Origin of the sequence: Lysobacter sp. Root604 (assembly GCF_001427505.1) — a bacterium.
Lineage (GTDB): Bacteria > Pseudomonadota > Gammaproteobacteria > Xanthomonadales > Xanthomonadaceae > Lysobacter.
In genome coordinates this window covers 227,865-281,823 of the sequence record NZ_LMGS01000010.1, presented here as the reverse complement: position 1 = coordinate 281,823, position 53,959 = coordinate 227,865, and the positions used below count along the sequence as shown (strand labels likewise).

At 69.1% G+C, this 53,959-nt stretch carries 59 protein-coding genes and 2 tRNA genes (2 of these 61 only partly in view); 33 read left to right on the top strand and 28 right to left on the bottom strand.

From position 1 onward, the window contains the following. The 3 genes from ASD69_RS16430 to ASD69_RS16420 form a co-directional block, all read left to right on the top strand. On the top strand, positions 1-800 hold the 3' portion of the coding sequence (locus ASD69_RS16430; protein ID WP_056180700.1) for a hypothetical protein. 91 nt of this gene lie to the left of the window's left edge; 800 of the gene's 891 nt are visible here — the last part of the coding sequence; its start codon lies off the left edge, out of view; it ends in the stop codon at positions 798-800. Position 801: 1 nt separating this feature from the next. After that, positions 802-2,271, top strand: coding sequence for a hypothetical protein (locus ASD69_RS16425; protein WP_056180696.1), 1,470 nt, complete (start codon positions 802-804; stop codon positions 2,269-2,271). A gap of 306 nt (positions 2,272-2,577) precedes the next feature. Next, on the top strand, positions 2,578-3,561 hold the full coding sequence (locus tag ASD69_RS16420; protein WP_056180691.1) for an NAD(P)-dependent oxidoreductase: 984 nt from the start codon (positions 2,578-2,580) through the stop codon (positions 3,559-3,561). A 15-nt stretch (positions 3,562-3,576) separates the two neighbouring features. Here ASD69_RS16420 and ASD69_RS16415 read toward each other — a convergent pair whose 3' ends face one another. Both ASD69_RS16415 and ASD69_RS16410 read right to left on the bottom strand, forming a co-directional pair. Next, positions 3,577-4,257 (bottom strand): YoaK family protein, encoded by a 681-nt coding sequence (locus ASD69_RS16415; protein ID WP_056180687.1) that lies wholly within the window; start codon positions 4,255-4,257, stop codon positions 3,577-3,579. A gap of 50 nt (positions 4,258-4,307) precedes the next feature. After that, positions 4,308-4,712, bottom strand: a complete 405-nt coding sequence (locus tag ASD69_RS16410) for a DUF3224 domain-containing protein (protein WP_056180685.1) — start codon at positions 4,710-4,712, stop codon at positions 4,308-4,310. An 803-nt stretch (positions 4,713-5,515) separates the two neighbouring features. Here ASD69_RS16410 and ASD69_RS16405 point away from each other — a divergent pair. Continuing rightward, a complete protein-coding gene (locus tag ASD69_RS16405; RefSeq protein ID WP_056180681.1) occupies positions 5,516-7,858 on the top strand; it encodes a proprotein convertase P-domain-containing protein in 2,343 nt (780 codons plus the stop codon). A gap of 261 nt (positions 7,859-8,119) precedes the next feature. Beyond that, entirely contained in the window at positions 8,120-8,815 is a 696-nt protein-coding gene (locus ASD69_RS16400; protein ID WP_056180678.1) for a glutathione binding-like protein, read from the top strand. 9 nt (positions 8,816-8,824) lie between these two features. Here the strand turns inward: ASD69_RS16400 and ASD69_RS16395 are convergent, their stop codons facing one another. The 4 genes from ASD69_RS16395 to ASD69_RS16380 form a co-directional block, all read right to left on the bottom strand. Continuing rightward, positions 8,825-9,976 (bottom strand): DUF2235 domain-containing protein, encoded by a 1,152-nt coding sequence (locus tag ASD69_RS16395; protein ID WP_056180675.1) that lies wholly within the window; start codon positions 9,974-9,976, stop codon positions 8,825-8,827. A gap of 63 nt (positions 9,977-10,039) precedes the next feature. Next, a complete protein-coding gene (locus ASD69_RS16390; RefSeq protein WP_056180673.1) occupies positions 10,040-10,594 on the bottom strand; it encodes a nucleoside 2-deoxyribosyltransferase domain-containing protein in 555 nt (184 codons plus the stop codon). Between the two features lie 65 nt (positions 10,595-10,659). Then, positions 10,660-11,478 (bottom strand): hypothetical protein, encoded by an 819-nt coding sequence (locus ASD69_RS16385; protein WP_056180670.1) that lies wholly within the window; start codon positions 11,476-11,478, stop codon positions 10,660-10,662. 80 nt (positions 11,479-11,558) lie between these two features. After that, positions 11,559-12,977: a PLP-dependent aminotransferase family protein gene (locus ASD69_RS16380; RefSeq protein ID WP_056180668.1), complete on the bottom strand. Its 1,419-nt coding sequence runs from the start codon at positions 12,975-12,977 to the stop codon at positions 11,559-11,561. 101 nt (positions 12,978-13,078) lie between these two features. On the opposite strand from ASD69_RS16380, the gene ASD69_RS16375 reads away from it, so the two are divergent. Further along, entirely contained in the window at positions 13,079-14,002 is a 924-nt protein-coding gene (locus tag ASD69_RS16375; RefSeq protein WP_056180665.1) for a DMT family transporter, read from the top strand. 27 nt (positions 14,003-14,029) lie between these two features. Here ASD69_RS16375 and ASD69_RS16370 read toward each other — a convergent pair whose 3' ends face one another. From ASD69_RS16370 to ASD69_RS16335, 9 genes are all read right to left on the bottom strand, one after another. Further along, on the bottom strand, positions 14,030-14,266 hold the full coding sequence (locus ASD69_RS16370) for a hypothetical protein (protein ID WP_056180663.1): 237 nt from the start codon (positions 14,264-14,266) through the stop codon (positions 14,030-14,032). 253 nt (positions 14,267-14,519) lie between these two features. Beyond that, on the bottom strand, positions 14,520-15,734 hold the full coding sequence (locus ASD69_RS16365) for an RtcB family protein (protein WP_056180660.1): 1,215 nt from the start codon (positions 15,732-15,734) through the stop codon (positions 14,520-14,522). A gap of 55 nt (positions 15,735-15,789) precedes the next feature. Continuing rightward, entirely contained in the window at positions 15,790-16,593 is an 804-nt protein-coding gene (locus tag ASD69_RS16360; RefSeq protein ID WP_157499237.1) for a hypothetical protein, read from the bottom strand. A gap of 105 nt (positions 16,594-16,698) precedes the next feature. Then, entirely contained in the window at positions 16,699-17,829 is a 1,131-nt protein-coding gene (locus ASD69_RS16355) for a slipin family protein (protein ID WP_056180655.1), read from the bottom strand. A 384-nt stretch (positions 17,830-18,213) separates the two neighbouring features. After that, positions 18,214-18,279, bottom strand: a tRNA-Phe gene (locus ASD69_RS16350). Positions 18,280-18,282: 3 nt separating this feature from the next. Continuing rightward, a tRNA-Leu gene (locus ASD69_RS16345) sits at positions 18,283-18,356 on the bottom strand. 403 nt (positions 18,357-18,759) lie between these two features. Then, a complete protein-coding gene (locus ASD69_RS22910; protein WP_255357237.1) occupies positions 18,760-18,882 on the bottom strand; it encodes a hypothetical protein in 123 nt (40 codons plus the stop codon). 125 nt (positions 18,883-19,007) lie between these two features. After that, entirely contained in the window at positions 19,008-19,589 is a 582-nt protein-coding gene (locus tag ASD69_RS16340; protein WP_056180652.1) for a cysteine hydrolase family protein, read from the bottom strand. Next, entirely contained in the window at positions 19,586-19,969 is a 384-nt protein-coding gene (locus ASD69_RS16335; protein WP_056180648.1) for an antibiotic biosynthesis monooxygenase, read from the bottom strand. The genes ASD69_RS16340 and ASD69_RS16335 overlap by 4 nt, the downstream gene beginning before the upstream one ends. Before the next feature lie 103 nt (positions 19,970-20,072). On the opposite strand from ASD69_RS16335, the gene ASD69_RS16330 reads away from it, so the two are divergent. Then, positions 20,073-20,513: an Lrp/AsnC family transcriptional regulator gene (locus ASD69_RS16330; protein WP_056180646.1), complete on the top strand. Its 441-nt coding sequence runs from the start codon at positions 20,073-20,075 to the stop codon at positions 20,511-20,513. A gap of 79 nt (positions 20,514-20,592) precedes the next feature. Here ASD69_RS16330 and ASD69_RS16325 read toward each other — a convergent pair whose 3' ends face one another. After that, positions 20,593-20,922, bottom strand: coding sequence for a DUF6249 domain-containing protein (locus ASD69_RS16325; RefSeq protein WP_056180643.1), 330 nt, complete (start codon positions 20,920-20,922; stop codon positions 20,593-20,595). A gap of 217 nt (positions 20,923-21,139) precedes the next feature. Between ASD69_RS16325 and ASD69_RS16320 the strand changes: the two genes are divergently transcribed. Together ASD69_RS16320 and ASD69_RS16315 are read left to right on the top strand one after the other, a co-directional pair. Then, positions 21,140-21,685 carry a sigma-70 family RNA polymerase sigma factor gene (locus ASD69_RS16320; RefSeq protein ID WP_235567248.1) on the top strand — a complete coding sequence of 182 codons (546 nt, stop codon included), beginning with the start codon at positions 21,140-21,142 and terminating at the stop codon, positions 21,683-21,685. Beyond that, positions 21,682-22,161 carry a hypothetical protein gene (locus tag ASD69_RS16315; RefSeq protein WP_056180630.1) on the top strand — a complete coding sequence of 160 codons (480 nt, stop codon included), beginning with the start codon at positions 21,682-21,684 and terminating at the stop codon, positions 22,159-22,161. Before ASD69_RS16320 ends, ASD69_RS16315 begins: the two co-directional genes overlap by 4 nt. Here ASD69_RS16315 and ASD69_RS16310 read toward each other — a convergent pair. Then, positions 22,158-22,754: a glutathione S-transferase family protein gene (locus ASD69_RS16310; protein WP_056180627.1), complete on the bottom strand. Its 597-nt coding sequence runs from the start codon at positions 22,752-22,754 to the stop codon at positions 22,158-22,160. The two genes, ASD69_RS16315 and ASD69_RS16310, sit on opposite strands and share 4 nt — an antisense overlap. Positions 22,755-22,952: 198 nt before the next feature. Between ASD69_RS16310 and ASD69_RS16305 the strand changes: the two genes are divergently transcribed. Both ASD69_RS16305 and ASD69_RS16300 read left to right on the top strand, forming a co-directional pair. Continuing rightward, positions 22,953-23,507: a sigma-70 family RNA polymerase sigma factor gene (locus tag ASD69_RS16305; RefSeq protein WP_056180625.1), complete on the top strand. Its 555-nt coding sequence runs from the start codon at positions 22,953-22,955 to the stop codon at positions 23,505-23,507. 203 nt (positions 23,508-23,710) lie between these two features. Next, a complete protein-coding gene (locus ASD69_RS16300) occupies positions 23,711-23,950 on the top strand; it encodes a RebB family R body protein (RefSeq protein ID WP_055904532.1) in 240 nt (79 codons plus the stop codon). Between the two features lie 25 nt (positions 23,951-23,975). Here ASD69_RS16300 and ASD69_RS22015 read toward each other — a convergent pair whose 3' ends face one another. Further along, entirely contained in the window at positions 23,976-24,506 is a 531-nt protein-coding gene (locus tag ASD69_RS22015) for a hypothetical protein (RefSeq protein WP_157499236.1), read from the bottom strand. Between ASD69_RS22015 and ASD69_RS16290 the strand changes: the two genes are divergently transcribed. The 7 genes from ASD69_RS16290 (at position 24,499) to ASD69_RS16260 (ending at position 30,245) form a co-directional block, all read left to right on the top strand. Continuing rightward, on the top strand, positions 24,499-24,960 hold the full coding sequence (locus ASD69_RS16290; RefSeq protein WP_056180621.1) for a hypothetical protein: 462 nt from the start codon (positions 24,499-24,501) through the stop codon (positions 24,958-24,960). The two genes, ASD69_RS22015 and ASD69_RS16290, sit on opposite strands and share 8 nt — an antisense overlap. A gap of 86 nt (positions 24,961-25,046) precedes the next feature. After that, on the top strand, positions 25,047-27,296 hold the full coding sequence (locus ASD69_RS16285) for a hypothetical protein (RefSeq protein WP_056180618.1): 2,250 nt from the start codon (positions 25,047-25,049) through the stop codon (positions 27,294-27,296). Between the two features lie 81 nt (positions 27,297-27,377). Beyond that, positions 27,378-27,605, top strand: coding sequence for a hypothetical protein (locus ASD69_RS16280; RefSeq protein ID WP_056180615.1), 228 nt, complete (start codon positions 27,378-27,380; stop codon positions 27,603-27,605). A 33-nt stretch (positions 27,606-27,638) separates the two neighbouring features. Continuing rightward, entirely contained in the window at positions 27,639-28,220 is a 582-nt protein-coding gene (locus tag ASD69_RS16275) for a hypothetical protein (protein ID WP_157499235.1), read from the top strand. A gap of 73 nt (positions 28,221-28,293) precedes the next feature. After that, entirely contained in the window at positions 28,294-28,614 is a 321-nt protein-coding gene (locus tag ASD69_RS16270) for a RebB family R body protein (protein WP_055904514.1), read from the top strand. Positions 28,615-28,700: 86 nt separating this feature from the next. Further along, on the top strand, positions 28,701-29,060 hold the full coding sequence (locus ASD69_RS16265; protein WP_055904510.1) for a RebB family R body protein: 360 nt from the start codon (positions 28,701-28,703) through the stop codon (positions 29,058-29,060). Positions 29,061-29,489: 429 nt separating this feature from the next. After that, positions 29,490-30,245, top strand: coding sequence for a Crp/Fnr family transcriptional regulator (locus ASD69_RS16260; protein WP_056180607.1), 756 nt, complete (start codon positions 29,490-29,492; stop codon positions 30,243-30,245). Here ASD69_RS16260 and ASD69_RS16255 read toward each other — a convergent pair. Further along, positions 30,242-30,946 carry a YafY family protein gene (locus tag ASD69_RS16255; protein WP_056180605.1) on the bottom strand — a complete coding sequence of 235 codons (705 nt, stop codon included), beginning with the start codon at positions 30,944-30,946 and terminating at the stop codon, positions 30,242-30,244. The two genes, ASD69_RS16260 and ASD69_RS16255, sit on opposite strands and share 4 nt — an antisense overlap. Positions 30,947-31,094: 148 nt before the next feature. Further along, positions 31,095-31,814: an arylesterase gene (locus ASD69_RS16250; protein ID WP_082576562.1), complete on the bottom strand. Its 720-nt coding sequence runs from the start codon at positions 31,812-31,814 to the stop codon at positions 31,095-31,097. A 47-nt stretch (positions 31,815-31,861) separates the two neighbouring features. Between ASD69_RS16250 and ASD69_RS16245 the strand changes: the two genes are divergently transcribed. Beyond that, entirely contained in the window at positions 31,862-32,635 is a 774-nt protein-coding gene (locus ASD69_RS16245) for an ABC transporter ATP-binding protein (RefSeq protein ID WP_082576561.1), read from the top strand. Further along, positions 32,632-35,127 (top strand): FtsX-like permease family protein, encoded by a 2,496-nt coding sequence (locus ASD69_RS16240; RefSeq protein WP_056180602.1) that lies wholly within the window; start codon positions 32,632-32,634, stop codon positions 35,125-35,127. The genes ASD69_RS16245 and ASD69_RS16240 overlap by 4 nt, the downstream gene beginning before the upstream one ends. 51 nt (positions 35,128-35,178) lie before the next feature. Here ASD69_RS16240 and ASD69_RS16235 read toward each other — a convergent pair whose 3' ends face one another. Both ASD69_RS16235 and ASD69_RS16230 read right to left on the bottom strand, forming a co-directional pair. Then, complete coding sequence (locus ASD69_RS16235) at positions 35,179-35,436, bottom strand: hypothetical protein (RefSeq protein WP_056181269.1); 258 nt, start codon at positions 35,434-35,436, stop codon at positions 35,179-35,181. Between the two features lie 72 nt (positions 35,437-35,508). Then, complete coding sequence (locus ASD69_RS16230; protein ID WP_056180600.1) at positions 35,509-36,267, bottom strand: hypothetical protein; 759 nt, start codon at positions 36,265-36,267, stop codon at positions 35,509-35,511. A 126-nt stretch (positions 36,268-36,393) separates the two neighbouring features. On the opposite strand from ASD69_RS16230, the gene ASD69_RS16225 reads away from it, so the two are divergent. The 3 genes from ASD69_RS16225 to ASD69_RS16215 all read left to right on the top strand — a co-directional run bounded on the left by ASD69_RS16225 (position 36,394) and on the right by ASD69_RS16215 (position 38,957). After that, entirely contained in the window at positions 36,394-37,485 is a 1,092-nt protein-coding gene (locus ASD69_RS16225) for a class I SAM-dependent methyltransferase (RefSeq protein ID WP_056180597.1), read from the top strand. Continuing rightward, the gene (locus tag ASD69_RS16220) at positions 37,482-38,183 is read left to right on the top strand and encodes a pseudouridine synthase (RefSeq protein ID WP_056180594.1); all 702 of its coding nucleotides are present in this window, start codon (positions 37,482-37,484) and stop codon (positions 38,181-38,183) included. The genes ASD69_RS16225 and ASD69_RS16220 overlap by 4 nt, the downstream gene beginning before the upstream one ends. Positions 38,184-38,246: 63 nt before the next feature. Then, positions 38,247-38,957: an HAD family phosphatase gene (locus ASD69_RS16215; protein ID WP_056180591.1), complete on the top strand. Its 711-nt coding sequence runs from the start codon at positions 38,247-38,249 to the stop codon at positions 38,955-38,957. A 526-nt stretch (positions 38,958-39,483) separates the two neighbouring features. On the opposite strand, the gene ASD69_RS16210 is transcribed toward ASD69_RS16215, so the two are convergent. Further along, positions 39,484-40,026 (bottom strand): DUF1415 domain-containing protein, encoded by a 543-nt coding sequence (locus ASD69_RS16210; RefSeq protein WP_056180588.1) that lies wholly within the window; start codon positions 40,024-40,026, stop codon positions 39,484-39,486. Between the two features lie 10 nt (positions 40,027-40,036). Then, complete coding sequence (locus ASD69_RS16205; protein ID WP_056181266.1) at positions 40,037-40,519, bottom strand: YajQ family cyclic di-GMP-binding protein; 483 nt, start codon at positions 40,517-40,519, stop codon at positions 40,037-40,039. Positions 40,520-40,665: 146 nt separating this feature from the next. On the opposite strand from ASD69_RS16205, the gene ASD69_RS16200 reads away from it, so the two are divergent. From ASD69_RS16200 to ASD69_RS16180, 5 genes are all read left to right on the top strand, one after another. Beyond that, a complete protein-coding gene (locus ASD69_RS16200) occupies positions 40,666-41,721 on the top strand; it encodes an NAD(P)-dependent alcohol dehydrogenase (RefSeq protein WP_056180584.1) in 1,056 nt (351 codons plus the stop codon). Between the two features lie 156 nt (positions 41,722-41,877). Continuing rightward, complete coding sequence (locus tag ASD69_RS16195) at positions 41,878-42,405, top strand: hypothetical protein (RefSeq protein ID WP_056180581.1); 528 nt, start codon at positions 41,878-41,880, stop codon at positions 42,403-42,405. A 110-nt stretch (positions 42,406-42,515) separates the two neighbouring features. Then, complete coding sequence (locus ASD69_RS16190; protein WP_056180577.1) at positions 42,516-43,400, top strand: DMT family transporter; 885 nt, start codon at positions 42,516-42,518, stop codon at positions 43,398-43,400. Between the two features lie 68 nt (positions 43,401-43,468). After that, on the top strand, positions 43,469-44,338 hold the full coding sequence (locus ASD69_RS16185) for a hypothetical protein (protein WP_056180574.1): 870 nt from the start codon (positions 43,469-43,471) through the stop codon (positions 44,336-44,338). A gap of 223 nt (positions 44,339-44,561) precedes the next feature. Next, on the top strand, positions 44,562-45,011 hold the full coding sequence (locus tag ASD69_RS16180; RefSeq protein WP_056180573.1) for a DUF1801 domain-containing protein: 450 nt from the start codon (positions 44,562-44,564) through the stop codon (positions 45,009-45,011). Positions 45,012-45,077: 66 nt separating this feature from the next. On the opposite strand, the gene ASD69_RS16175 is transcribed toward ASD69_RS16180, so the two are convergent. Both ASD69_RS16175 and ASD69_RS16170 read right to left on the bottom strand, forming a co-directional pair. Next, entirely contained in the window at positions 45,078-45,875 is a 798-nt protein-coding gene (locus ASD69_RS16175; RefSeq protein ID WP_056180570.1) for a LytTR family DNA-binding domain-containing protein, read from the bottom strand. Then, positions 45,872-46,975: a histidine kinase gene (locus tag ASD69_RS16170; protein WP_082576560.1), complete on the bottom strand. Its 1,104-nt coding sequence runs from the start codon at positions 46,973-46,975 to the stop codon at positions 45,872-45,874. Before ASD69_RS16170 ends, ASD69_RS16175 begins: the two co-directional genes overlap by 4 nt. A gap of 173 nt (positions 46,976-47,148) precedes the next feature. Here ASD69_RS16170 and ASD69_RS16165 point away from each other — a divergent pair, with 173 nt between their 5' ends. Then, a complete protein-coding gene (locus ASD69_RS16165; RefSeq protein WP_056180566.1) occupies positions 47,149-47,583 on the top strand; it encodes a nuclear transport factor 2 family protein in 435 nt (144 codons plus the stop codon). A 51-nt stretch (positions 47,584-47,634) separates the two neighbouring features. Then, positions 47,635-48,654 (top strand): PD40 domain-containing protein, encoded by a 1,020-nt coding sequence (locus tag ASD69_RS16160; protein WP_157499234.1) that lies wholly within the window; start codon positions 47,635-47,637, stop codon positions 48,652-48,654. A gap of 67 nt (positions 48,655-48,721) precedes the next feature. Here ASD69_RS16160 and ASD69_RS16155 read toward each other — a convergent pair whose 3' ends face one another. Both ASD69_RS16155 and ASD69_RS16150 read right to left on the bottom strand, forming a co-directional pair. Beyond that, on the bottom strand, positions 48,722-50,050 hold the full coding sequence (locus tag ASD69_RS16155) for an amidohydrolase family protein (protein ID WP_056180561.1): 1,329 nt from the start codon (positions 50,048-50,050) through the stop codon (positions 48,722-48,724). 183 nt (positions 50,051-50,233) lie between these two features. Beyond that, a complete protein-coding gene (locus ASD69_RS16150) occupies positions 50,234-50,878 on the bottom strand; it encodes an OmpW family outer membrane protein (RefSeq protein WP_056180557.1) in 645 nt (214 codons plus the stop codon). Positions 50,879-51,402: 524 nt separating this feature from the next. Between ASD69_RS16150 and ASD69_RS16145 the strand changes: the two genes are divergently transcribed. The 3 genes from ASD69_RS16145 to ASD69_RS16135 form a co-directional block, all read left to right on the top strand. After that, positions 51,403-52,191 carry a DUF2884 family protein gene (locus tag ASD69_RS16145; protein ID WP_056180552.1) on the top strand — a complete coding sequence of 263 codons (789 nt, stop codon included), beginning with the start codon at positions 51,403-51,405 and terminating at the stop codon, positions 52,189-52,191. A gap of 199 nt (positions 52,192-52,390) precedes the next feature. Further along, complete coding sequence (gene aceF / locus ASD69_RS16140) at positions 52,391-53,791, top strand: dihydrolipoyllysine-residue acetyltransferase (protein WP_082576559.1); 1,401 nt, start codon at positions 52,391-52,393, stop codon at positions 53,789-53,791. Positions 53,792-53,817: 26 nt separating this feature from the next. After that, positions 53,818-53,959, top strand: partial view of an SgcJ/EcaC family oxidoreductase gene (locus tag ASD69_RS16135; protein ID WP_056180549.1) — the 5' portion only. The gene runs 338 nt beyond the window's last position; the window shows 142 of its 480 coding nt (coding positions 1-142); the start codon lies at positions 53,818-53,820; its stop codon lies beyond the right edge, outside the window.

Genomic DNA, 53,959 nt, shown 5'->3' with positions numbered 1-53,959 from the left:
CGCTGGAGCGGCAGTCCGCGCTGGTCATCGCCTTGTCGGCCGATCCGCTGGAAGGCGCGATCGACTTGCCGCCGGGCGCGCCTAATGCGATGGACCGCGCCCAGTTGCAGGCCGCCGCGCCCTTGTACTTCGCCGCCGAACTCGAAGCCGCCGGCCTGCTGCCCACCGCCGAACAGATCGCCGGCCTGTTCGCCAGCGGCGCGATCGTCCAGCCCTTGGGCCCGGGCGCGCAGCTGATCAATACCTTCTGGCGCGCGCGCCGCGAACGCCTGGACGCCAGCGAGCGCCAGGCGATCTTCGCGCGCGTGATCGAGACGCCCTACTTCGAACGCCTGATGGCGGGGCTGTGCGAGGCCATCGTCGCCCAGGCCGATGGCGGCGATCTGCGCGAGCGGGTGGCGCTGGAGACCGCCTGCGGCGCGCTGGGCGAATTCCTGGCCCTGCGCATGGACCCGATGGCGACCCTGGCTGCGCGCGACATCGTCGCCAACATCAACCTGGCCCTGGGCTTTCTGCGCGACCGCATGCTGCAGGCCGCATTCGCGGTGAACTCGCTGTGGCAGCTGGTCGCGGTGGCGGGCACCCAACAGGGGCTGAGCGCGAGCGGCGTGCAGCGCCGCGTCGACCAGGGCCGCGCCGGCCAGACCGTGCTGCTGTGGCTGGCCGAACACTACGCCGATGCCGCGCCGCGGATCGCGGCCGACGATTACGAACTGATCGGCGCCGCCCAGCGCTGGCTGTCGGGCCGCGACGCCGCGCCGGCACCCGCCGCGGCGCCCGCTCTGTCCGCGGCGGCCTGAGATGAGTGCCGCCGTCGCCCGCGCCGCCGTGCCCGCGCCGGCCGCCGCCGCGCCGCCGCCTCCGTGGATCCGCAGCGCCGTGCGCGAAGTGCTGGAGCGCTCGCCCAACTATCAACACCTCTCCGATGGCGACCGCCAATCGCTCGCGCGTTCGATGGTAAGGGTGTCCGCGTTGGCGGCGGACCTGATCGCCGAGGAAGGCCAGGCCGAGGACGAGATCGCGCAACGCGCGCCGCCGCTGGCGCGCGCGCAGGACCAGCCGGGCTTCGCCGCGGCCGCCGACCGCGTCGCCGACACCACCCGCAACGTACTCAACGCGGTGTCGTTCCCGCGCTTCGTGACCGACCTGATCAACGGCGTGTTCCGGGCCATGCTCGATTCCAGCTCGCAGCAGATGCAGATGTACGTGCAACTGCTCAACAGCGTCTCGGCCTCGGCGGAGGGATTCGAGCGCAGCCAGTTCAGCATCATCCAGGTCCGCCAGTGGGTGGCCGAGCACTTCCCGCAGCAGATCGAATACGAACAGCCCGAGGAGGGCGAGGAAGTCGATCCGGAGGAAGCCGCGGAGATCCGCCTGCGCCTGCGCGGCGGCGCCTCGATGCCGACCGCGGAGGAGATCCGCGCCCAGCTGGGCATGGAGCCGGAGGAGTCGGTGGACGCCAGCAATCCCGAGCAGTTGGTGCCGCTGGCGCGGCGCTACATCGCGCGCCAGCGCCAGCAGATGCTCGCGACCATGGTCATGCTGGGCATGCAGCGGATCGTGATCGACAGCGGCCGCATCAATGCTTCGATGCGCTTCCACGTCGACACCCGCAGCGCCGCCAGCGAGGACCGCGGCAGCCAGTTCAACATGAACAACCGCGTGCGCGCCTCGGGCAGCTTCGGTGTCGGGCCCTGGGGCGCCAGCGCCGAGATCGAGAACAACATCGGCTACGTCTCCACCCAGCGTTCGCAAAGTTCGGAAGAAATGAACACCGATCTGGAGCTCAACTCCTCGGTCGAGCTGAACTTCCGCAGCGACTATCTGCCGCTGAACCAGATGGCCGCGCAGGCGCAGGCCGACCGCATCCGCAACGCCTCGATCAATCCCACCGCCGAACCCGATCCCAACGTCGCCCGCAACGCGCGTCTGGCCTCGCAGCAGCAAGGCGACCGCGAGCGCCGCACGGCGATGGACACCGCGATCGCGGACGCCGCGCGTCCGCCGGCGCCGCGGCCTGCGACTGCGCCCGCAACGGCACCTGCCACCGCACCAGCCACCGCGGCACGACCTGCGACCGCTCCAGCGACGGCCCCCGCGACTGCGCCTGCCACCGCACCCGCAACGGCACCCGCAACGGCACCCGCAACGGCACCCGCGACAGCACCCGCAACAGCACCCGCAACAGCACCCGCAACAGCACCCGCAACAGCACCCGCAACAGCACCCGCAACGGCACCCGCAACCGCCTCGCCGCCGCGAGGCGCCTAGGCGCCCGCGAAGCCGGCGATCGCCTCGCCGACCTCGACGACGCCCCGATCGTAGTGACGCAGGTTCCGCGGGAACTCGCGCTGGAAGGCACCGGGACTACCGGTGGCGCGCGTTCGATCAGGAAGCGCGCAGAGGCATCGTCGCGCGTGAACGGCGTGCGGCCGTGCCATGCCCTCACGATCATGGTCGGGCTACCCATGGACTGCGGCGATCCTGCCCGCCGGCACGCATGGCGGCGTCGGCCGCGATAGGGGAGAATGCGTGGCACGGGACGCCGTCGCGTCCCGCGCCCTCGGAACGCCTCGCATGAAGATCCTGGTCACCGGCAGCGCCGGCCATCTCGGCGAAGCGCTGATGCGCCGCCTGCGCCACGACGGTCACGAAGCGCACGGACTGGACGTGATCGCCTCCGCCTACACCGACACGGTGGGCTCCATCGTCGACCGCGCCCTGGTCGCGCGCTGCATGCGCGGGGTCGACGCGGTGTTGCACACCGCTACCCTGCACAAGCCGCATGTGGCCACCCACAGCCGCCAGGACTTCGTCGACACCAATATCTCCGGCACCCTCAACCTGCTCGAGGAGGCGGTGTCGGCCGGCGTCGGCGCGTTCGCGTTCACCAGCACCACCAGCGCGTTCGGCCGCGCCCTGACCCCGCCGCCGGGCGCGCCCGCGGCCTGGGTCACCGAGGACGTGACGCCGGTGCCGCGCAACATCTACGGCGTCACCAAGGTCGCGGCCGAAAGCCTGTGCGAGCTGTTCCAGCACAAGCAGGGCCTGCCGGTGCTGGTGCTGCGTACCTCGCGCTTCTTTCCCGAGGAGGACGACCTCAAGGCCTCGCGCGACGCTTACGAGGACGCCAACATCAAGGCCAACGAGCTGCTGTACCGGCGCGTGGACATCGAGGATGTGGTCGACGCCCACCTGCTCGCGATCGCGCGCGCGCCGGCCATCGGTTTCGGCCGCTACATCATCAGCGCGACCACGCCGTTCACCCGCGACGATCTGCGGCAGCTGCGCGAGGACGCGCCGGCGGTGGTCGCGCGCTATGTGCCGGACTATGCCGACGAGTACGCGCGCCGCGGCTGGCGCATGTTCCCCGGCATCGAGCGCGTCTACGTCAATCAGCGTGCGCGCGACGAGCTCGGTTGGCGCCCGCGCTACGACTTCGCCTACGCCCTGCAGCGGCTGCGTGCCGGCCAGGACCTGCGCAGCGACCTCGCGCGCGCGATCGGTCGCAAGGGCTATCACGCCGAAACCTTCGCCGAAGGCCCCTACCCGGTGGATTGAGCGCTGTCCGCCGTTTTAGTCGGGCAGGGACGGCGGTGGGCGGAAATGGCGGTACAAGGCGTAGAACACGCCGGTGACGCCGGTCAACGACGCAGGCAGGTACAGCGCGTCGTAGCCGAAACGCCGGAACGAGAGCGCGCCGATCAGGCCGCCGGCGAAGAAGCCCGCGACGATCAGGGCGCTCAGCGACAGCCGCTGCCGCGATAGCGGCCGTCGGCGTAGCGCATGGCCCAGGCCGATGCCCAGGTCGGTGATCATGCCGCTGAGATGGGTGGTGCGCACCACCGAGCCGCTGTAGGTGCTGGCCATCGCGTTCTGCAGGCCGCAGGCGACCGCGGCGAGCAGAGCGCCGAGAATCTGTTGGCGGTGGAACAACGGCACCGCCGCGAACAGCAGGGCCGATTCGATCGCCAACGCGACGCCGTAGCGGCGGCCCAAACGCAGAGTGCTGTCCTGCACGATCATGCCGCTGAGCGCGGCGCCGGCGAAGAAGGCCAGGATCATGCCCAGCAGATGCGTCGCGGCACGCAGGTCGGCGCCGACCAGTGCCGCGGCGAGCAGCGAGGTGGTACCGGTGAGGTGGGTGATCGCCTGGTGCTCGAAACCCAGATAGCCGATCACATTGACCATGCCGGCGACGCAGGCCAGAGACCCGGCGCCCAGCCAGACCCAGCGCGGCAGGTGCTGTAGCCCCACTCAAGCCTCCATAGCGCGGGTGGCGCGCGCGTTAGCCACGCAGGCCGCGGTCATGGCTCGGTCGGCAGGGTGTAGTCGAAGTCGTAGTAATGCTTGCCGTCGGCGATCTCGATGGTCATGGTGCCGCTGAGACCGCTCAGCTCGTCGTCGCCGGAATCGGGCACCACCCGCAGCGCCAGGGCGGGAGTGCCGCGATCCATGATCGCGCTGTGCTGCAGCACGAAGCTGCCGCTACGGCCTGCCAGGCGGCCTTCGACGCGCTCCATCGCGACATAGCCTGCCGAGCCGGCGACGCCGCTGCGGAAGGCCAGCATCTGGCCCTGGCCGCCGGCGTCGAGTTCGCCGTGGTAGCGCTTGTCCAGCCGCATACGGCCGATGTAGCGGCCGGCCGCGGCGTCGTCGGCGGGTTGCGGAATCATTTCGACGTCGAAGACGCCGCGAATGCGCGTGCTCATGGGGTCGTCCTTGCCTGGGGCGCGTGGGCCGCGCATAGCGTCCGATGCTCGCTCCGGTCGCGGCGCAGGTCAATCGCCGCCTGCGTGGCTCGGCCGTGCAGCGGTTGTGGGCCGATGAGCGGCCGTGCGCGTGGGCCAGGGATGGCGAACTTGGATCGCCGGCACCGACCGTCGTTTCCGTTTGTGCGAACGCATCGCCGCCCCATCGCCTCCCCCAGATGGAAGCCGTTGCTTCCTGCGGGAGCGGCCTAAGCCGCGAGCGCGTCGCCAAGAGCGGTCGCGCAGTCGCGGCTTACGCCGCTTCCACAAGAAGCGTCAGCACCAGCGTAATCCGGTGGCGGCGCAGTCGACGGAGCTGGGCGGCGTCGCGGCCGCAGACGCAGACGCAGGATGAAGAAGACTCCTCAGCCTAACGCCTGATTGCAACAAAGCTGCGACAGCATAGCCGGCGCGATCGTACACCGACGCCGGATCGGCGCATCGCGTTGTGATGCCCGCCACAGTCGCGCGGCCGCAACGCAACGATGATCCGCTGCGTTGTCGTCGGACCCCGTAAGCGGCGCAGTCCGCTAGGGGCGCGAACACGCAGCGCAAGCGCAGGGGGCGCGTGCGCGGCGATTGCACCGACGGTCCGTGAGGGCCGTGCCGTCGGTGGACTGCAGTCCGTTACGCCGGCGCGCAGCGTCCGGCGGCGATCGGAGTCGCGTACCCGGTGGGGCCATTGCCCGCCGCGCGCATCGCCCTGAGCGCAGCGAACCGGCGCAAGCCGCACAGCCACGATGGAACCAACCAGGAAGATTCCAGTGAACAAGACCCACAAGGAACGGCTGCGCCTCGGCGCGACCGCGACGCTAGCGCTGGCAGGCGCGCTCGTACTCGCGCCGAACGCGGGCGCCGCGCAACGCACCCTGCAATTGTCGGAAGACGACGCGGTCACGCAAAGGATCGCGCCCACGCGCGGCGCCTCGATGCTGGCCACGCCCGGCAACCGCGTCTGCCAGGCCGGCGCCAAATGGATACGCCTGGGCTTCAAGGCGCTGGAGCTCAAGCCGTACGACTCCCTGGTCATCCGCAGCTCCGGCGGCGATGTCTACCACTTCGAAGGCGCGCACTGGAACGGCCGCTCCTTCCACGCGCGCGCCTTGCGCGGTGATTGCGTCGAGATCCAGCCCTACTTCGGCAATCCCGACAGCCGTTACGAACTGGACAGCTACGACTACGGCACGCGCGCGCTGGCCGCCAGCCCGGTGATCGTGGCCGGCGCCGGCGACATCTGCGACAGCAGCGGCAACGCCTGCGCGGGCACCTCGGACCTGATCGTGGCGATCAATCCCACAGCGGTGTTCACCGCCGGCGACAACGCCTACAGCAGCGGCACGCTCAGCGAATACAACAACCGCTACGCGCCGACCTGGGGCCGCTTCAAGGCCCTGACCAGCCCCACGCCCGGCAATCACGAGTACAACACCAGCGGCGCCAGCGGTTACTTCGACTACTTCAACGGCGTCGGCGCCCAGACCGGTCCGGCCGGCGATCGCAGCAAGGGCTATTACAGCTGGGACGTGGGCGAATGGCATTTCATCGCCCTCAACACCATGTCCGGCGGCACCGTCGCCAGCGCCCAGATCACCTGGCTGCAGAACGATCTGGCCGCGAACACCAAGCCCTGCACCGCGGCCTACTTCCACCATCCGCTGGTGAGTCGCGGCAACTACACCGGCTACAGCCAGGTGAAGCCGTTCTGGGATGCGCTGTACGCGGCCAAGGCCGACCTGGTGCTGGTCGGCCACGACCATAACTACCAGCGCTACGGCAAGATGAATCCCAGTCAGGCCGCGGCCAGCGACGGCATCCGTCAGGTCCTGGTCGGCACCGGCGGACGCGCGTTCTACGGCCTCAACGGCAGCCATCCCCTGCTCGAGGCCAGCAACGCCAGCACCCACGGCGTGCTCAAGCTCAGCCTCACCGCCACGGGCTACACCGGCGAGTTCGTGCCCAAGGCCGGCAGCAGCTACACCGACAGTTTCAGCGGCACCTGCAACAAGGGCGCGCCGCCGGCCAACAGCATGACCTTGGACGCGGTGCGCGACGTCACCGTGAAGTCCAACGGCAGCCGCGACAACGGCGCGGTGCTGTACGCCGACGGCGACGACGCCGGCGTGCAGCTGCGCGGCCTGATGGGCTGGAACCTGGGCGCCGCGGCCGGGTTGGACATCACCTCGGCGACGGTCTCGCTCAACGTCAGCAACCTGTCCAACGGGGCCTACGATCTGTACCAGGTCACCGGCGCATGGACCGAGGCCGATGCGACTTATGCCGGCGCGACCCTGGGCACCAAGCTGGGCACGGTCACGCCCAGCGCCACCGGCACCCAGACCATCGCGCTCAACGCCGCCGGCGTGCAGCTGGTCGAGAACTGGGCCTCGGGCGCGGTCGCCAATCACGGCGTGGTGCTGGTCAATGCCTCCGGCGTGATCGACGGTGTGGACTGGAGTTCGCGCGAAGGCGCCTCGGCGCCCAAGCTGGCCCTGAGCTACACCGGCAGCGGCGGAAACGCGCCGCCGGTGGCGAACTTCGCCTCGTCGGCCAGCGGCCTGAGCGTGGCCTTCACCGACAGCTCCAGCGACAGCGATGGCAGCATCGTCTCGCGCAGCTGGACCTTCGGCGACGGCACCACTTCGACCGCGACCAACCCCAGCAAGACCTATGCGGCGGCGGGCACCTACACGGTGGCCCTGACCGTGACCGACAACGGCGGCGCCAGCAACACCAAGACCGCCTCGGTCACGGTGACCGCCAGCGGGGTGCAGACCTACAGCAACACCGCCGACTACACCATCAGCGACAACGCCACGGTCGACAGCCCGATCACGGTCTCCGGCCGCAGCGGCAATGCCCCCAGCAACGCCTCGGTGACGGTGGCGATCGTGCACACCTATCAGGGCGACTTGAAGGTGGACCTGGTGGCGCCGGACGGTTCGCTTTACAACCTCCACAACCGCACCGGCGGCAGCGCCGACAACGTCAACAAGACGGTTACCTTGAACTTGTCCAGCGAGACGCTGAATGGGACGTGGAAGCTGCGCGTGAACGACAACGCCGGCGGCGACGTAGGCAAGATCGATAGTTGGAGCGTGACGTTCTGAGGCCTGGACCGATGCGGTACCGCTGAGGGCGCCGCAAGCGCCCTCAGCTCGGCCTCGTGCCCCGGCCCGAGCGCACAGTGGTCGGGGGGCGCGGAGTTTCTGCCGTAGCGGACTCAACCAGCGCGAGGTCACGCTACCCGGTATCCGTTATTTGCAGGAAGATTCACCGGACGAGATCGGCCGCGCGCTGCGCGACTTCGTCGCCGAGGTCCGCGGCGTCGAGGCGTACGATCCCGCCCATCCCCACGTCGGAGCGCGCTCATGATCGACCTGTATTTCTGGCCCACGCCCAACGGCCTCAAGCTCAAGCTGTTCATGCTCGAATCCGGGCTCGCGCATCGCCTGCTGCCGGTCAACATCGGCAAGGGCGAACAGTTCGATGCCGAATTCCTGAAGATATCGCCCAACAACAAGATTCCGGCCCTGGTCGATCACGCGCCCGCCGACGGCGGCGCGCCGCTGGCGCTGTTCGAATCCGGCGCGATGCTGGAGTACCTGGCCGACAAGACCGGCCGCTTCCTGCCCAGCGACGCGCGCGCCCGCGCGCAGACGCTGCAATGGCTGTACTGGCAGGTCGGCGGACTCGGCCCGATGGCCGGGCAGATCGGCCACTTCAACATCTACGCGCCGGAGAAGGTGCCCTACGCGATCGACCGCTACACCCGCGAGACCCATCGCCTGTACGGCGTGCTCGATCGCAGGCTGGCCGGACGCGACTACATCGCCGACGCGTATTCGATCGCCGACATGGCCTGCTACCCCTGGATCGTGCCGCACGCCTCGCACGGGCAGTCCTTGCAGGATTTCCCGGAACTGCGGCGCTGGTTCGAGCGCATGCGCGAGCGCCCGGCGGTGCAGGCCACCTACGCCGACACGCCCGATGCCTATGCGCCCAACACCAGCATCAGCGACGAGCAGCGCCGGATCCTGTTCGGGCAGGGCGCGCCCACACGTTGAGGCGCGCGCTCAGCGCACCCGTTGCGCGTCCTCGCGCAGGTTGACGGGCCGGTAAGTCGGGTCCAGCTCGCGGCGCAGGTACACGCTCTCGTGCACCAGCGCGCCCGCGCGCAGCGTGCGGGCGCGCTCGCGATGCGGTTGCCAGCGCCGCTGCCAGCGGCCATCGGCGGCTTGCGACCAACGCGGGATCGGCAGGCGTTCGGACAACTGCCACAGCCAGCGCCGGATTTCGTCGTGGCGCGGCGCCAGCGCGAATCGCCGCAGGGCCTCGTCGTCGTCGAGATCGGGCAAGCCGGCGTCGGCGCGCGCGCTGGGATCGCTGAGCAGGCCCGCGGCTTCCGCCTCGCGCAGCATCCAGGCCAGCGGGATACGCGCCAGTTCCAGCTCGCGCCCGCCCGTGGGGTAGCCGCCGCCGACATCGCCGTGGCCGCCGGCGAACCAGATTTCGCGCACGTCCTGGCCCGGCGGCGGCGTGCGCGTCCACAGGTTCTGCACGAAGTTGCCGCGGCGCTCGTCCAGCGCCATGGCCTGGCGCACGGTGACGACGCTGGGATTGGACGCGGTGTGGCTGTACACGCGCGGCAACCAGGGCAGGCCGACCGAGCTGACCGTGTCCCACAAGCCGAGGAAATGCACCGGCACGCGCCGCGAATAGCTTTTGCGGAAACTGCGGATGCGGCGGAAGTAATCGCGCAGCGCCTGCTGCTGGCGCGGCGGCGGCGCCGCGGTCCGGCGCGGTGGCGTGGGCATGCTCGCGTAGGCCTGCCAGGCGAACGCGACCATCTCGTGCATGCCCGGCTGCAGCAGACCCACCGTGTTGAGCATGCCGGCCAGCACGCGCACCGAATAGGCGCCGCGGCTGAAGCCGAACAGGTACAGGCGGTCGCCTTCGCGGTAGGCGTCGGACAGGAATTCGTAGGCCGCGCAGACGTGCCGCTGCAGCATCCAGCCGCTGGCCGAGTCCAACCCCATCAGCACCCGGCGCCGCATCGGGCCGAGCACGCCGATCGGCTCCAGCGTGCCCACGCCGGGCTGGTAGTAGGTGAGCTGCGACGGGGACTTTTCGATCAGCCGGTACAGGCGCTGCACATGGGTGCGCGCGTCGGCGGGGGAATTGTTGGTGCCGTCCAGGCAGACGACGATATTGCGTGCTGCGCTCATGCACGGCCTCGCATGGGTCGATCAGTATGGACCGGGCTCATCGCACAGCCTGAGACCACGCGCCTAGCGTTGCCGGCGCAGTTCGGCCAGGCGCGCGCGCACGCCGGCGATCAGCGCGTCCAGCGATTCGTAGCGCGGCACGCCGTAGCGGTCGGCGGTGATATCGACGTTGCCTTTGCGCCAATAGCCTTCCGGACAGGCCAGCAACACTTTGCCGGAGGGCGCGTGCAGGCCCAGTTCGAGCAGGGTGATCGGGCTTTGCGAGGCCGGCGCGAAATACATCAGGATCACATCGGCGCGGTTGAGCGCGCTCAGTTCCCACTCGACTTGTTTGCGGAATTCCGGCTCCGCGGCGGAGGGCTTCCAGGCCGGGTTCCAGTCCGCGCGGCGCGGGTTCAGCAGCACCACGCCTTCGTCGGCCAGGGCCTGCTCGACCCGGGCCTGCCAGTTCTCGCTGCCGCCCATGTCGATGGTGCCGGCCAGAAACACCTTGATGCGGTCGTCGGCGGGCAGCGGCTGCGGCGAGGTGACCGTGACCGACGCGGGCGCCGGCGGAGCCTCGGCGGCCAGGGCGGGAGCGGAGCTCAGCAGCAGCGACCACAGCAGCAGGGTTTTCATCGCGACCTCGGGCGGGGCGGTGGGGCGCGCCGCACGGCGCGCCCGCAGTCTAGCCCAGGGCCGGCTTACTCCAGTACGCCGGTCAGGGCGGGTTTCCAGCATTTCCTGGCGATCGCCTCGAAGCCGCTGGCGACCGGGTGGATCTCGTTCTCCCACTGCGACGCGGTCTTGAGCGTGCCGCGCGAATCGACCAGGCGCATGTTGGCGTTCTGCGACACGAACGCGCGCAGCGCGCGCGCGAACTGATCGACCAGCCAGCTCGTGACCACGCGCTGGCCCTTGGGATCGGTGAGCCCCACATTGTCCAGGAACGGCTTGACCCAGGGCCCCATGGTGAACGGCCCGAGCTTGAACGCCTTGCCGCTGGGGAAGATGTAGTCGTAGGTGTGCACGTAGATGATGGTGTCGCGCGAGAGCAGGTCGCGCATCTGCACCACTTCCTTCATGTCCTTGATCGCGTAGCGCAGCGCGTGCTCGAAGGTTTCCAGGCGGATATGGTCGAACACCTCCGGCGGAATCTCGCCCCAGGGCCCCGCGCCGGTGGATTGCGGTTGCGCGGCGGTCTTGACGAACTCGCGCAGTTCCTCGCCGACGATGTCGTTGCCGCCGTTGGACAGCAGGATCGCGTCGAAGCCGAAGGTGCCGATCTCGCGCTGGATGCGCGGCAGCGCCGCCTTCCACATCGCGCTGTCGCGGCCGGCCACGCCCTCGCGCAGGAACAGGGTCCGCTTGAACAGCCGCGCGATCTGCTTGTTGAGGTCGGTCGGATGCGGCACGTACTGGAACCAGGAGTCGCCGAAACACAGGGCGCGCCTGGCGTCGGGATGCTTCTCGATCGCCGCCGGATATTTGCTCAGGACCAGATTGTTGTTGCCGATGTTCATGCTGCACTCCCTGTGCGGTGGTTCCCTCATGCTCCAACGCCGGCCGTCGCGATGGGCGGACAGCGGTCGCGGTTTCGCCCTCAGTCGGCCAGCGCGGCGGCCAGTCCGCCGACCGTGCGCAGCGCGGTTTCGACCTGCTCGCTCCAGGGCTGGCCGCAGCTCAGGCGCAGGTGGCGGTCGTAATCGCCGCGGTTGGAGAACAGGTGCCCGGGCAGGGTGCCGATGCCGCGCGCGAGCGCGGCTTCGAACACCGCCTGGCCCTGGACCTGCGGCGGCAGCTCCAGCCACAGCGCCATGCCGCCGGCCGGCGCGCTCACGCAGGTGCCGACCGGCCAATGCAGCGCGATCGCCTCGCGGTAGCGCTGAGCGTTGATAGCTAATTCGCGACGCAAGCGGCGCAGGCCGCGGTCGAAGTCGTGGCGTTCCAGGTACTCGACGATGGTGAGCTGCGACAGCGTCGAGGTGGCCACGGTCGAGAAGCACTTCGCGCGCAGCAACGCGGTCGCCCAGCGACCGCCCAGCACCCAGCCCACGCGCAGGCCTGGTGCCAGCATCTTGGAATAGGAGCCGCAGGTAATCACGCCGCCGCTGTCGTCGTAGCGGCGCAGCGGGCTGGGGCGTTCGCCGGAATAGGCGAGCTCGCCGTACAGATCGTCCTCGATCAGCACCGTGCCGTGCGCGGCGCAGGCGGCGACGATGCGGCGCTTGTCGGCATCGCCGGTGAGGCTGCCGACCGGATTGTTGAAGTTGGGCACCAGCACCGCCGCGCGCACCGCATGCCGCTCCAACAGTTCGGACAAGCGGCTGGGATCGATGCCCTGACCGGGGCGGTTGGGGATCTCGATCACGCGCAGGCCGAGTTCGGCCACCGCCTGCAGCAGGCCGTAATAGGTCGGGGTTTCGACCAGGACCACGTCGCCCGCGCGCGCGACCGTGCGCAGGGACAGGCTGATCGCCTCCATCGCGCCGGCGGTGATCACGATCTCGTCGGGGTCCACGTCGACGCCGCACTGCGCGTAGCGCTGGGCGATGCGCGCACGCAGCGGCGCCAGGCCCTGCGGCACCGCATAGCTGAGCGCGGCCTGGGCATTGCGGCGCATCACCCGCGAGGCCGCCGCGGCCAGCGCGGCGGTGGGCAGCAGCGAGGGCGCGGGCGTGGCCGCGTGCAACGAGATCAGGTCGCAGCGGCCGAGCACGTCGAGCACGCCGAGCAGGGCCGGGTTGCGGATCGGCTGCGGCGCGCGCGGACGCCGATGGCTGCTCGCGCGCGGCGCCGGCGCCGCCGGCGCGCGCACGTAATAGCCCGAACGCGGACGCGCCTCGATCAGGCCCTCGCGCTCCAGTTGCAGATAGGCCTCGACCGCGGTTGCCAGGCTGATGCGCTGGTCGCGCCCGAGCCGGCGCAGCGAGGGCAGGCGTTCGCCCGCGCGCAGCGCGCCGCGCTGGATCTGGCCGCGCAGGCGCTCGGCCAGGCGTTCGTAAAGCAGCTCGTTGGCCATGGCGGGCCTCCCGACAGGCCCGGCGCCTGCCCATCTGTACCGGTCGAAACCGAGTCTAACTGAATCTGTACCGGTCGCGCGCGCGGCCCTAGCCTGCTCGCATGAACCCGACCGCCGCCCCCGCCGTCACCCCCGCCGAATCGCGCACCGCGCTGATCCAGCTGTTCGTCGCCGAGATCCTGATCGGTTCGGTCGGCGTGTTCGCCCACGAGGGCGGCCAGGACGCGATCACCACGGTGTTCTTCCGCTGCGTGTTCGGCAGCGTCTTCTTGATCGCCTGGGGCCTGGCGCGCGGCCACCTGCGCGGCCTCAGCGGCGAGCCGGCGCTGATCCGCGCCGCGATCGTCAGCGGCGTGCTGCTGGTGTTGAACTGGGTCGCGCTGTTCGCCGGCATGGCGCGTTCGTCGATCGGCGTGGCCACCATGGTCTACCACTTCTTCCCGTTCGCGATGCTGGCGATGGCGGCGCTGTTCTTCGGCGAGCGCACGCGTCCGGCCGACTGGGCCTGGACCGCGCTGGCCTTCGTCGGCGTGGCCTGTTCGGCCGATCCGATCAAGCTGTGGCGCAGCGCCGATGCGGGCTATCTGATCGGTATCGGGCTGACTTTCGTGGCCGCGCTGTTGTGCGGCGCCTCGCTGATCCTGTCGCGCCGGATCAGCCGCGAGCGCCCGTTCGCGGTGGTGCTGATCCAATGCCTGGTCGGCGTGTGCATGCTGGCGCCGTTCGCCGACTATGCCGCCGTGGCCGATATCGGCCCGCACTGGTATTGGCTGGCCGGCCTGGGCCTGATCCACAGCGGCGTGTGCTACGTGTTGTTCTACTCGGCCTATCCGCGCCTGCCGGTGGTGACGATCGCGGTGCTGGCCTTCGTCTACCCGGTGATCGCCTTGCTGCTGGATTACCTGCTCTACGGCAGCGTCCTGAGCGGCGTGCAATTGCTGGGCGTGGCTCTGATCGTGTTGGGCACGCTGGGCGTCAACCTGAAGTGGCAATGGCCGCGGCGGTCGCAGCCGGTCGAGGCCTGAGCGCGGCCGTTCGCCGCGCGCGCCGCGCTACAACCGGATCGCCCCGTGCCAGGCGGCCTCGACGTGGTCGACCACATCCGGCCATTGCGCACGCCGATAACCGCGCATGCGCGCCCAACCGGCGGCGAGTTCGTGCTGTATGTCGGTCCACGCGCGTTCGGCGTGGTGCCGGCGCGCTTCGATGCCGTAGGTAACGGCCAATTCGCGGTCCTCATGCGACAGGGTCGCGTGAGACGACGCGGCATCCAATGCCAGATCGTTCATGGCTCCACCTCTCCTTGAGCGGGCCCCTGCCAGGACGACGATACGCCCGGCCGGTTAACTATCCGTTACCCGCGCGGCGCTGACGAGGGGGAGAATCGCGCACCGTGTCGCAATCCGGCGGTTACGTTTTGTTGCGTTCGCAAAATTGCGACGGACGGCGGTCTTGGACCGCCGATTCGGGCTGGTCGCGCGGCGGGCGCCGGAAAAAAGCGCCGCCCCTGGCGGAGCGGCGCTTCGCCCATGGCGACCGATGTCATCCTTTGATGCAGATCACCTGGCGCAAGGTATGCAGCACTTCGACCAAGTCGGTTTGTGCGGCCATGACCGCGTCGATCGATTTGTAGGCCGCCGGCGATTCGTCGATCACCGCCGCGTCCTTGCGGCATTCGACGTGCGCGGTGGCCTCGCGGTGCTGCTTGAGGGTGATGCTCGCGCGCGCCTGGGTGCGGCTCATCACGCGGCCGGCGCCGTGGCTGCAGCTGTGGAAGCTGTCCGCATTGCCCTTGCCGCGCACGATATAGCTGCGCGTGCCCATGCTGCCCGGGATGATTCCCAGCTCGCCCGCGCGCGCGCTGACCGCGCCCTTGCGGGTGACCAGCAGGGACTCGCCGTGGTGCTGCTCGCGCTGCACGTAGTTGTGGTGGCAGTTGACCGCCATCTTCTCCAGTTGGAACTTCGGCAGGCGCTGACGCAGCTCGTGCAGCACGCGCGTCATCATCGCCTCGCGGTTGTGGCGCGCGTAGTCCTGCGCCCACGACACCGCCTCGATGTAGTGGTCGAACAGGGGCTCGCCTTCCAGGAAGAAGGCCAGGTCCTTGTCGGGCAGGTGGAAGCCGAGCACGCGCCGCTCCAGCTCGCGCCGGGCCAGCTCGATGAAGTAGGTGCCGATCAGGTTGCCGGTGCCGCGCGAACCCGAGTGCAGCATCACCCACACCGCATCGGCCTCGTCCAGACAGATCTCGATGAAGTGGTTGCCGCCGCCGAGCGTGCCCAGCTGCTTGTCCACCTTGTCGTAGCGGATCTTCGGATGGCGCGCGCGTACGGTCTCCAGCCGCGCCATCAGCCCGGACTGCGCGAGCCGGGTGTCGATGCTGTCGGGTCGCTTGCGGTGATCGCCGCCCGGGCCGTTGCCGACCGGCACGCTGCGTTCGATCGACGAGCGCAGCAGGGCCAGGCTGTCGGGCAGGTCCTTGGCGCGCAGGGTGGTGCGCACCGCGGCCATGCCGCAGCCGATGTCGACGCCGACCGCGGCCGGGACGATCGCGCCCCGCGTGGGCACCACCGATCCCACGGTCGCGCCCTTACCCAGATGGACGTCGGGCATCACCGCCACCCAGGGCCCGACGAAGGGCAGGGCGGCGATGTTCTGCAACTGGCGGTGGGCCTGCTCGTCCAGCGGCACGCCGCGCACCCAGCCCTTGATCGGCGTGGCGTCCGGCGCGTGCAGCAGTTCGTATTGAGGACTCATGATGTTTCTCCTGTGCGGTGGCGCCGCGACTTGCGCGGCGCCACCGATTGCTTCTCTAGTGCAGGCGTTCGCCATCGTGGTTGCGCAAGCCATAACGCTGCAGCTCGTGCCGATTCAGCTGGCGCTTGCTGCGCGCGTACAGGCCACTGCGGCCGTAGGGCTTGCAGGCCTCGCAAGCGCGATGCCCGCAGGGCTTGCCGATCCAGCGGGCCGGACGCTTGGCGATCACATCGAACGGCATCGTGAACTGGGCCGGCCTGCCGCGTACGCTCGTCAGCGCGGCCGTTTCGGGCAACGCGGCCAGTTCGACCTCGTACCAGATGCCGTCGATGCGACGCAGCTGATGCAGTTCGTCGACGCGACGCAGATCCGGCGACGCCTGCGCCGCACGTTCGACCGCGCGCAGACGCCGCAGCGCACGCCTGGCCGCGATCGCCCTGCGGTTGTCCAGCAGCAGGCCGCTGTCCGGATCCACGTACAACTTCGGCGCCCAGGGATCGCTCAGCGATTTCAGGCCGCCCCAGCCATGATCGAGGTGGAGCCTGCCGTCGAACACGACCACCCGCAGCGCGACGAACTGGTCGAGGTGCTGGTGGATGTGCTGCTGCACGGTGTTGCGGCGGTCGATGCGCGCGCATAGCTCCGAGTAGACCTGGTCCCAGCGCCGGCCCACCTGTGCCTCAAGGTAGCGCCGCAGCGGGGTGAGGTTCTCGTTGAGCCACTTGTGCGAGCGATGGCGGAACTTGAGGCTTTCGTGCTGGGTTTGGTCCTCGGGATCGGTCGAGGGGCGGCGTTCGCTGCTGTAGCGACCTCCGCGCCGCGGCCGTTCCACGATGACCTTGTACATGTCCTTACGCATAAGAGTTTCCAATGGAATGGGATGCGATGGCCGCTCCCTGGGGAGCGGCGTTCTCGGTGTGGGGCGGCGGCCGAGTCGTCATCCGGGATTCCACGGATCACCCCTTCAGCCGCCGCTCTTGAGGCTGACCAGCTGCTTGAGCACGCCGTCCAGGCCGCCGAAGACGGTGAGCTTGTCGATCTTCTCGGTGACCTTCTCCAGCGCCTCCAGCTCCTTCAGGCGCATCAGCGTCGGGCTGTCCTCGATCAGCTTGGCGGTGTTGAGCAGGCTGCGCGTGGCGTTGGCCTCCTCGCGGCGGCGGATCACGTTGGCCTGGGCCGTCTTCTCCGCCTGCACCACGCCGTTGAGGATCTCCTTCATCTCGCCCGGCAGGATCACGTCCTTGACGCCCACGCCCAGCACTTCCACGCCGAGACCGTCGAGCTGGTCGCGCACGTAGCCGTAGATGTCGGCATCCAGCGAGGCCTTGTCGCCGAGCAGTTCGTCCAGGGTCTTGGCCGAGACCGCCTTGCGCAGGCCGTACTGCAGCTCGCGGTACAGGTAGTCGTTGACCTTGGCGACCTTGCTGCGCGTGGCGACCGCATCGGTCACGCGCATGCTCGCGGCCAGGTTCACGCGCAGCGATACCTTGTCGCGCGTCAACAGTTCCTGGCCCGAGACCTCGACCGACTGCACGCGCAGCTCGACCAGCTCGACGGCGACGTTCTTCTGGAAGTTCCAGTAGGCGTAGCTGCCGGCGTCCAGCGTGCGCACCAGCTTGCCGTCGACGTAGAGCAGACCGGCCGATTCGTTGGGCACGGTCACCGCCAGGGCGACGCGATCGAGCAGGCCGATCTGGCGCAGACGCTGAGCGATGTCGCTGCGCAGCTCCAGTCCCGCCGACAGGGTCGTGGCGACCACCTCGATCGGGACCAGGCCCTTCCAGTACAGCTTGCGCGAGCCCGGCGCGAGCAGGTCCTCGAGCTTGCCGTTCTTCATCACCAGGCCAACCTGGTCGACGCCGATGTCGGCCAGGGCGAAGTGCTCGTCCAGGCGCGCGCCCAGCGCGGCCACCAACGCGTCGGTGTCATTGCCCGCGTACTCCGGCTTGGCGATGCCGTACAGCAGGACCTCGACGCGGGCGCGCCATCCGTACACGCGGTGCACGCCGGGGCCCAGCACGCGATCGAAGCGGCGGTTTCGGTAAATCAGGGCGCGCTCGGCATCGCCGACCACCACCCGTTGTGTCCAGAACATGATGATGTCTCCTTGCTGGTTCTGCGGGTTTCGATCCGGTCGTGGTGGAGTGCGCGCGACCGGATCGTTCGTCGCGCGCAGCGGTGGTATTGCGATCGCTCGCGGATGCGGCGCTCGCAGGAATGGGATGGAAGCGCCCCCGACGGCGTCGGCGCGGAACCCGCGCGCGCTCGGCGCGGTCCGTGGCGGAGCCGGTGCGCGACGCTGTCGCGTCCGGCCGTCCGTCGCGGTCCGTCGCCTCGCGGGCGCGGGTCCGGCGTCGTCGCCGCTGCGGCGTTCCGTCCTCCGCCACGCCGTAGCGCGGTGTCGGTCGAAACGCCGCAAGGGGCGTTTCCGGGTGGGGACTTTCGTCCCCGGTATCACCGACTGCTTAAGAGGCAGTTTTGGAGCGGGATTTGAACCCGCGACACTCGGAGTTTTGATCCGATGCTCTACCCATCTGAGCTATCCAGTGGCGACGTGCCGGATTCGAACCGACGACCCGCGGACGCTATGTCCGCTGCTCTACCTAGCTGAGCTAACGTCGCTGTTCGAAACACCGCTGGCGCACCACGGCATACGCCACGGCAGGGCCGCGCGCACCGGACGGGATGCGAACCCGTGCCGCTGTGGAACGTTCGATCGATGTTTCGCATTGGCGTCTGTCACCAGACGCCAATTCGTGTGGGCGCATGCGCCCTATGCCTTGCGATCTCCCACCGCACCGCCCGTGCCGAAGCATCCGGACACAGCGCCTCGCGGCGCCTCGACGGCATTGCCCCTGCGGCGCGCAAACGCGCGCGGATGCTTCGGGGCCGGCTGGAAGCCGCTGAATTAGGGGGAAAAACGATCCTTGGCGGACGCTGAAAACAAAACGCCCCCGGGTTTCGAATCCGAGGGCGTTCGCGTTCCTCGGGAGGTCGGGGTCACCGACCTCCCGCATAGGCAAGGTCAGTGTGGAGTGCGCAGCTGCGCTTCGATGCGATCGCCGACGTTCATCGGCGCGCACGCGTCCTTACCGTGGCGCAGGGGCCGCGGCTGGAGCGATTTGGCGAGGTCGATGAAGAGGTTCATGGCGGAAGATTCGAAGTCTGCGTGTGGCCGCGCTGGGCCGAGGTGGCGCACATTACGCCCGTTAAATTTTAGTTGCAAGACCGTTCGTCGCCTCATCAACGGTCGTTGCGATGCATGCGTCGCGATCACGCCGCGTGCGACCGCGCATGCAGCGACGCGATCACGTCCTGGCTATCGACGACTTCGGCGAACTCGGCGCGCAACGTGGCCAGGTGCGCGCGCGCGATATCGTCGGCGGCGATGACGCGGCCGTGTTCGTCGCGCAGATCGAAACAGGCGCAGGCGTCGGCGACCACGAGCACGCGGTAACCCAGGTTGGCGGCCACGCGCGCGGTGGTCGATACGCACATGTCGGTGCTGATGCCGAACAGCACCACGCAGTCGATGCCGAGCCGGCGCAGGCGCAGATCCAGATCGGTGCCGATGAAGGCGGCGTTGACCGACTTGCTCACCAGCGCTTCGCCGGGCAAAGGCTCGAACCCGGGCCGGAACGCGTTGCCCGGATGCGAGGGCTGCAAGGACGAGCCCTCGATCACCGAGTCATGACGGACGTGGATCGGCGTCAGGCCGGCTTCGCGCCAGGCCGCGAGCAGGCGCAGGCCGTTGGCCTCCATGGCCGGATTGTTGCGCGGGCCCCAGGGCGGATAGTCGAAGCCCTGCTGTACGTCGATCGGAATCAGGGCAGTGCTGCGCGGGTCCAGCTTCATGGCGTGGTCTCGTCGGGTAGGGTGGGAGCGGGGCGAGGGCCGCCGTAGGCGCGCTCGACGCGGGCCACGCGTTGTTCGAAACGTTGGTACCAGAGGCGGTGGCCGCGCTCGCGCGCGAGCGTGTGTTCGGCGTGCATGCGCCAGGCCGCGATCGCGGCCTCGCTGTCGAAGTAGGCCACGGTGATGCCGAAGCCGCTGCCGTCGCGCGTGGATTCGTAGCCGAGGAAGCCGGGCTGTTCGACCACCAACTCGACCATGCGCTCGGCGGTGGCCGCATAGCCGGCCTCGTCGCGGCCGTTGCGCTGCGAGGAGAAGATCACCGCGTAGTAGGGCGGCGGCGGCAGCGCGGCAAAGCGCTGGCTGCGGTCGGTGTCGGACATGGCGTGCACGCGGCAGGGGGGTGACGGCTACTGTGCGCACTCGCCGGTGCCGGTCTCAACCCGGCACAATGCCGGTCGCACCGACATATCGCCGGATCCGACCATGAAAGCGCTGGACGCCACCGATCGCCAGTTGATCGCCCTGCTGCAGGACAATGCGCGGCTGTCCACCGTCGCCTTGGCCAAGGCGGTGGGCCTGTCGCGCAGCACCGTGCAGGAGCGCCTGCAGCGGCTGGAGGCGGGCGGGGTGATCGCGCAGTACACCGTGCGCCTGGGCAAGGACGGCGACCCGCTGCAGGCCTGGCTGTTGGTGCGTTATGCGGACGGCTTCAGCTGCGACGACGTGATGCCCTTGCTGGCGCAGCTGCCGCAACTGCGGTTCTGCCACAGTGTCGCCGGCGAGATCGATCTGATGGCGCTGGTGCAGGTGGAGTCGCCGGGCGCACTGGCCGATCTGCGTGAGGTGGTGATGGCGATGAAGGGCGTGGACGATGTCACCACGATCCCGGTGCTGCGCACCATGCTGGATCGCATGAGCGGCTAGCGCGAGGCGCGCACGCGCCGCCAGGGCGCGTGCGTGCTGGCCCGGGCGCATCCGATCGCGCGGATGCGCCGGCCCGCATTCACGAAAGGCGGCGCGAAAGCGCGTAGTAAGCCAGGTTGCCCAGGCCGGTCGCAGCCAGCAGCAGGGCGATCACGCCAGGGGTCACCTCGCGCCAGCCGAAGGCCTCGATCAGGCCGAAGGCGACGGCCAGGGTGAGGGCCAGCACGCCCCAGCGCAGCGAGGCGTGGCGGCGGCGCTGATCGTCGCCCTGGACCAGCGAGCGGATCAGTTCTTCCGAGCCGCTGCCTTGCTGGATCAGCTTGCTGCGGAAACGGGCGTCGACCACGAACTTGATCGCGTAGGTGATGCAGAGGAACAGGGTGATGGGGATGAGGGAGTCTAGATCCATGGCACGGTCTCGGGTTTGGGGCTCGGGGCAATGGATACGGCCACAGTCGGAACGGTTGCAGACCCCAGCATGGCCGGCCGGCGGCCACCGGTCCAGGCGGGGGCGGGCGGCAGTTCTCAAAAATTGTGCTCCGGCATTGCAACCATTCGCCCCCGGGACGTATCCACTGCCCTAGATGACCGCCCCGCCGCCCGCCGCAAACGACGATCGCGCGCTCGTGGACGCCGTACTGGCGCGCGCGCCGGGCGCGTTCGAGCGTCTGGTGCGCGAGTACCAAGGCCTGTGCTGGCACATCATCCAGCGCATGGTCCGCCAACCGGACGACACCCGCGAGCTCTGCCAGGAAGCGTTCCTGCGCGTGCACCAGTGCCTGCACCAGTACCGCTACGAGAGCGCGCTGAAGTCCTGGATGGGCCAGGTCGCCTACTCGGTGGCCAAGCGCCATCTGGAGCGCAAGCGCATCCCCATCCTCGAGGTCGCCGACGACGAGGACGCGCTGTCGCCGCTGGACCAGGTCAGCGACGGCTTCGACCTGGAGGCGGCCTGCGCCGACGCCGAGGTCGCCGCCGCCCTGCACGCCCAGATCGAGGCGCTGCCGCCGCTGCAGCGGACCTTGCTGACCCTGTATCACTTGGACGAGGTGCCGATCGTCGAGATCGCGCGCATCACCGGCCTCGCCGAGGGTACGATCAAGAGCCATTTGTTCCGGACCCGGGCCTTGCTGCGCGAGCGCCTGCAGTCCAGCATGGGAGTCACCGCATGAACATGTCCCACACTCCGCCACCGCCCGACGATCGCGAGCAGCGCGAAGCCCAGGAATGGCTGGCGCAGGAGCGCGCGCTGCGCGACGAGCGCGCCGGCCTGCCGATGGACGCCGGCGATGCGCGCGTGGCCCAGTACCGTTTGCTGGTGCGCGCGCTGCGCGCGCCGGCGATGGAGCCGCTGCCGGCCGATTTCGCGGCCCAGGTGGCGCGTCGGGTCGAGGCCAGCGCCACGCTCGGCGACCGCCTCGAACAATGGCTGCTCAACGGCTTGATCCTGGTCATGGCCGCGGTCGCGCTGTACGTGGTCGCCAGCTACGGCGGCGCGTGGTGGGACGCGATCGCCGCGCCGCTGGCGCGGATGCCGTCCGGCCTGGGCGCCTGGCTGCCGGTACTGGGGCTGTGCGCGGGCGGCACCTGGCTATGGGACCGCATGTCCGATTTCGGCGGTCGCGACCGCCACGCGCGCACCGCCTAAGCGTAGGCCGACGCGCGATAGCGCTGGAACGCCGGCCGCGCCGCGATCCGCGTCAGGTACGCCTTGAACGCCGGCCGCTCCGGGATCGTCCCGAGCAGTCGCATGCCCCGATCCAGGCCTTCGGCCCATTGCGTGTCGGCCGCGCTGTAGCGCGCGCCGGCGGCGTAGGCGTGCGCGCTTAAGCGCCGTTCCAGATACGCCAGCATGTCTTCGTAAGCGCCGAACGGGAATGCGCGCGACGCGTATTGCCAGCCCAGCGCATGCGCGGTCAGGCAAGGATCGAACACGGCGTCGGCGTACACCAAGGCGCTCAGATACGCCGCGCGCATGGGGTCGTCGATCGCCGGCGCGAGGCCGGCCTGCGGAAACGCATCGGCCAGATAGACGCAGATCGCCGCGCGTTCGATCACCACCACGCCGTCGTGCACGATCGCCGGCACCTTCTTGTGCGGATGGATCGCGCGGTAGCTTTCCGGCGCGCCGTCGTCGGCGTGGATGTCGATCTGGAGGACGTCGTAGGCGACGCCCAGTTCCTCGAGCAGATAAAGAATGCTGGAAGAGCGCGATCGCGGCGCGTGATAGAAGGTCAACATGATCGGCCTCGGACATGGCGCGGGAACCCGGCGGACCGGGCGCCGGAAGCGCGCCCGCCACGGGGTGTTTGTAAGCGAGGGGGCTGACAGGTTTTGTCAGTAGTGGAAAATCGCCCCGCTGTGTCACCCAGGTAACAGCCTTTCCGTGAGCGTCTCACCAGACTCGCCTGTGTGTACTCAACACAGGAGGTGTTGGTGATGAACAAGCCGGGCGATGGATCGCAAGAACTGGGCCTAGCCGACGAAATGTTCGTGAAAGCCTGGCGAGCGACCAAGCCGGAGCTCGACCGGCGCGCCCGCCGGCTCTCGGACGGCCACCGCGACCGCGCCGACGACTTGCTCGCCAACACCGCCATCAAGGCCCTGTTGTTCATGCGCCGCTCGCCGGACGCGATGAGCGACCCCGAGGGTTTCCTGTTCGTGGTGCTGCGCCACGTGTTCCTGGACAGCGTGCGCCGCAACGGCCGCGACGGCGAGGTCTTCGACCGAGGCGTCGATATCGAGGCCGAGGGCGTGGCCCAGGGCCTGGACCTGTCCGCACTGCAGCGCATGGAGCTGGAGGAGCAGCTGGGCCGGGTGATCGCCGCAGTCGCCTCGCTCAGCCGCGACCAGAAGCGCCTGTTCGTCTACCGCTTCATCGACGACCTGCCGTACCCGGCGATCGCCGAGCGCCTGGCGATCAACCAACCGCTGGCGCGCAAGCGGGTCCAGCTGCTGCGCGAGCGGATCAAGGTCGCGGTGGATCGCGATTGAGGGCGCGGCCGCGTTCACAGAATCGGACGCGGCGCGTTTAACCCATAGCTATCGCATCAAACGCCGCACGCCGACGCCGCCTCCGCGCCGTCGTACGGCCACAGGACGCCGCGCGTGCCGGGTTTCGGGCACGCGCGGCGGAACGCCTCGGCGCGGCGCTGGTCGGGGACTCCATCAAACACGCGACTCCCAAGGACAGGTCCATGGCCGACACCACGCCCGTGAATTCGCAAATTACCGATGCCGTCACCCAGACCAACGTCAAGGTCGTGGCCGAGGCCCCCGCGCAGGCGATCGCCGCGCTCTACCAGGTCGCCAGCCACTCGGCCGGCCTGTCGCTGCAGAACGCCGTGCACAGCCAGCAAGTGCTCAACCAGATCTCGACCGCGGTGGTGTCCAAGGCGGTCGGTCTGATCATGGCCATAGGCGAGAAGTCGTCATGACGGCCCCCGCGACAACGGACGTTGATTAGGGGAGTAGCGCCATGCCTTTCTGGAACAGGAACAAACCGCCTACCGCATCCACGACGACGCCGGCGACGCCCGGCTCGCCGACCACGCCCGCAACATCCGCAACACCCGCTGCTCCGGCGGCCGCGGCGATGCCTGCCGATCCTGCGACGCCCGCGACGGCGACCACCGCGGACACGGCTGCGACGCCCGCGATAACGCCTGCCGCGGAGGCCGATGCAGGCGCCACGCCGAGTGCGACCACCGCCGCGGCGGGGGATGCCGCGGGCGGTTCCGGCACGACGGGCTCCGCTGCGACAGGTTCCGGCACGACCGACGCGGGTACGACCGGCGGCGGTACCACGGGATCGGGTACGACCGGCAGCGGCAGCACCGGGGCCGGGACCACCGGTTCCGGCGCTGGCGGATCGGGCGGTGGCGGTTCCGGCACGACCGGCTCCGGCACCGCATCGGATCCGCCGACGCCACCGGTCACCCCGCCCGCGCCGCCCACGCCGCCGCCGCCCAGCGTGCTGGCGACGATGAACACCCAGATGCTGGCCCAGTCCGCCGCGGCCAACCCGCCGACCGACGCGCTCAATCAGAAGATCGTGCAGGCCGTGCAGCTGAGCAACGCCGAGACCGCGCAGTACGCGCCGTCGCAGATCGCGATCCCGCCCAACATGATGATCACCCAGGCGGCCGGCCTGGTCGCGCAGTCGGCGGCCGCCTACTTCGACGGCGTCAGCAAGCTCGCGTTGGCCAGCCAAGGCATCTTGCTCAAGGAGATGACCCAGAACCTGGTCGAGAACCAGTTGGAGAAGGCCGCCGAGGACGCGCTCGGCGTGCTCGCCACCGACATCCTGATGGGCGCCGCGGCCGCGGTCGCCGCCGCCGCCGGTGCGATGGAGGCCGAGGCCGCCAGCTTCGCCATCGATCGCATCGACCAGAGCATCTCCAAGTACGCCAGCGTGCTGCAGAACCACAAGAGCGCGTCGTCCTGACCTGACGCCCCCCGCGAGAGCGCGTCGCCGCGATGCGCTCCGGACCCGAATGCCGCCTTGCGGCGCAGACCTTAGGAGCCCCGTCCATGGCCTTTTTCTCTCTGACCAAGCCGGTCGCGATGCAGCAGTATCCGTTCGACTATCACAGCCACTTCGGCGGCATCCTGCCGGTGGAGGGCGTGCTGGACGCATCCACCGACTATCAGATCAGCTACCGCACCGCGAAACTGCAGCGGCCGGTCGAAGTGAGCCTGCCCAAGGGCCAGCGCCTGTCGCTGGTGGGGATCATGGGCGGTACCGGCAAGTACGCGATCGAAGAGGGCACGGTGGTGCTGTTCGATCTGGCGCTGCAGATGATGATCGAGGGCAATCCGCTCACCATCGTGGCGACCAAGGCCAACAAGGCCCAGTACGAGCGCGGCGAATGCGCGGCCGAGTCGATCTACGTCGCCTGCGTGGTGCTGGCCAGGCGTTGGGCCCTGTCGTCGGCGATGTTGAACGCCTCGGCCACCAGCCCGGAGCTGTACGAAGAGATTCGCGGCCTGCTGCGCGCACGCGTGCAGCCGGACCCCAGCGGCCCCTACAACCCCGAGCTCATCGCGATCCTGCGTTACTTCAACAACAAGATCTACAGCGCCAACAAGTACACGCCCTTCGACGACTGCTACAAGACCCGTTCCAGCCTGATGAAGGCGGTGATGCGCGATCCCAAATACGCCGGCCGCTACGACCAGTGGATGCTGGCGACCTACGCATATCTGTATCAGAGCGGCGTGCGCTGCAACCAGGCCGCGATGGGTTTCGACGAGATCGAGATCGCCGACCAGATCGCGCAGTCCTTCAACGCCCTGTACCCGAAGGACCCCAGCAACTACCGCCTGCTGGTGCATACCTCGGCCGGCTACATGCCGGGCGAGCGCCTGAGCGCCGAGCTCACCGAAAAAATCCTGCCGCTGCTGGTCGAGCCCGGCCCCAGCACGGTGATCGGCATCGACTTGTTGGGCACCGAGACCAAGGTCGCCGACTACAAGCAATTCTTCAAATTCCTGTTCGAGAACCAGGCCGCGTTAGGCAAGTGCTTCGGCACGGGCAAGGGCGCGCGTTCGGCGCAGCTGATCTGCCACGTGCATTGCGGCGAGGGCGCGGCCTCGACCGCGGACAACCGTTCGATGATCGGCTACTACTACGCCAACGCCGCCGAAGCGCCGAACGAGACCTTCTATCCCGCCTATTCCGCCTACATCGCGCGCGGCCTGGCCACCGCCCAGGGCCGGCGCGACGACGAACCGCGCGGCAGCCGCGGCGCCACGCCGCGCAAGAAGAGCGACGTCGCCGGCCTGTTCGACGAGCTGTTCCGCAGCGATTCCCTGACCCACGGCGGCTGCACCCTGCGCCGCTTCGACATCAACAGCCCGGCCAGCATCGCGATCGTCGCCTACAACGGCAAGCGCAGCGAAATGGCGATGAGCGAATCGCTGGACACCGTGCCGGCGACCCAGTCGCAGAGCTGGTACAGCTTCTTCTCCGGCAGCCAGCAGTTCGCGATCCGGCTCGGCCACGCGTTCTATTACCGCAACTACATGGCGCAGCGCTATCCGCTGATCGCTTTCGACACCAACCTGGGCAGCAACGCGATCACCGGCGCCTCCGGCCTGTTCGACTCGGTCGAGGGCTATCGCATCAATCGCGGTTTCCGCCATCTGGACGGCTACATCGACACCGACGTGCTGCATCAGGCCGGCAACGCGGTGGCCTACCTGGGCGCGAACGCGCTGGAGCAGGCCCAGGTGGCGCAGTTCATCGCCATGGTGCGCGCGCAGACCAGCGTGGCCGATGTGCTGAACGATCAGGCCAACAAGACCTGGCTGTACGGCGAGCTGACCGCGGGCATGGCGCCGATCTGCAACCAGAGCAACATCGCGGACTACTACCAGCTGTATTGCGAGCTGGTGCTGCAATTGGCGGGCCAGACCACGATCAAGTCCTACTGGTTCGACGCCTTGACCCGCGTGCTGACTTTGTTCAACAACTGGCGCTCCTACCTGCTGGGCGCCGACGGTCAGGGCGTGGAGCACACCGACATCCAGGACGAGTTCCTGCGCATGGTGATCCTGCTGGCCTACCAACTGTTGCCCGCCGGTCAGACCCGCGTACTCGACCAGACCATGGTGTCTCTGCAGCAACTGGTGCTGAACATCGCCACCGACTACTGGAAGACCACGGTCGATCCCAACGTCACCCTGGTCCTGTCGGACGGCCTGGGCCTGGAGGCGATGGACGGCTTCAAGTCGCCTGCCTCGGTGGTCACGCTGCGCCGCCCCAAGCCGAAGAAGTGAACGCCATGCGTCCGGCTGCGGCGCGGACGCCTTTCAGCCCGGCCGCGCGGCGCGCGCGGCGGGCACCGCCAGGAGCTTGCGATGAACGACCTCGTCGAACACCTGCTGCACGAAGAGATAGACGGTCCCGACGCGCCGACCGCGCCGGGGAAATCGCCGGATTCCTCGGCGCCCGCATCGCCGTCGGCATCGCCACCCGCGACCGCCGTGGCCGACAAGGCGCTCGACCCCGAGCTGGTGAAAGTGCTCGAGCGCCTGATGCAGCCCGATGTGCTGCGCGCGCTCACCCAACTGCTGCGTGCGCGCTAAGCGCCCGTGCCCCTGACAACCGCGAGTAGTGCCATGACCGTAAGCCGGAACGAGTTGACCGAGCAGGTGCATGAGTTCGCGCGCCAGTGGCTGGGACACGACCTGGACGAGGACGAGCGCAAGCAACTGGCCGAGTTCCTCACCACCCTGAGCGCGAACGAGGCGGTGCTGGGCGGCTATACCGACCAGGCCCGGCGCCATGCCGCCGATATCGTCGATCAGGGCCGGCAGCGCGTGGAGGCGGCGATGAAGACCGTGCTCGGCGCGGCCAACGCCCCGCCCGCCGACGCCGCCGCCGCGCCCGCCAAGGGCGCGGCAAAGGCGGCCCCGCTGACCCGCGAGGAGCAGGCGATCCTGCGCTTGCTGGAGTCGTCGCGCACGCTCGGCGACCTGCGGCCCTCGCAGCTGAAGGGCGCCGGCGAGGGCGAAACCGCGGCCGCGCAGCTGGCGATCGCGCAGATCGCCGACCGCCTCGCGATCCTGATCAAGGCCGAAGTCGAGGCCTGTTTCGAGCGCCAGTACGGCCCGCTCACGCGCCAGATCGAGGCCGTGCTCGAAGCCGGGCGCGCCGAGGCCGGCGCCCGCAAGTCCCCGTCCGCCGCGTCGTCCGCCTGATTCACAAGGCGGGTTCCGCAGCGTTCATTGAAACGTACGGCATGGGCCGTACACGACCCCGAGGAGTTAAACCATGGCTTTCCCGACCGCCGTCAACGATCAGATCACCGATGCTGTCACCCAATCCAACGTCAAGGTCATCGGCGAAGCGCCGGCCTTCGCGATGGGCTCGATCTACCAGAGCCTGGCGCACTCGACCGGCATCCTGTTCCAGAACGCGATCGCCGCGCAGCAGCAGCAGAACACGCTGGCGCAGGCCGCCGCCAACCAGGGCGTGATGCAGATCTACAGCCTCGACACCACCGCTGCCGCGGGTGCGACCGAGAAGGTCGCCCAGACCGGCGTTTCCGACAACCTGACCAGCCTGCTCACCGTGCTCAACGCCTTCAAGTAAGGGATCCCCGGCCGATGGCCACCGCGCCATCTGCCGGATCTCCCAGGCGCGCATGTTCCTGACGACCGCATAACGAGGATGACCTCATGGCATTTCCCACCGCCGTCAACGACCAGATCACCGATGCTGTAACCCAGTCCAACGTCAAGGTGATCGGCGAAGCGCCGGCCTTCGCGATGGGCTCGATCTACCAGAGCCTGGCGCACTCGACCGGCATCTTGTTCGAGAACGCCGTAGCCGCGCAGCAGCAGCAGAATACGCTGGCGCTGGCCGCCGCCAACCAGGGCGTGATGCAGATCTACACGCTCGACACCACGGCCGCCGCGGGCGCGACCGAGAAGGTCGCTCAGACCGGCGTGTCCGACAACCTGAGCAGCCTGATGACCGTGCTCAAGGCCTTCACCGGGACCAAGCCGGTCAAGGGTTTGAACAGCGGTTCTCCGTAACGCGGAAGGCGTCGGGCGCGACACCCGACGCCGGACGCAAGGGATGCGGCGGCCCCCGATGCCGCGTCCGCGAGGCAGTCCGCCGGCGCCCGCGCCGGCAGTCGGCCCCGCACCAGCCCGGATGCGTCGCCGCCCACGCGGCCTCGCTCCGGACCCAGGGAACGACCGCGAACGAACCGCAGGCGGCCCAATGGATGGGCGCCCGCCGATCGCGGCAGAGGCCGGCGCAGCTACGGTTGGCGGCGGCAGGGGATCGAATATGGATCGTTCGTCACGCAGCGGCGGCCTACGGCACCGGCGTCGCGTAGGCTGCATGCTTGCCCATCGCCGATCGTCCGGCAGCGACGGCCATACGGCGGTCGCTTTCGCGTTTTCGGCCTCTCGTGCCGGCGCGCGCCCCCCTTCGCGCGTGTGGTCGTGCGCATGTGCATGACGCTGGACCGTTCCGCCAACGCACGCGCAAGGCAGTTGATTCTGGAGCAATCCCCGCTGTTTCAGGGCTTGCCCGACACCTTGCTCGAGCACGTCGCCCGCAACGCCACCGAACGCACGCTGCGCGACGGCCAGGCCTTGTTCCTCAAGAACGATCCCAGCGATTTCCTGGCCCTGGTCGCGCGCGGTCGGATCTACAAGATCCTGTACGGCCCCGACGGCCAGGAACTGATCGTCGACACCATCGAGGCCGGCGAGACCGTCGACGAAACCGCCTTGCTAGACGCCAAGGACCGCAACTTCACCGCCATCGCCTACGGCCCGGCGCGCGTGCTGCTGCTGTCGCGGCGGCATTTTCCGGCGCTGACCTCCGAACCTGTGCTGCTGGAACGCGCGCACGCGACCTTGTGCCTGCGACTGCGCAAGGCGGTCGACAGCCTGGAGACCATGTGCCTGCATCGCCTGGAGTCGCGCCTGGCGCGCTATCTGCTGTCGATCATGCACGACGGCGGTCGCGCCGCGGTCGACGGCTTCGAGGTCGCGCTGCCGCCGACCCAGAGCATCCTGGCCGCGATGGTCAACGCCAGCCGGCCGAAGTTGAACGCGCAGCTGCAGACCTGGCATCGCAGCGGCCTGGTGAGCCGACGCCGCAACATCCTGCGCATCAACGACATCGACCAGTTCCGCTGCAAGGCCTATCTGGGTCGCGATTTCGTGCGCGCGGAGCCGCGTGCGCGCGCCAAGCCGAACTAGCGTTCGTCGGCGGGCAGGTGGGGCGCGTACAACTGCGCGACCATCTCCTTGAGCAGCGCGCCGCGCCGCCGCGGCAGCGGCTCGGGCAGCACGTCCAGGGAGGCGATGCGGTCGAGGCGGAAATGGCGGTAGTCGCCGCGCAACTCGCACCAGGCGCCGACCACGCGCGCGTGGTCGAAGAAGGCCAGCGCCAGCGGCCAGATCGTGCGCTCGCTTTGCTGGCCGTCGCCGCCGCCGTAGCGGATGCGCAGCTTGCGTTCGTCGCGCATGGCGTCGCGCACGCGCTGCATGGTGGTGGGCGCGCCGCGCTGGGCGTTGCTGGGCGACACCCACAGGCCGATTTCGCCGATCGCGTCGCGCAGGTCGCGCGGCGCGGCCGCGGCGATCTTGGCCAGCGCATTACTGGCCGCCAGCGACAAGGCGCGATCGTCCTGGCGTTGCACCCAGCGCGCGCCCAGCACCAGCGCCTCGATCTCGTCCTGGGCGAAGTTCATCGGCGGCAGGAAGAAACCGGGCCGCAGCAGATAGCCGACGCCGGCCTCGCCGTCGATGGGCGCGCCCAGGCTGACCAGGGTCTGCACGTCGCGGTAGATCGTGCGCAGCGATACGCCCAGCTCCTGCGCCAGGCTGGCCGCCGCGATCGGCTGGCGGTGCCGGCGCAGGGCCTCGATCAGGTCGAACAGGCGTTCGGTACGGCTCATGCGGTCGTGGCGGCGGGGTCGGCTGCGCACGATAGCAAGCGCGTGGACGCGGCGCGCATGTGCGTGGCGTCGGACGCGCGGCGACCTCCGCCGACGCGGTCGCGCGATCGCGGCTTACGCGGCTGCCAAGGGGTGCGCGTCGCCGCGCTCAGCGCAGCAACGGCCCCAGCTGGGTCCACACGTGGTCGCGCAGCTTGGGTTGCGCGCTTGCCACCGGATGCAGGTTGTCGTCCTGGAACGCCTGGCGGTCCAGCGCGATCGGTTCCAGCAGGAACGGCAGCAGCGCCGCGCCGTGGCGCTGGGCGAGTTCGGCGTAATTGCGTTCGAAGCCCTGGGTGTATTCGCGGCCCAGGTTCGGCGGCATGCGCATGCCGATCAGCAGCACCCGCGCCTTGCCGGCCTGGGCAGCGGCGATCATGCGCTCCAGATTGGCCCGGCTCTGCGCCAGCGGCAGGCCGCGCAGGCCGTCGTTGGCGCCCAGCTCGATCACCACCACCGCGGGTTTGTGGCGCGCGAGTTCGCCGGCGATGCGCGCGGCGCCGCCGGCTGTGGTTTCGCCGCTGATGCTGGCGTTGACCACGCGCCAACCCGGACGGGTCTGGGCCACGCGTTGCGCGGTCAATGCGACCCAGCCCTGCGAGGCCGCCAGGCCGTAACCGGCCGACAGCGAATCGCCCATCACCAGCACGGTGCGCGCGGCCTTGGCCGCGGGCGCCGGCGCCGCGGCGGCCGGCTGCGCGCGCGCGGGCTGGGCCTGCAGCGGCGTCGCGATCAGGGCGCACGCCAGCACCAGGGCCAGGGAGCCGGTACCGATGGCCCATTGAAGCCGGCGCCGCGATGCCGCATATCCTTGTTTATTAAGCGTCATTAATAAGGCCTCCGGATGATGTCGCTGGAGCAAGCATAAGGACGATCATGGCCGATTCCATTCAAGTGCACGCCGTACGCGTCGATTCCGTTCAGCGTGATGCGGGCCGCCGCGGCGGCGCCCGCCGCGATGCCGGGGCCGCGTCCGCCGATGCCGCGCCCGCGTTGCGGGTCGAGGGTTTGGGCAAGCGCGTCGCCCTGCCCGACGAAGAACTGACCATCCTCGACGGGGTCGGTTTCGAGATCGCGCGCGGCGATACCGTCGCCATCGTCGGCGCGTCCGGCTCGGGCAAGAGCACCCTGCTGTCGCTGATGGCCGGCCTGGACACGCCCAGCAGCGGCAGCGTCGCCCTCGACGGCGAGCCCCTGTCGGCGCTGGACGAGGACGGCCGCGCCCGCGTGCGCGGCGCCAAGGTCGGCTTCGTGTTCCAAAGCTTCCAACTGCTGCCTTCGCTGACCGCGCTGGAGAATGTGATGCTACCGCTGGAGCTGCGCGGCGATCGCGAAGTCGAAGGGCCGGCCCGGGCGATCCTGGACAAGGTCGGCCTGGGCCAGCGCCTGGGGCACTATCCGCGCCAATTGTCCGGCGGCGAGCAACAGCGCGTGGCGCTGGCGCGCGCGTTCGTGACCCGACCCTCGCTGCTGTTCGCCGACGAGCCCACCGGCAATCTCGACACCCACACCGGCCAGGCCATCATCGAGTTGCTGTTCGAACTCAACGCCGATGCCGGCACCACCCTGGTCCTGGTCACCCACGACGAGCATCTGGCCCAGCGCTGCGGCCGCATGTTGCGCCTGGACAGCGGCAGGCTGGTGCCGTGAGGACGCTGGGGCTGGCCTGGCGCCAGCTGCGTCGCGATTTCAAGGCCGGCGACGTGCGCATCCTGTTCGCCGCGCTGGTGCTGGCCGTGCTGGCGGTGACCTCGGTGGGTTTCGTCACCGATCGCGCCGAGCGCGCGCTGGCGATCGAGGCCAACCGCCTGCTCGGCGGCGACGCCGTGGTCCGCGCCGACGCGCCTATCGCGGGCGCCTTGCGCACCGCCGCGCAGCGCGACGGCTTGCGCTGCACCGAGACCATGGAGCTGCAGACCATGATCCGGGTCGGCGAGCGCCTGCAACTGGGCGAACTGCGCGCGCTGGGCGCAGGCTTTCCGCTGCGCGGCGCGTTCCGCGTCGCCGACCGCGGCGGCGAACGCGACGCCGACGGCGTGCCCGCGCGCGGCACGATCTGGATGAGCCGCGCCGGCGCCGACACCCTGGGCGCCGCGCTGGGCGACAGCATCGCGATCGGCGATGCGCGTTTCACCCTCGCCGCGCTGGTGGTGCAGGAGCCCGACGCCGCACTGGATTACTTCAATATCGCGCCCAAGGTCTTCCTCAACCTCGGTGACGTCGGCGCCACCGGCCTGATCCAGGAAGGCAGCCGCATCCGCTATCGCCTGGTGATCGCCGGCGACGCCGCCGCGGTCGAGCGTTTCGTCGCCGCCGCGCGTCCCGCGCTGGGCCGTGGCCAGCGCCTGGAAACCATCAGCGACGCGCGCCCGGAAATCCGCTCCGCGCTGGACCGCGCCGGCCGCTTCCTCGGCCTGGCCGCGCTGGTGTCGGTGGTGCTGGCGGCGGTCGCGGTGGCGATGGCCGCGCGACGCCACAGCGAGCGCCATCTGTCCGGCACCGCGGTAATGCGTTGCCTCGGCGCCAGCCAGCGCACCCTGGTCGGCGTGCACGTGGGCGAGCTGCTGATGCTGGGCCTGGTCGCCTGCACGGTCGGCGTGCTGCTCGCGTTCGGATTGCAATGGCTGGTCGGCAGTTGGTTGGCGCAGGCCTTAAAGCTGTCGATACCGCCGGCCGGGCTGTTGCCGGCACTGCAGGGGTACGGCGTCGGCCTGGTCGTGCTGCTCGCGTTCGGCGCGCCGCCGGTGCTGGCGCTGCGTCGGGTGCCGGCCTTGCGGGTGCTGCGCCGCGACCTCGATACCACCGAGCCCAGCGCCTGGCTGGTCGCGCTGGCCGGTTTCGCCGGCCTGGGCGCGCTGCTGTGGTGGAAGGCCGGTTCGGCGGCCTTGGGCACGGCGATGCTGCTCGGCATCGCCGGTACCCTGGCGGTGCTGGCGCTGCTGGCCTGGCTGCTGATCGTGGCGGTGCGCCGCCTGCGTTCGCGCCTGCGCGGCAGCCTGCGTTACGGCCTGGCCAACGTCAGCCGCCGCGCCGGCACCAGCATCGCCCAGGTCTCGGCCTTGGGCCTGGGCCTGATGGCCTTGCTGCTGCTGACCTTCGTGCGCACCGATCTGCTCGATCGCTGGCAGCTCGCGCTGGCCGCCGATGCGCCCAATCGCTTCATCATCAACGTGCAGGACGATCAGCTCGCGCCGGTGCGCAGCTTCATGAGCGAGCAGGGCATCGCCGCGCCGACCTTGTATCCGATGATTCGCGGCCGCCTGGTCTCGCGCAACGGCAAGCCGGTCACCGGCGCCGACTACGCCGACCAGGGCGAGCGCGCGCAGCGGCTGGCCGAACGCGAATTCAATCTGTCGGTGGCGGCGAAACTGCGCGACGACAACCGCGTCACCGCTGGCCGTTTCTGGGGCGAGGCCAAGCCCGCGCGGCCCGAGGTCTCGGTCGAAGAAGGCTTCGCCGAGCAACTGGGCTGGAAGCTGGGCGACCGGGTCGCGTTCGACATCGCCGGGCAGCCGTTCCAGGCCACCATCACCAGCCTGCGCAGCGTCGATTGGGAAAGCTTCCGTCCCAACTTCTTCGTGATCGCCTCGCCGGGGTCGATGGACGGCTATCCGGCCAGCTACATCACCGCGGTCAGCGTGCCGCCGCAGCGCACGCGCTTCACCGCCGACCTGGTCGCGCGCTTCCCCAACCTGTCGGTGATCGACGTCGACGCCGTGCTCAAGCAGGTGCGCGGCACCGCCGACCAGGTCTCGACCGTGGTCGAAGTGGTGTTCTATTTCTCGCTGGTGGCCGGCGTGCTGGTCCTGATGGCCGCGGTCAGCGCCAGCCAGGATGAGCGGTTGCTGGAAGGCGGCGTCATGCGCGTGCTCGGCGGCAGCCGCCGCCAGCTGCGTCTGGCCCAGGCTTCCGAGTTCGCGGCGATCGGCCTGCTCGCGGGCCTGGTCGCGGCGACCGCGGCCTCGGTGCTGGCCGGCGTGATCGCGACCCAGGTGTTCGACCTGCCTTGGCGCGTGGACTGGCTTATGGGCGCGGTCGGCGCCGCCTTGGGCCTGATCGCGGCCCTGCTCGCGGGCTTGTACGCGACCCGGCGCGTGCTCGATGCGCCGCCGTCGGTGACCTTGCGCGAGCTGCAGAACTAGCCGCCCTTCGCGGCGCCTGCGTTCGCCGTTGCGAGCGCAGGCGCGAGGCGCTCAGGCCTCCGAGTGCGGCTCGGCCTGGAAGCGGCGCGCGTAGCCGCGCTCTTCGGCCACCCGTTCGACTTCCTCGTCGGCCAGCTCGGGCGCGGCATACACCGCGTACGCGACCGCGCCGTCGCGGCGGCCGGTGTGGTGCAGGCGGTAACGCGGGCGCCCGCCGCCGGTGTTCTCGGGGTAGTGGCGCGGCGGCTGTTCGCCGTCCAGGTCGAGTTCGCTGTTGTCGACCATACCGCCGATGAAAAGAGCTCGCATGCGCTGGGTTCCTTCGTTTTGCATGCAGCATGGCGCGACCGATGTTGCGGCGGCATGAAGCCGACGTTCGCCTCACCCCGCGCGCGCGGGCGCGGTCGCGCGCCGACGCAGCCACAGGCTCTGCGCGGCCAACACGGCGGCGATCGCGAGCGCGACCCAGGCCGCGACCGTCGCGCCGGGCAGGGGCGAACGCGATTGCTGCACATAGACGCCGACCAAGCCCCACAGCGCGGCCAGCGTGTACGCCCAGTTGCCGCGCATGCGCGCGTTGAGGGTCAGCAGCAACGCGGCGGCGACCGCGTACAGACCCAGGCTCCAGGCCAGCATGTCGCCGCTGGGTAGCAGGCGGTAGGCGACGATGGTCTGCGCCGTATCCAGCAGCGCGGCCAGCGACAGCCAACCGGCGTGCAGCGACAGCGGCAGCCATGCCAGCCAACGTTGGCCGGGCAGGGGATCGGGATCGCGCGACAGCACCAGCGCGCACCAGCCGATGCAAGCCAGCGCGGCCCAGATCACCAGCAGCGCCAGTCCGAACCGTTGCTGCGAGAACACCGGCATCCACAGCGCCGTCAACGCGAAGCCCGCGGTCGCGGCCGGACGGATGCGCGCCAGGGTCGCGTCGCGCTCGCGCGGCCGCCGCGACTGCCAGAACGCGAACAGGGCATCGCAGAGAAAGATCGGGCCCCAGATCGCGAAGGCATAACCCGCGGCGACCAGCAGGGTCGGATAGCGGTCGGAGAGGGTGGCGTTGTCGGGGCCGAACGCGCCGCGTTGCGACCACCACGCCACCAGCGGCATGGACAGGGCGGACAGCAGGACTAGCAGGCGCATGACGTCGCTCCTCGGGGCCGGCCCGCACCCTAGCGCAGGCCGCCGTGAAGGCCGCGCAGTCGCGACACGGGCGTGCGCGCGCGGCGACGGGTAAAATGCGTCCGATGATCCGCATTCGACCCTGCCGTGCGCGCTGACGCACCCGATAACGCCCTCGAAACCCTGTTCCTGCCGTTCGCCGAAGGCCGGCTGAGCTGGCCCGCGCAGGGGGGAGCGTTGTTCCTGCGCGCGCGCGACGGTTGGCCGCTGCATGCGCAGCCGCGCCCTGGCCTGCTCTGCGAGCAAAGCTTCAAGCCGCAGGCCGAGGCCTTGCAGCGTTCGGGTCTGAGCCTGGACGAGGACGACGGCTCGCGGCGTTACCCGCTGGTGCTGATGCTGCCGCCGCGTCAGCGCGACGAGGCGCGGGCGCTGATGGCTCGGGCGCTCGCGCGCACCGCGCCGGGTGGGCGCGTGGTCGCCTGCATGAGCAACGACGAAGGCGCGCGTTCGGGCGAGGCCGACCTGGGCAAACTGGTCGGCCCGGTCGGGCAGTTGTCCAAGAACAAATGCCGGGTGTTCTGGAGCGCGCCGCTGGACGGCCCCGCCGATGCCGCGCTGGCCGCGCAATGGCAGGGCCTGGACGCGATCCGGCCGATCCTGGGCGGGCGGTTCCAGAGCCGGCCGGGCGTGTTCGCCTGGGACCGCATCGATCCGGCCTCGGCCCTGCTGGCCGCGCAGCTGCCGGCGGATCTGGCTGGGCGCGCGGCCGATTTCGGCGCGGGCTACGGCTATCTCGCCGCCGAGCTGCTGGCGCGCTGTCCGCGCATCGTCGCGGTGGATCTGTACGAAGCCGAAGCGCGCGCGCTGGAGCTGGCGCGGGTGAACCTAGCCGCCGACCGCCTGCCGGCCACGGCGCGCGAGGTCGCGCTGGACTACCGCTGGCAGGACGTGACCGCCGGCGTCGACGCGCGCTACGACGTGATCGTCAGCAATCCGCCGTTCCACGCCCAGGGCCGCGCCGAACGCCCTGACATCGGCCGCCGCTTCATCGAGGTCGCGGCGCAGGCGCTGAATCCCGGCGGCCGGCTGTGGCTGGTCGCCAATCGCCATCTGCCTTACGAGGGTGCGCTGGAGACCGGGTTCGCGCAGGTGCGCACGGTCGCTCAGCAGGGCGGTTTTAAGATCGTCGAGGCGATCAAAGAGGCCGCGCCCGCGCGCGGCCGGGCGGGGCGCGCATGAAGCTGGTCAAGTTGATCGGCAATCTGGGTTACGGCAGCCGCAAGGAAGTCGCGGCGATGTTCCGCGAAGGCCGCATCACCGACCCGGAAGGCGAAGTGCTGTATGCCGACGATCAGGTCGGCCATGAGCGCATCCGTATCGACGGCGCGCCGCTGGATCCGCCCGCGGGTCTGGTGCTGATGCTGCACAAGCCGGTCGGTTACACCTGTTCGACCAAGGACCCCGGCCGCATCGTCTACGACCTGCTGCCGCCGCGCTTCCGTCTGCGCTCGCCGCTGCTGTCCACGGTCGGGCGCCTGGACCGCGACACCAGCGGCCTATTGCTGCTCACCGACGACGGCGGCCTGCTGCATCGCATCGTCTCGCCCAAGGCCAACCTGGCCAAAGTCTACGAGGCCAGCCTCGCTTCCGATCTGCGCGGCGACGAAGCGGCGACCTTCGCCAGCGGCACGCTGATGCTGGAGTCGGAAAAGACGCCGCTGGCGCCGGCGACGCTGGAAACGCTGGCGCCGCGCCAGGCCCGGTTGGTGCTGACCGAAGGCCGTTATCACCAGGTGCGGCGCATGTTCGCCGCGGTCGGCAATCACGTCGAAGCGCTGCATCGCAGCCGCATCGGCGGCCTGGGCCTGGACGAACTGCCGTCCGGGCAATGGCGCGCGCTGGACGCGGCCGATCTGGAGCGTTTGTTTGGCGGTTGAAGCGGCCGCCGCCGTTCACCGCCCGCGGCTGGCGTCGCGGGCCGACATCCTGCAGGACCCAAGATGCTGACCGACACCGCGCGCGCCGCCGCGCTCGAGTTCATTCCCGCCGCGGTGCTGTTCGACATGGACGGCACCATGATCGAAAGCGAAGCGGCGCTGTTGGAGTGCTGGCGCCAGGCCGCGCAGGATTTGGGCTACGACCTGGAAGATGGCTTGTGGCTGTCGATGGTCGGTTTGCACGACAGCGCCTGCCACGACCTGTTGCGCACGCGCCTGGACGAAGCCCAGGTGCAGGCGCTGCTGCACGCGATGCAGGCCTTGTACGACGTGCGCGTCGACGCGGGCCTGCCCTTGAAGCCGGGGCTGATCGCCTTGCTCGAGCAGCTGGCCGCGCAGGGCATGGCGACGGCGGTGGTGACCTCCACGCGCCGGCCGCGCGCGCTGTACAAGCTGGAGCGCGCCGGCCTGCTCGCGCATTTCGCGCTGGTGGTCGGCGGCGACGAGGTCGCGCATCCCAAGCCCGCGCCGGACATTTACCTGCTGGCGGCGCAACGCCTGAGCGTGGCGCCCGAACGCTGCCTGGTGCTGGAGGATTCGCCAGCCGGCGTGCGCGCGGCGCTGGCCGCCGGCATGACCCCGATCCACATTCCGGACCTGGTCGCACCCAGCGCCGAGGTACGCGCGCTGGGCCACCGCATCGTCGCGAACATGGACGAAGCCCACGCCCTGCTGACGCCATGGCTGCGCGATGAGGCGCTGGCGGGGCTGTAGGCGTGCAACGCCTCTGCTTCCCCCCTTTGAAAAAGGGGGGCTAGGGGGGATTTGCTTCTGCTCGAATAGCAACAGCGAACAGCAAATCTCCCCTAACCCCTCTTTCCCAAAGAGGGGGACCAGGCTCGAGAACGGCCTGGGCTCGGGGCACGCCAACAACCTGCGCCGACGCTCCATGTCGAATTCCCTCCCAACCGTCCATGTCGAATCCCCCCCCTTTGAAAAAGGGGGGCTAGGGGGGATTTGCTTCTGCTCGAATAGCACCAGCGAACAGCAAATCTCCCCTAACCCCTCTTTTCCAAAGAGGGGGATCAGGCGCGAGAACGGCCTGGGCTCGGGGCACGCCAACAACCTGCGCCGACGCTCCATGTCGAATTCCCTCCCAACCGTCCATGTCGAATCCCCCCCTTTGAAAAAGGGGGGCTAGGGGGGATTTGCTTTTGGCTCGAATAGCACCAGCGAACAGCCCCGCCTAACCACTCTTTTTCAATAGAGAGAGAGACCGAAGGCAAGAGTGATTTGGACCTTACGGCGTCAGCAACTTGCGCCAGCCCTCGATGCCGAGCTTCTCCAAGGTCTCCAGATTGCGCTCCACGATCACGTCCGGATCCGGGAACGCCGCCACCGCGCGTTCGACGCTGGCCTCGCGCAGCAGGTGCAGCATCGGATAAGGCGAGCGGTTGCTGCAGTTGCCGACCTCGTCGTAGGCGGTGTCGGCGAACTGGTAATCCGGGTGGAAGCTGGCGACCTGGATCTCGCCCTGCAGTTCCAGCGCCTCGACCGCGGCGTCGGCGGTGTCGAGGAAATCGTTGTAATCCAGGAAATCCGTGAGCACCCGCGGATGGATCAGCAGGGTGGTGTCGACCTGATCGGGTTCGGTCTGCTGCAGCCGGACCAGCTCGTAGGCCAGCTCCTCCAGCAAAGCCTCGGGCGTGGTCGCCTCGCTGAGCACGTAACGGACCTGGTCCTTGGCCACCACCGCCTTGGCGAACGGGCACAGATTGAGCCCGATCACCGCCCGTTCCAGCCAGCGGCGGGTGGCGACGATGGGCTCGGCTTCGGCGTCCATGGTCGCCGGCTCAGTCGCGGAAGTTTTCGAACTGCAGCGGGCGCTCGAACTCGCTGGCCTTGAGTAAGGCGATCGCGGTCTGCAGATCGTCGCGCTTCTTGCCGTTGACGCGCAGCTTGTCGCCGTTGATCTGGGCCTCGACCTTGAGCTTGGCGTCCTTGATCGCGGCCACGATCTTCTTGGCCAGCTTCTGCTCGATGCCCTGCTGCACGGTGATCTTCTGGCGCGCGCCGGCCAGATTGGTTTCGATATCGCCGAACTCCAGGCAGCGGCCGTCGATGCCGCGCGCGATCAGGCGCGCGCGCAGGATGTCCTGCATCTGCTTGAGTTGGAACTCGCTGGGCGCGGACTGGTTGATGAACTTGTCGTCGAGCTCGAACTTGGCCTCCACGCCCTTGAAATCGAAACGCGTGGACAGCTCGCGATTGGCCTGGTCGACGGCATTGGTGAGTTCGTGGGTGTCGACTTCGGAGACGACGTCGAAGGAAGGCATGGCGGTATCCGGATCGGTGCTGCGGGTGGGGAGGTAAAGGGTAGCGCAGCCGCGCAGCCGCGGCACGTAGCGTTGCGCGCGCATTGACGTCCGGGCAACGCCGGCTTGGCTAGACTGGCGCTCTCGCCCAGTCCCCGGACCCGTACATGCTCAAGACCGCCGCCTATGCCGCCGCCAGCGCCCAGTCGCCGCTGGCCCCGCACTCGATCGAACGCCGCCAGCCCGGTCCGAACGAGGTCCTGATCGACATCCTGTATTGCGGCGTCTGCCATTCCGACATCCACCAGGCACGCGACGAGTGGGGCGGGTCGATCTTCCCGATGGTCCCGGGCCACGAAATCGTCGGCCGGGTCGCCCAGGTCGGTGCCGGGGTCGACAAGTTCCAGGTCGGCGATGCGGTCGGCGTGGGCTGCTTCGTCGATTCCTGCCGCGAGTGCCCGCAGTGCCGTGACGGCCTGGAGCAGTACTGCGACCAGGGCATGACCGGCACCTACAACTCGCACGAACGCGTCGGCGGCGCGCCCACCTACGGCGGCTACTCGACCCGGATCACGGTCGATCAGGACTACGTGTTGCGGATTCCCGCCTCGATCCCGCTGGACCGTGCCGCGCCGCTGCTGTGCGCGGGCATCACCACCTATTCGCCGCTCAAGCACTACGGCGTCAAGGCCGGCGACCGCGTGGCGGTGGTCGGCCTGGGCGGCCTGGGCCACATGGCGGTCAAGCTGGCGGCGGCGATGGGCGCGCAGGTCACCGTGCTGAGCACCTCCGAGTCCAAGCGCGAAGCCGCGCTGGCCCTGGGCGCGCAGGATTTCGCCGCCACCCGCGATCCGGCGGTGTTCAAGCGCCTGGCGCGCAGCTTCGACTTCATCATCGACTCGGTGTCGGGCGAGCACGACTACAACGCCTACCTGTCGCTGCTGAAGGTCGACGGCACCATGGTGCTGCTGGGCATCCCCGAAACCCCGGCGCCGGTCGCGGCCGGCGTGCTGATCACCAAGCGCCGCCGCCTGGCCGGCTCGATGATCGGCGGTATCGCCGAGACCCAGGAGATGCTGGATTTCTGCGCCGAACACGGCGTGGCCTCGGATATCGAGCTGATCGACATCGCCCAGATCAACGAGGCTTACGAGCGCATGATCAAGGGCGATGTGCGCTACCGCTTCGTGATCGACATCGCCAGCCTCGAAAACGCGGCCTGATCGCAGACGCGCCCGGGTCGTTTCGCTTTCCGTGGAAGCGGCGGTCGAGCCACGTCGGTCGATGCAAGCCTGATCGCGGCTCACGCCGCTCCCACAGCGGGGCGGCGGCGCTTCGGCTGGCGGCCCGACCGCGCCTCATCGTCTAAGCTGGCCCGCATGCAACTGTTGCTGATCCCCTTGCTCGTCCTGCTCATGGTCCTGCTCGGCGCCCTGCTGCTGCCGGTGGCGCTGATCCAGCGCTACCGCTACGGCAAATCGCGCCGGCGCGCGATCGGCTGGACGATCTCCTTGAACCTGGGGGCGACCTTCGTCTCGCTGTTGCTGTTCTTCTTCAGCGCCTGGATCGTCGGCCACTGGATCGCCGACGCCAGCGTCTACGCCGCGGCCGGCGTGGCGCTGGGTCTGCTGCTGGGCGTGGCCGGGCTGGCCCTGACCCGCTTCGAGTCCGAGCCCGGCGCCTTGTATTACACGCCCAACCGTTGGCTGGTGCTGGCCCTGACCTTGATCGTCGCCGCGCGTCTGGGTTTCGGCCTGGTGCAGGCGCTGCACCTGTGGGGACAGCAGGACGCGCGCGACGCCTGGCTGTCGCGGCAGGGCAGCCTGCTCGCGGTCGGCGGCATGATGCTGGGGTATTACCTGAGCTACGCCTTCGGATTGCGTCGACGCTGCCGGCGCCTGACCTGATCGGCCCATGACGGCGGCCGCGATTGCCGGCAAGATGCGGCTTCGCCTCCCCCGGCTGTGGACATGACTCGCGATTTCCTTTTCACCGCCGCGCGCGGCGGCACGGCCGCATGAGCGCCGATCGCAAACGCCAGACGCGCGCGGCCTTGAGCATGCTGGCCGCGGTCGGTTTGTTCGCGATGATGGACGCCGGCCTCAAGCTGCTCAGCGCGCGCTACCCGCCGTTCCAGGTCGCCTCCTTGCGCGGCGCGGCTTCGCTGCCGTTCGTGCTGGCCTGGGCCCTGGCCACGGTGGGCCCGGCGGCGCTGCTGCGCGTGCGTTGGTCCCTGCATCTGCTGCGCGGCGTGCTCGGCATCGGCATGATGGCGGCGTTCGTGTACGCGCTGCGCAGCCTGCCCTTGTCGACCGCGTACTCGGTCTTCTTCGTCGCGCCGCTGCTGATCACCGCGATGTCGGTGCCGCTGCTGGGCGAACGCGTCGGTCCGCGCCGCTGGATCGCCATCGCGGTCGGTCTGATCGGCGTGCTGGTGCTGCTGCGTCCCACCGGCGAGGGCATGCTGAGCCTGGCCTCGCTGGCGGTGCTGGGCGCGGCCCTGGCCTACGCGGTCAGCGCGATCACCGTACGCCTGCTCGCGCGCACCGACAGCACCCAGTCGATGATGGTCTGGCTGATGGCGATGCTCGCGCTCGGCGCCGGCGCGCTGGCCTGGCCGGATTGGGTCGCGATCCGCAGCGCGGACCTGTGGCTGATCCTCGGCGTCGGCGTCGCCGGCGGTCTGGGTCAGTATGCGATCACCGAGGCCTTCCGCCTCGGCGAGGCCTCGCTGATCGCGCCGCTGGAATACACCGCCCTGGTCTGGGGCGTGCTGCTCGACCTCAGTCTGTGGGGCGTGCTGCCGGATGCGATCACCTGGCTGGGCGCGGCGATCATCGTCGCCAGCGGCTTGTATCTGCTGCGTCGCGAGCGTGCGCACGCCGAATCCGAACATCCCTGAACCGGGCTCTGGCCGGGCCCAGCCTCGCATCGCGTTTGCCTGTCTGTCTCCACACACAGGCAGGCTTCATGAAAACGTTCAGGACGAACTCCGTCACCGGCAAGCGCGCAGCGGTCGCGCTGCTGCTCCTCAGCGCGGTGGCGGCCGCGACGGTCTGGGCCTACAAGGGCCCGGCCGATCAGGTGGTATTGGAACCGGTGAAGCAGGGCGCGGACATTCCCGCCAGCAGCCGTCAGCGCAAGCTCTCGCTCAGCGCCGCCAAGGCCGCCGCGCCGATCTCGCTGGCCGCCGCCGCGGTCACCGACGAGGACGTCGGCGACAGCGACTCCTTCGGCCGCAACCTGCGTTGGCTGGGTTTGGCCGACATGGCGGTCGAGCTCACCGACACTTGCCCCAGCGCCGACCCGGAGGCGGGCTGCAAGGTGCTCAATCCGGCGCCGGCATTCACCTCGTTCGCGTTCGAGGACCTGGGCCGCATCACGCTGCCCGGCAAATCCACCCAGTCCTTGCTGTGCTACTGGTTGTCGCCGGTGCTGACCGTGCGCTACGCCAATCCGACCGCGAGCCCGGTGGTGGCCCGGTTCCGCTATTCGCCGACGTTGACGGTGGAAAATCCGGTCCTGGCCACGCCGGGCCTGATCGACCCGACCACCGGTCTGCCGTTCAACGGCAAGCTGCTGACCGGCCTGACCTCGTCGGAAATGTTCGAGGTGCCCCTGGCACCGGGCGTGGCGTTCACCGAACGCACGCGCGATTCTGCGGTGTGCATCGCCGGCTTCATCAGCCGCAAGTCGCTGGCCGATAACTACGGGCTCAGCGACGCCCAGATCAAGGAGTTCTTCAAGAAGCCGACCACCGTGCGCATGAACATCAGCGGCAACGCGCAATACGTGGAATCGGCCTCGCTCTACTTCGGCCTGCGCATCATCGGCGACTGAGGCCGCGAGGGTTCAATGGCGGCGGGCGCGGAGATGGGGGGCGCGCCTGCCGCCAGCTTTCGCCGCACCGCGCCATGACGGCGTGGCGCGATCGGCGTAGCGTCCGCCGTATCTCGTCGCCGAACGCCGCCGTCATGCGCCTGGATCTCGTTTCGCTCCGTGAGGCGCCGCTTTCAAGTCCGCGGCACGCGGGCATGCGTACGCGCCCGGGGCGCGCGAGCTGATGGCCGGCAGCGCCGCCAAGACGGTCGCGGCCTACCTGGCCGACCTCGCGCCCGAAAGGCGCGCGGTGGTCGCGGCGGTGCGCGATCTGGTCAATGCGCAGCTGCCGGCCGGCTACGTCGAGGAAATGGCCTACGGCATGATCGCCTGGAACATCCCGCTCGCGCGCTATCCCAAGACCTACAACGGACAGCCGCTGTGCTACGTCGCGCTGGCGGCGCAGAAGAACGCCTACTCCCTCTACCTCAATGGCGTCTACGCCGACTCCGAACGCGAGCTGCGCCTGCGCGAGGCCTATGCGCGTGCAGGCCTCAAGCTCGACCTGGGCAAGAGCTGTCTGCGCTTCAAATCGCTGGACGGCCTGCTGCAGGACGAGATCGGCGCGATCGTGGCATCGACTTCGGTGGAGGCGTACATCGCCTTGTACGAGGCGAGCCGTCGCAAGGCTTGAGGGGCCAGCAGACGGGATCGTTCTTGGCCGCTTGTTGGCGGGCGACGTTCGAAGCGGGTCGGCGTGTCAGGTGAGCAGCTTGATCTTGTCCCGATAGCTGCGTGACAGCTTCAGCTCATGCCCCGAGTCGAGCCTGAGAAAATACTCGCCGTTGACGTGTGGGCGCATCTCTTGGACCCGTGCCAGATTGACGATGGTGGAGCGATGGATGCGTGCGAATTTCCGCGGGTCCAGGCGTTGCTCCAGCTCTTGCATCGTGCCGCGCAGTACGTGGGTCTGCTCGCCCGCATGCAGGCACATGTAGTCGCCGGCCGCGTCGACCCAGCGTATCGAGTCGAGTTCGATGCGCAACAGCCGGGCGCCGTCCCGGATCGTCAAGGTGCGGCCAGCGGGAACGGCTTCATCCCCGAGCAAGCCCTCGATCTTCGCGCGTTGCGCGCCGGGCAGGGTCGCGATGAACTTGAGTAAGCGTTCGTAGTGGTCCCCGGTCTCGCGCGCGGCCAGGCGCCCGCGCGCCCGCTCGACCGATTCGTCCAGGCGCGCGTCGTCGACCGGCTTGAGCAGGTAGTCCAGCGCGCTCGCGGCGAACGCGGCAGAGGCGTAGTGATCGTAAGCCGTGACGAACACCGTCAACGGAATCTGAGTGGCGGGCACCATGCGCAGCAGATCGAAGCCGTCGATGCCGGGCATCTGGACGTCGAGAAACATCAGCTGCGGGCGCAAACTGGAGATGGCGTAGAAGGCCTGGCGACCGTTGCCGGCCTCGCCGACGATCTCGATGTCGCTGTGACGGCCCAGGCGCAGTTCCAATCCCCGGCGGGCCAGGGGTTCGTCGTCGACGATCAGCGTGCGGATCCTCTTCATGGCCGCCCACCCTGGACGACAGTGAATGGCAGGCGCATATGCACGTCCACACCCTCGGGATCGCGGTTGCGAATGCTCAGGTGCTTGCGCTCGCCATACAGCACGCGCAGCCGTTCGCGCGTGTTGGCCAGGCCGACGCGCGCGTGGCCGTTGGTAGCCGAGTCGGATTCGACGAAGCCCGGGCCGTTATCGCAAAGATGCAAGTCGAGCATGTCGCCGTCGAGCCGTGCACTGAGCTCGATGCACCCGCCCTCTTCGCGTTTGGTGACCGCGTGCTTGATCGCGTTCTCGATCAGCGGCTGCAGGATCAGGCTCGGCACCAGCGCGTCGCGTACGCCGGGCTCGATATCCACCGTCATGTTCAGGCGATCGCCAAAGCGCACCTGTTCGATGCCGAGATAGAGATTTAGCGCCTCAATCTCCTGCGTGAGCGTCACCTGCTGCTCGGGATCGGAGTCGAGGGAATGGCGCAGGAACGACGACAGGCTCGCGACCATGCGGTAGGCGGTATCCCGCTGGTCGTCCAGCACGAGGGTGGAGATCGCGTTGAGGGTATTGAACAGAAAGTGCGGGTTGAGCTGGTAACGGAGCATCTTGATCTGCGCCGCGTGCGCGGCGTTACGCGCGCGCAATGCGGCTTCCTTCTGCTGTTGCAGCTGCAGCGCGAACTTGATTCCGAAATACAGCGCGCTCCACGACAACAGGAGGTAGAGCGTTGAGGCGAAGTACCACAGGTAGCCGAACACACTGCGCAGTTGACAGTCGTCGCAGTAGCTGAAAGCGATCGCGACGTAGAGCTTCATCTGCACGAGTGTGGCCAGCACGAGCAAGCCGATCGCCGCTGCCGCCATCTTCGCTACGGGCAGCCCCCACAGTCGTCGATAACCCAGGCGCAGTAGGCTGGTGATCGCGAAGCCGCAGGCGGTCACGGATAGCGAGGCGTACACGTAATGCAACGGCTTGCCGTCGCCCATCGCAGCGGTGAAATGGAGGACGAAGTAACCCATCCATCCCAGGACCTGCAAGGGCCAGAACAGGCGCTTCGAGGTCGCCGCGGTCGAATCGGGCAAGACGATGGAACTCATCGGGGCGTTCTTCATGAGCGGCGCTCACTATGAACTAGTCCCTGCGCAGTTTGAAGGCGCCAGGGGCCGCGTCGGGCGCTCAAACGTTTCGGCGTGCCTTCGCAACGCTTCGTCGCGTCGGCTGGAGACTTTCTCTCGTCGTACCTGCCTAATCGGTGGATCGGTATCCCTGGGACGAAAGAGATTCTATGTCGGCATTTTCCTTGGTTATTGCGGCCGCTGCTGCGGTGGCTCCCGGCCCGACGAACATCGATCCGGCGACTCGCGCCGCGATCGAGGCCACTTGCTTCGATTATGCGGACGGTCAGCTCGCGGGCGATCCGGATCGGGTCGCCCGCGCTTTGCATCCGGACCTCGCCAAGCGCGCGGTCATAGGCGATACCCCGTACGAACGGCTAGGCCTGCGGCGCATGTCGAAGGAAGAGCTGGTGGGGCTGACCCGAAACGGCGCCCTGAAGACGCCGAAGGAACGTTGGGATCGCAGTTGCCGCGTGCTCGATGTAACCGGCAACGCAGCGTCGGTGAGGCTGGAGACGCCATGGTTCGTCGACTACTTCCATATGGGAAAGTTCGAGGAGCGCTGGATCATCGTGAATGCGCTTTGGTACCCCAAGCCCAGGTAATCCCGACGTCGTGAGCGTCGTTGTGAGTCGTCCCATGCCACGGAGTGCGCAGTGAGAATTACCGGTCTGATGATGCATTGCCTGCTGGCGTCGGCGTGTACGCCGATGAATGGTGCGCCGCCGTCGACGGCCGCGGCCGACCCGACAGCACCGTCTCGGGCACAGAACGCCGCCGCGGTCGAAGAGCGGACCTTGCCGTTGCCGCAGGCCTATGTCGCCCGCCTGGCCGGCGCAGGATGGCTGTCGGGCACGCGTAACGACTACAACCTCAGCACGGACGCTGCACAGAAGCTCATGGTATTCGCACGCTCGGATTCGAACTTTAAGGAAAGCCGGGTGTGGTTCGCGATACGCAGGGGCAGCGGTTGGGGGAAGGTGGCGTTGGCGCCGTTTTCGGACCCGCGTTATCGCGATTCCGATCCCTGGCTGACGCCAGACGGGCGGATGCTCTATTTCGTCTCCAACCGCCCGATCGGTGGAGAAACGCCTAATACCAGCCTGGACATCTGGCGTGTTGCGCTGGACGGCGCGCGTTTCGGCGCGCCCGAGCACCTTGCGGCGTTGGCCAGCGAGGGCGAGGAGCTCGGCCCCGAACTGCACGATGGCTGGCTGTACTTCAATAGTTCGCGCAAGGGCGGGCCGGCGAAGTTGGCGATCTATCGGGCACGTATGGACGGTCGCGGCTTCGATGCCCCCCAGCCGCTGGGAGCGCCGTTCAACAACGGCGCGATTCAAGGCGACTTCACTCTCTCGTCGGATGGCGCCTTGGCCCTGTTCTGGAGCCTGCGCGGCGATTCCGCGGATGCGGACCTATTCGCCGCATGTCGTACCCGCGATGGCTGGTCGGCAGCGGTGCGCCTGCCTCCACCGATCAATGCGCCCGGCATGGACTTCACTCCGTCGTTGTCTGCCGATGGCAGGGAGCTGCGCTTCGCGAGCATGCGCAAGTCGGCACAGGCGGACGACGCCTCCCCGTTCTTGAACGGGCAAGCCAACATCTTTGTGGCTCCTGTCGAATTGGCTATTCAGGCCACCCGGCGAGTTCTGCCCTCCGTCCGCTGCAGTCGCTGAGCGGACTCCCAGGGCGGTTCAGCGCACCGCCTTCCCGAAATGCGCCGGCGGTCGCGAAGGCGCCGTCTTACGGCGCCACCACCTTCGCATCCCGCACCACCACCTCGCCGCCCTTCATCACGAACACGGGCTGCGCGTCCAGGGCGTGGATGTCGGCGAGCGGATCGCCGCTCACCGCGACCAGGTCGGCGTAGCGGCCGGCTTCGACCGCGCCGACCTTGTCCGACCAGCCCAGCAGTTCGGCGGCATCCGAGGTCGCCGCGCGCAGCGCCTGCATCGGCGTCATGCCCCATTCGACCATCTTGGGGAACTGTTTGCGGTTGTCGCCGTGCGGATAGACGCCGGCATCGGTGCCGAAGCCCATGCGCGCGCCCGCGCGCACGGCTTTGCGGAAGTTCTCGCGCTGGGTGCGGCCGACCAGCTTTTCCTTGTCGATCATCTGCTGCGGAAAGCCCAGGCGCCCGTACTCGGCGAGGATGTAGTCGTCGTTGTAGACGTCCATGACCAGCCAGGTGCCTTTCTGCTTGGCCAGGCGCAGGCCCTCGTCGTCGATGAAACTGGCGTGCTCGACCGAGTCGACGCCGGCCAGGATCGCCATGCGGATCGCCTCGGCGCCGTGGGCGTGCGCGGCCACGCGCTTGCCCCAGCGATGCGACTCGTCGACGATCGCGTTCATCTCTTCCTGGGTGTACTGCGGCGCGCCCACCGACGCCTCCGCGCTGAGCACGCCGGCGCCGGCCATGAACTTGATCACCTCGGCGCCGTGCTTGACGTTGTCGCGGACCTTGGCGCGCACCGCCTCGACGCCGTCGGCGACGCCGCTGGCGTTGTGGAATTCCAGATACGGCGAGAAGCCGGTGTTGCCGTCGATGTGGCCGCCGGTGGCGCCGATCGCCAGGCCCGAGGGCAGGATGCGCGGGCCCTGCAGCTTGCCGTGCTCGATCGCGCGCGCCAGGGCGACGTCGATGTACTCGCCCGAGCCGACGTTGCGCACGGTGGTGAAGCCCGCATGCAGGGTGCGTTCGGCGTAGAGATGCGCGGTCACCGCATCGTCGATCGGGCTGCGCTTGAGGATGTCCTCGAAATAGTTGCCGGTGCCGCTGGTGGAGTCGCCGGTGATGTGCACGTGCAGGTCGATGAAGCCCGGCAACAGGGTGGCCGAGCCCAGGTCGATCAGCTCCATCCCCGCTGGGGCCTCGCCGCCGCCGGACACGCCGACGATCTTTTCGCCCTCGATCAGCACCAGCGGCCGCTCGATCACGCGCTGGTGGGCGGTGTCGATCAGGCGCGCGGCGCGCAGCGCGATGCGCTTGGGTGCGGCGGATGCGTCGTTCGCGTACGCGTCGGCGCCGGGCAGCGCGAGCAACAGCAGGGCAAGCAGGGCGGGTAGACGCATGGCGGCACTCGGCTGGGAGGGAAGCTGCGAGTGTAGCCACGCCCGCGCGGGCGCAGCAGTGCGCCAAGACCGGTTTCGACGCGGATGTGCGGCCGATGTGGATGGGGGGCAACGGCGGCCCACGAAAAAGGCGGGCCCCGTCGCCGGGGCCCGCCTGCGTTGCTGTTTGTGGCGGTGCGGGCCTTAGAAGCGCGCACCCAGGCCGACGCCCAGGATCACCGGGTTCAACTCGGTCTCGCCGACCTTGACGCCGTTGACGCGCGCGTCGGACTTGCCCTGCAGGTAGCGCACATCGGCGCGCGCGAACCAGGTCGGGTTGATGTTGAGGTCGACGCCGGCGGTGGCCATCGCGCCCTTGGCGGTTTCCACGCCGATGCGCTGGCCGGCCAGTGCGCCGGTCGGCTCGGCCTTCTCGCCGCTGTAGTTGGACTCGTAGTAGCCCAGGCCCACGAACGGACGCACGACCTTGTCCGGCGCGCCGAAGTGGTACTGGCCGCTCACGGCATAGGGCTGCGCCTCGACGCTACCGGCCTTGGCGCCGTTGAGGTTGACGCGGTGACCGAACTTGTCGGCCGCGCCCCAGGCTTCGACCGCGATGTTGTCGGTGATGTAGTAGCTGGCGCTGAGGGTGGCGGCGCCATCGCCGTCGGCCTGGGCGCGTGCGCCGGCGATCGACGGGTTCTTGGTCGGTTCGGACAGGGCATAGCCGCCGACGACGGCGAAACGCTTGCCGGCCGCGGTGCCGGTATCGGCGTCCTGAGCGAAGGCGGCCGGGGCAACGGCCAGAGTGCCCAGCAGGGCGAGGGTCAAATGACGAAAACGCATCATGGCGTGGACTCCTGAAGTTTCTTTTGTGAGCCTTGGGGGAGGCGTGCGCAGGCTAGAACTTCGCGCATGAACCGTGCTTGTTTCGCGATCGCGCGGCTCGGAACTTTTGCGCGCGCTGCGTCGCGATCGCCGTCGCGCGGCGGTGCACGCAGTGATGAACCGAACTTGAAAGGGCCGCCGAGCGCGGCGCTTCCTGGCTGAACGAGCACGCCGCGAACGCTGTGCTGGTCATGGCGCGGCTGTGCGCAAAGCGCATCGCAGCGGGCTGCGTATGGAAAGGAGTCGCGACGCGCGACGATGCTGAATATCGGCCGAAGCGCGAACCGTATGGAGGCCGTCGCTCACGCGCATACCGATGATCGTCTTGAAATCGCGGCGCGCGGCTCTTTGCAACCGACCATGAACGCTGCCGTATGTCGGGGCGCCGTTCCGCCGCGCCATGACGAAGGTCACGCTCCCCACCGGCAGGGGACGCGCCGCCGCGCGCACGGCATGATGGCCGCATCCCGACATGGAGTTCGACGATGCGCCGCCCTGCCCAGATCCGTCCCGCCCGTTCCCTCGCGCCGCGTCTGCTGGCGCTGACCCTGCTGGCCTTGTCCTGCGGCGGCGCCTGGGCCGCGGAGATCGAGTGCAACGTCGAGAGCGATTACGAGCTGACCCTCAACGAGCGCAGCGTGATCTTCACCCGCGACACCGGCGCCCCCAAGGCGATCGTGATGCGCCAGGGCCGGCTGTTCGTGGACGACAAGTGGCTGAGCCTGAGCGCGGCCGACAGCCGCCGCATCGCCGATTTCGAGCAGCAGACCCGCGCCGCCATGCCCGAGGCCCAGCAGATCGGGCGCGAGGCCGCCGAGATCGCCTTCACCGCCCTGGGCGAGGTCGCGGCCAGCTTCAGCAGCGATCCCAAGGCCGCGCGCGCCAAGATGGACAAGGCGCGCGCCCAGATCGACGCGCGCCTGGCGCGCTCGGTCACGCCGACCCACTTCAACGGCAAGGACTTGGGCGAGGGCATCGGCGACGCCGTGGCCGAGGTGATCCCCAGCCTGATCGGCGACATCGTCGGCGGCGCGATCGGCGCGGCCTTCAGCGGCGACGAGACCCGGCTCAAGCGCCTGGAGAACCTGGACGCCCAGGTCGAGGCCAAGGTCAAACCGCGCGCCGATGCGCTGGAAGTGCGCGCCGAGGGCCTGTGCCGGCGCATGGTCGAGCTGGACCGGATCGACGATTCGCTGGAAGTCCGCCTCGACGGCAAGCCCTTGAACCTGATGACCGCGAAGGCCGAGCGGAGCAAGGTCACGACCAGGAAGTAAGCGCGGCGGGCCTCGACGCGCCTGCGGCGCTGCCTTTCGGCACGAATGCCGCGGTCGCGCCCGCCCGGTCCCGACCGGGCCGCGTGCCCGCGCGGCCCCAGTACCCGCCCGTACGCGCAAGCCGCCAAAGCCCGCGGTTGGCGTGGCTGGCTCCAGCAGCCACAATAGGGTTTTCGCGCATTTGCGGAGCCCCACGATCATGGCTGAGCTGAAGGAAGCACGCGTCCCCGACATCGGCGACTACGACGGCGTCCCCGTCATCGAATTGCTGGTCGCGGTCGGCGACACGGTCCAGCAGGACCAGGGGCTGGTCACCCTGGAATCCGACAAGGCCACCATGGAAGTCCCGGCGCCGTTCGCCGGCATCGTGCGCGAGCTCAAGGTCAAGATCGGCGACAACCTGGCCGAAGGCAGCGTGGTCGCCCTGATCGAGCCCAGCGAGGGCGCCGCCGCCGCGGCTCCGGCCGCCGCCGAAGCGCCGAAGGCCGAGGCGCCCGCCGCTCCGACTCCAGCCGCTCCGGCGCCGGCTGCCGCGCCCGCTCCGGCACCTGCCGCTGCTGCGCCCGCCGCGCCGGTCGCCCTGGCCGGCGCCGGTGCCGGCACCGATCCCGAAGCCATGCCGCCGCGTACTCCGCCGGTGGCCTTCACCGCCGACGAACTGCTGCCGGACAAGGTGCCCTACGCCAGCCCGGCGGTGCGCCTGTTCGCGCGCGAGCTCGGCGTCGATCTGGCGCGCGTCGCCGGCAGCGCGCGCGGCGGCCGTATTTCCAAGGAGGACGTGCAGTCCTTCGTCAAGGGCGTGATGCAGGGCGGCGGTGGCGCGCCGGCCAGCGCGGGCGCCGCGCCCGCGCTCGGCGGCGGCCTCAACCTGCTGCCCTGGCCCAAGGTCGACTTCAGCAAGTTCGGCGAGACCGAAACCAAGCCGCTGTCGCGCATCCAGAAGCTGTCCGGCGCCAACCTGGCGCGCAACTGGGCGATGATCCCGCACGTCACCCAGCACGACGATGCCGATATCACCGACCTGGAAGCGCTGCGGGTGGCGCTCAACAAGGAGAACGAGAAGGCCGGCCTCAAGCTGACCATGCTCGCGTTCCTGATGAAGGCCAGCGTGGCCGCGCTGCAGAAGTACCCGACCTTCAACGCCTCGCTCGACGCCTCGGGCGAAAACCTGACCCTGAAGAAGTACTTCCATATCGGCTTCGCCGCCGACACCCCGAACGGCCTGGTCGTGCCGGTGGTGCGCGACTGCGACAAGAAGGGCGTGCTGCAGATCGCCAAGGAAACCGGCGAACTCGCGGCCAAGGCGCGCGACGGCAAGCTCGGCCCGGCCGACATGAGCGGCGGCTGCTTCTCGATCAGCTCGCTGGGCGGCATCGGCGGCACCGCGTTCACCCCGATCGTCAACGCGCCGGAAGTCGCGATCCTGGGCGTTTCGAAGTCGGCGACCAAGCCGGTCTGGGACGGCAAGCAGTTCGCGCCGCGCCTGATCCTGCCGCTGTCGCTGTCCTACGACCACCGCGTCATCGACGGCGCCGCCGCCGCGCGCTTCACCGCATACCTCGGCCAGCTGCTGGGCGATATGCGGCGCGTGCTGCTGTAAGCGGCCGCGCGGCGCCGGGCGCGATCATGCCGATCCGACTTCGCCACTGCGCGATCGGGCTGCTGCTCGCCGTCGGCCTGTGGTCGACGGCGGTCGCCGCCGCCGAGCCGGCAGCGCCCAAGTCGCTGTCGGCGACGCTGGACGCGCACCTGACCGCGATCAACGCGC

Bases quoted from the DNA above. Each gene is read 5' to 3' on its own strand.
- ASD69_RS16185 (WP_056180574.1), top strand. From the start codon at position 43,469: ATGAAAACGTTCAGGACGAACTCCGTCACCGGCAAGCGCGCAGCGGTC.
- ASD69_RS16275 (WP_157499235.1), top strand. From the start codon at position 27,639: ATGACCGTAAGCCGGAACGAGTTGACCGAGCAGGTGCATGAGTTCGCG.
- ASD69_RS16315 (WP_056180630.1), top strand. From the start codon at position 21,682: ATGAACATGTCCCACACTCCGCCACCGCCCGACGATCGCGAGCAGCGC.
- ASD69_RS16300 (WP_055904532.1), top strand. From the start codon at position 23,711: ATGGCCGACACCACGCCCGTGAATTCGCAAATTACCGATGCCGTCACC.
- ASD69_RS16210 (WP_056180588.1), bottom strand. From the start codon at position 40,026: ATGGACGCCGAAGCCGAGCCCATCGTCGCCACCCGCCGCTGGCTGGAA.
- ASD69_RS16425 (WP_056180696.1), top strand. From the start codon at position 802: ATGAGTGCCGCCGTCGCCCGCGCCGCCGTGCCCGCGCCGGCCGCCGCC.
- ASD69_RS16250 (WP_082576562.1), bottom strand. From the start codon at position 31,814: ATGACGCTTAATAAACAAGGATATGCGGCATCGCGGCGCCGGCTTCAA.
- ASD69_RS16195 (WP_056180581.1), top strand. From the start codon at position 41,878: ATGCAACTGTTGCTGATCCCCTTGCTCGTCCTGCTCATGGTCCTGCTC.
- ASD69_RS16355 (WP_056180655.1), bottom strand. From the start codon at position 17,829: ATGTTCTGGACACAACGGGTGGTGGTCGGCGATGCCGAGCGCGCCCTG.
- ASD69_RS16235 (WP_056181269.1), bottom strand. From the start codon at position 35,436: ATGCGAGCTCTTTTCATCGGCGGTATGGTCGACAACAGCGAACTCGAC.
- ASD69_RS16285 (WP_056180618.1), top strand. From the start codon at position 25,047: ATGGCCTTTTTCTCTCTGACCAAGCCGGTCGCGATGCAGCAGTATCCG.
- ASD69_RS16365 (WP_056180660.1), bottom strand. From the start codon at position 15,734: ATGAGTCCTCAATACGAACTGCTGCACGCGCCGGACGCCACGCCGATC.
- ASD69_RS16390 (WP_056180673.1), bottom strand. From the start codon at position 10,594: ATGAAAACCCTGCTGCTGTGGTCGCTGCTGCTGAGCTCCGCTCCCGCC.
- ASD69_RS16255 (WP_056180605.1), bottom strand. From the start codon at position 30,946: ATGAGCCGTACCGAACGCCTGTTCGACCTGATCGAGGCCCTGCGCCGG.
- ASD69_RS16420 (WP_056180691.1), top strand. From the start codon at position 2,578: ATGAAGATCCTGGTCACCGGCAGCGCCGGCCATCTCGGCGAAGCGCTG.
- ASD69_RS16290 (WP_056180621.1), top strand. From the start codon at position 24,499: ATGAACACCCAGATGCTGGCCCAGTCCGCCGCGGCCAACCCGCCGACC.
- ASD69_RS16150 (WP_056180557.1), bottom strand. From the start codon at position 50,878: ATGATGCGTTTTCGTCATTTGACCCTCGCCCTGCTGGGCACTCTGGCC.
- ASD69_RS16155 (WP_056180561.1), bottom strand. From the start codon at position 50,050: ATGCGTCTACCCGCCCTGCTTGCCCTGCTGTTGCTCGCGCTGCCCGGC.
- ASD69_RS16260 (WP_056180607.1), top strand. From the start codon at position 29,490: ATGACGCTGGACCGTTCCGCCAACGCACGCGCAAGGCAGTTGATTCTG.
- ASD69_RS16265 (WP_055904510.1), top strand. From the start codon at position 28,701: ATGGCATTTCCCACCGCCGTCAACGACCAGATCACCGATGCTGTAACC.
- ASD69_RS16220 (WP_056180594.1), top strand. From the start codon at position 37,482: ATGAAGCTGGTCAAGTTGATCGGCAATCTGGGTTACGGCAGCCGCAAG.
- ASD69_RS16335 (WP_056180648.1), bottom strand. From the start codon at position 19,969: ATGTCCGACACCGACCGCAGCCAGCGCTTTGCCGCGCTGCCGCCGCCG.
- ASD69_RS16175 (WP_056180570.1), bottom strand. From the start codon at position 45,875: ATGAAGAGGATCCGCACGCTGATCGTCGACGACGAACCCCTGGCCCGC.
- ASD69_RS16305 (WP_056180625.1), top strand. From the start codon at position 22,953: ATGAACAAGCCGGGCGATGGATCGCAAGAACTGGGCCTAGCCGACGAA.
- ASD69_RS16145 (WP_056180552.1), top strand. From the start codon at position 51,403: ATGCGCCGCCCTGCCCAGATCCGTCCCGCCCGTTCCCTCGCGCCGCGT.
- ASD69_RS16190 (WP_056180577.1), top strand. From the start codon at position 42,516: ATGAGCGCCGATCGCAAACGCCAGACGCGCGCGGCCTTGAGCATGCTG.
- ASD69_RS16385 (WP_056180670.1), bottom strand. From the start codon at position 11,478: ATGAACATCGGCAACAACAATCTGGTCCTGAGCAAATATCCGGCGGCG.
- ASD69_RS16400 (WP_056180678.1), top strand. From the start codon at position 8,120: ATGATCGACCTGTATTTCTGGCCCACGCCCAACGGCCTCAAGCTCAAG.
- ASD69_RS16330 (WP_056180646.1), top strand. From the start codon at position 20,073: ATGAAAGCGCTGGACGCCACCGATCGCCAGTTGATCGCCCTGCTGCAG.
- ASD69_RS16200 (WP_056180584.1), top strand. From the start codon at position 40,666: ATGCTCAAGACCGCCGCCTATGCCGCCGCCAGCGCCCAGTCGCCGCTG.
- ASD69_RS16310 (WP_056180627.1), bottom strand. From the start codon at position 22,754: ATGTTGACCTTCTATCACGCGCCGCGATCGCGCTCTTCCAGCATTCTT.
- ASD69_RS22910 (WP_255357237.1), bottom strand. From the start codon at position 18,882: ATGAACCTCTTCATCGACCTCGCCAAATCGCTCCAGCCGCGGCCCCTG.
- ASD69_RS16270 (WP_055904514.1), top strand. From the start codon at position 28,294: ATGGCTTTCCCGACCGCCGTCAACGATCAGATCACCGATGCTGTCACC.
- ASD69_RS16395 (WP_056180675.1), bottom strand. From the start codon at position 9,976: ATGAGCGCAGCACGCAATATCGTCGTCTGCCTGGACGGCACCAACAAT.
- ASD69_RS16360 (WP_157499237.1), bottom strand. From the start codon at position 16,593: ATGCGTAAGGACATGTACAAGGTCATCGTGGAACGGCCGCGGCGCGGA.
- ASD69_RS16325 (WP_056180643.1), bottom strand. From the start codon at position 20,922: ATGGATCTAGACTCCCTCATCCCCATCACCCTGTTCCTCTGCATCACC.
- aceF (WP_082576559.1), top strand. From the start codon at position 52,391: ATGGCTGAGCTGAAGGAAGCACGCGTCCCCGACATCGGCGACTACGAC.
- ASD69_RS16340 (WP_056180652.1), bottom strand. From the start codon at position 19,589: ATGAAGCTGGACCCGCGCAGCACTGCCCTGATTCCGATCGACGTACAG.
- ASD69_RS16380 (WP_056180668.1), bottom strand. From the start codon at position 12,977: ATGGCCAACGAGCTGCTTTACGAACGCCTGGCCGAGCGCCTGCGCGGC.
- ASD69_RS16245 (WP_082576561.1), top strand. From the start codon at position 31,862: ATGGCCGATTCCATTCAAGTGCACGCCGTACGCGTCGATTCCGTTCAG.
- ASD69_RS16170 (WP_082576560.1), bottom strand. From the start codon at position 46,975: ATGAAGAACGCCCCGATGAGTTCCATCGTCTTGCCCGATTCGACCGCG.
- ASD69_RS16370 (WP_056180663.1), bottom strand. From the start codon at position 14,266: ATGAACGATCTGGCATTGGATGCCGCGTCGTCTCACGCGACCCTGTCG.
- ASD69_RS16215 (WP_056180591.1), top strand. From the start codon at position 38,247: ATGCTGACCGACACCGCGCGCGCCGCCGCGCTCGAGTTCATTCCCGCC.
- ASD69_RS16230 (WP_056180600.1), bottom strand. From the start codon at position 36,267: ATGCGCCTGCTAGTCCTGCTGTCCGCCCTGTCCATGCCGCTGGTGGCG.
- ASD69_RS16280 (WP_056180615.1), top strand. From the start codon at position 27,378: ATGAACGACCTCGTCGAACACCTGCTGCACGAAGAGATAGACGGTCCC.
- ASD69_RS16410 (WP_056180685.1), bottom strand. From the start codon at position 4,712: ATGAGCACGCGCATTCGCGGCGTCTTCGACGTCGAAATGATTCCGCAA.
- ASD69_RS16205 (WP_056181266.1), bottom strand. From the start codon at position 40,519: ATGCCTTCCTTCGACGTCGTCTCCGAAGTCGACACCCACGAACTCACC.
- ASD69_RS16375 (WP_056180665.1), top strand. From the start codon at position 13,079: ATGAACCCGACCGCCGCCCCCGCCGTCACCCCCGCCGAATCGCGCACC.
- ASD69_RS16180 (WP_056180573.1), top strand. From the start codon at position 44,562: ATGGCCGGCAGCGCCGCCAAGACGGTCGCGGCCTACCTGGCCGACCTC.
- ASD69_RS16165 (WP_056180566.1), top strand. From the start codon at position 47,149: ATGTCGGCATTTTCCTTGGTTATTGCGGCCGCTGCTGCGGTGGCTCCC.